This is a genomic window from Mesorhizobium sp. L-8-10, assembly GCF_016756635.1.
Taxonomy (GTDB): domain Bacteria; phylum Pseudomonadota; class Alphaproteobacteria; order Rhizobiales; family Rhizobiaceae.
This window is the reverse complement of record NZ_AP023263.1, coordinates 7435465-7492644: the sequence shown is the minus strand read 5'-3', so window position 1 is coordinate 7492644 and position 57180 is coordinate 7435465. Positions and strand designations below refer to the sequence as shown.

The window sequence follows — 57180 nt, the reverse complement described above, 5'->3', positions numbered from 1 at the left end:
GCCACCGGATTTCGCTCTCGCCGGCGACTGATCGAAGACTGTCTTGCCGGAAAGGCCCTGTAGCGAAATCATCGGTGCGGACATGGAGCGGCTCCGTGCGTGGTGTGAACATCGCACTTCAGAGCGCAAGAGATATGCCAACCCCAAAAGCGGTCTTATCCGTCATGTTGGCTTTTACGTCGGCCTTTTGTGTCCAATTGTGTCCGTTTCCTGCGACACGGTTTTGTCAGGTCGCCGACAACGGTCAAAAGCAACGCGAAAAGTGACGTCTTGTCTCAGTTACGCCCGGTGCGGGCAGCAACCGCGCCCCCACGTTTGATGTCATCAGGGACGTTTAGAACTTCTTCACTTCGATATGATGCCGGCGCAGAGCATAGCCGACCTGCCGCGGCGTGAGACCGAGGAAACGAGCCGCCTTGGCCTGAACCCAGCCGGCTTTCTCCATCGCATCGATCAGTCGGTCGCGTTCCGTCAGACGCTGGTTGATTGCTGGGCAAGCTGGATGGTTGGGGTCGCAGGTCTCGCCGGGCGATGCCTCATTCTGGGAGGGGCCGACTCGCATGGCAGGCAGCGGCGATCCAACCGGCATCATATTGCCACGTGCGAACTCGTCGACGGCATAGGCGCCGTGCGAACGGCCGACTCCTTTCCACAGAAGCGAAGAAAGGCACTGGCTGTTCTGGCAGGCAAAATCCGACGGAGTTATTGTCATTGATCGCGCAAGTGTGGCCGTCCGTCGCACACAATTCTCCAACTCACGCACGTTGCCAGGGAAATAGCATTGCGAGATCAGGTCAAGCGCCGACGGCGTGAAGGCAAGATCGCGATGGTTCTCCTTGTTGAATCTATCGAGGAGAGCTTTGGCAAGGCGTGGAATATCGCCCGGCCGCTCTCTGAGGGGAGGCAAGACTATTGGCACCACATTGATGCGGTAATAAAGGTCGGCCCTGAACTCTCCATTCCGGACAGCCATCTCGAGGTCCTTGTTGGTGGCGCATATGAGCCGCACGTCAACCTTTAGGGTCCTGGTGCCGCCCACTCGCTCAAGTTCTCCTTCCTGCAAGACGCGCAACAGCTTGGCTTGAAAGGCAGGCGAAATCTCGCCGATTTCATCAAGCAGCAGGGTTCCGCCATTCGCCAATTCGAACCGGCCGGCGCGCTGCAGGATAGCCCCGGTGAAGGCGCCCTTCTCGTGGCCAAAGAGCTCCGATTCCAAGACGCTTTCGGGCAATGCGGCGCAGTTCAATTTGACGAAGGATTTCTCCCTCCGATGCGAAAGCTTATGGATGGCCTGTGCAAAGAACTCCTTGCCGGTACCGCTTTCGCCTCGCAGAAGCACGGTAGAATTGGTCCTGGCCACGACCGAGACGATCTCCAGCACTTGCTTGAGTGCGGGACTTTCTCCGATGATTCCGTCGATCTTGACATGCGGATGTCGGGCCGGATGGGTCCTGTCCTCGTCGAGCGATTGCTCTGGTCTCGGTTGCTTCTCGATAAGTCGCTGACCAGCCGTGCTCAAAGTGCGATGCAGGCGGATGGTCCGGCCGACCAGATTGGCGACCATGGCCAGGAAACGTAAGTCCTCCTCGTAACGGAACTTGGTGGTACCGTTCCTGACCCGGTCGATCGACAGCGTCCCGAAGATCTTTTCCTCAGCCTTTAGCGGGACACCGATAAACGCAGTTGCGATCGTGCCGCTGGTCGATTGAGGATCGGCCTGAAACAGCTCCGACGTGCTTGTGTCTTGTATGACGATCGGCACTCCAGTAGCGACGATTTTGTCTATTACGGCCTGGGGTATGACACTGCCGATGGCTGACTGAGGCACAGCGCCGCCGGTAGTTGCGCTAATCTGCGGCTCTCCTTCAGCGTCCAGGACGACAATTGCGCCATGACGCATTTGCACAAACGAGGAGAGGATATTCGCGACATTGGCAAGCGTAATCTCCAGCCGGGTCGGGGCAGTCAGAATCTTCGATATCTCGTAGATTCCCCCGAGCAAGCTGTCCGCATTGCGCGCCGCTTCGACCGCAGGTTCAGGCGGGGTGTTCCGAGATACAATTTCACCGACCTGATCTGGAAGCATGTGAGCCATGCAAACACCTCAAGGGTTGTCCAAGGTGCTCCTCCCAAGCCCTTTCTTGTATTTTGAGTTCCAGAAACATAGTATTTTCAGCTTTCGGCAATTGTGAACATATTGGCGGTCTTGACCGCATTCCGAGCCTCTCGTTTCCCGCTCTTTGCGCCAGTCATCCGAACTTGAAGAGAACGCCGAAGCCGCCGCGCGGGTAATTCCACACGATCTCACCGCTGGCCTCGCACAGCACGCGACAGGTGCCGCATTCCATGCAGCCGTCGGAAGTGGTCTCCACCTGTCCCTTGTCGTTCAACTCATAGCATTTGGCCGGGCAGATGTGTGTCAGCGCGAGCAGGTTCGCGCTCGGCCTCTCGTGCGGTCGCACTTTGATATGCGGGCGGCCCGGATCGACCAGATAGCGGTTCTGATAAAGCTTCTCCTCGACACGTAACTTCGTCACGGCCATCGTCATCCTGTTTCTCCTTCAGCGCCAGGCGAGTGCCAGGCGGACCACATCGCTGATCAGCCCCCAGCGCGAACGCGCCTTGATGAAGGCAGCAGTGGTCGCCTTTTCCTTCTCGATTTTCGGGGTTCCGTCGACCCGCATGAAGTTCTGCGCGGCCTGCGACATCAACTGCGGGTAAGTCATGAAGAAATTGCGGGAATTGGTGTGTATCAGGGCCGGCATGTCCTTATATTTCATCAGGTCTTTGACTACGAAGGACTTGTCCAGCATGGTCTTGTAGAGGGCGAGGTTCCTCCTGATCATCGGCTGGTTGCGGCCCTTGATCTCAATGATTGCCTCGCCCGCGATGCGACCGGAAGTCATGGCAAGGTTCGAACCCTCGCGGTGAATAGCGTTGTTCAGTTGGGCGGCATCACCGACCGCCACCCAACCGTCGCCGAAGAGCTGCGGAATTGCCTTGTAGCCACCTTCGGGAATGAGATGCGCGGAATACTCCTTGACTTCCGAGCCCGCGATCAGCGGCCGGATCGAAGGATGGTTTTTGAAGTTGTCGAGGAGGACGTAAGGGCTCTCCATTGTCTGGGCGAAATCGGAGACGAGGCAGCCAATGCCGAGAGAGATCGACTCCTTGTTGGTGTAGAGGAAGGCCAGTCCGGCCATGCTGCGGGAAATCGTGCCCGCCGCTTCGATCACGCAGCCTTCGTCGCCCTGGAGGCCGAACCGCTGCTCAATGACCTCATCGGGTAGGAAATGCATTTCCTTGACAGCGAGCGCCACGCTTTCTGGCTTCGGCATCTTGCGCAGGCCGGCCCGTGTACCGAGCAGTCCGTTGACACCTTCTGCGAGCACGACGACGTCCGCGTAGATCGGCCCGCCAGCCCGGTCGGTGCGCACGCCGATCACCTTGCCGCTGGCATTGCGGACAAGTTCGGTCACCGTCGTCTCGCACAGCACCGTCGCGCCGGCCTGGCGCACCTTGCGCGAAAACCACTTGTCGAATTGGGCGCGGATGATCGTGTAGCGATTGGGCTTCGCCTCGTTGAAATCGTCCGATCGATACTGCATCCCGGTGTGGGAGGTGTCGTCCATCACCCAGAATCGCTGCTCGACCAGATGCCGCTCGAGAGGCGCATCATCCCGGAAATCCGGAATGATTTGCTCCAACATGTCGGCGTACATGATGGCGCCCTGGACATTCTTGGAGCCCGGATACTCGCCGCGCTCCAACTGCAGCACCGTCAGGCCCTGGCTTGCCATGGTGTAGGCGGCCGCGTTTCCGGACATACCGGCCCCGACGACGATGGCGTCGAATTCTTCCTCGATCATGGCCCTCTCCCTTAGCTCGCAAGCTTGTCGTGGCTGTGCGGCGACAGCCGCCGGGTGAAAGCTTCCGTCAATGCCGGCAGGAAACGGATTGCGTCGGTGACGATGCCGAGATGGGCAAATTCGAAGATCGGGGCGTTCGGGTCGGTGTTGATGGCTACGATCAAATCAGCCCCCTCCACGCCAACCCGATGCTGAATGGCGCCGGAAATCCCGGCCGCTATGTAAAGCTTTGGCCGGATGGTCTTGCCCGTTTGGCCAACCTGCCGATCGGCAGGCATCCAGCCCTTCTGGACCAACGGGCGCGAACAGCCATATTCGGCGCCGATTGCCCGCGCTAGATTCTTCACAAGCTGCAAATTCTCCGCTGAGCCGAGACCGAGGCCTCCGGCAACCACGATGTCGGCGTAGGCGAGATTTGCCTTTGCCGATTGGCGATCGAGGTTGAAGCCAAGGACTTTGGTGATGATCTCTTCCTCGGTCATTGACAGCTTGTGCCGGATGACACGCCCGACCGGCTTGTCCGTCCGCGGTGGCATGGCCATAACCCTCGGTCGTACCGTGGCCATCTGCGGCCGGTAGTTGAGCGTATAGATCGTGCACAGCAAGGAACCCCCGAAAGTCGGACGGGTCGCGGCGAGCGAACCGTCGACATCTACATCGAGTTCGGTACAGTCGGCAGTGAGCCCTGTCAGCAAGGTCGTCGCTACTGAGCCAGCGAGATCCCTGCCGAGCGTGGTCGCACCGAGAAGCAGGATTTCCGGCTTGTGGGTATTGACCAGATCCGTCATCGCCTTAGTGAAAGGCTCGTTGCGATAGTCGGCAAGCAACGGTGCCTCGACGAGGTAGACAAGGTCGGCGCCGTAAGCGAAGGCCTCGGCAACGGCATGCTGCGTCGCGTCACCCGGCGGTCCAAGCACGATCCCCGCAAGCTGGATGCCTAGCTTGTCGGCGAGCTTGCGGCCTTCGCCAAGCAGTTCGAAGGACACGGGATGGACCTCGCTGCGTTCCAGTTCGATGAAAACCCAGACGTGCCGATAGTCCCTAAAGTGCTCAGGCAATTCCCTCTTGATGCCGGCACGGCCGGCGGAAGGAGGGGCTTCGCGGTTCGCGTTCGACATCATCTCTCCTTGCCGTCCCGTCACTGGCCGCCGTCGAAGGCGAGTTCGTGTTCCAGCGCTGGCTGGCGGGTAAAGATTGAGGCGATCAGTTCGTCAGCGAGGTCGTGCTGCGTCTTGTCGGTCATGTCGATCTGCGTCGCCTTTTCCGCCCGCGTGGTAGGGGCGAAAACGCGCTTGACGACCGTCGGCGAGCCGCGCAGGCCGCATTTGTTGAGGTCCTCAATGCCAGCTTCGGCCGCGCTCCATTTCACGATCTGGCTGCGCGCGGCGCGCATGGCGTCCTCGAGCGAGCCTCTGCGGATTTCGTTGGTGCCTTCCAGCATTGTGATGAGGCAAGGCAGCCTGCTTTTCAGCATCTGCGTACCGCCTTCCGAACGGCGCTTGACGGTGATCTCGCGAGCATCGACATCGATAGAGTCGATCTTCGCCACATAGGTGAACTGCAGGAGGCCGAGGCGCTTAGCGATGCCGGGCCCGACCTGGGCGGTATCGCCGTCAATCGTCTGCTTGCCGGCGAAGACGATGTCCGGCGCGCCGAAGGTCTCGCCAATTCTCACGATTGCCCGAGAAAGCGCGAAGGAGGTCGCCAGCGTGTCGGAGCCGGCAAAACAGCGGTCGGTCAAGAGTACCGCGCGGTCGGCGCCATAGGTGAGCGCCTTGCGCAGCGCATCTTCTGCCATCGGCGGACCCATCGTAAGCACGGTGACCTCGCCGCCATGGGCGTCGCGCAATCTCAGTGCCTCTTCGAGGGCGAACAGGTCGTAAGGGTTGATGATGGTCGGCACGCCCTGGCGCATGATCGTGTTCGTCACCGGGTGGACACGTATCTGCGCGGAGTCCGGCACCTGCTTGATACAGATTACAATGTGCATTGCGTCTTTCTCGGCTCCAATCCGCAAGCGGCCCTGGCGTTCATCTCCTTCGCAGCATCATTCGTGCCAACCGCTTTGCGTTGCTCTGTTTCCTTTTGACATGGGGTTGTTTTCTTCCGAACGGTACCGTCGTGATGACCGAGTTTGTCGGCTTTTCGACATTGTCGCGTCGCACTCGTGTCGCGTTCATTCTGTCCCGAACCGCCTCAGGATCGACTCGAACGGGACAAAGGTGTGGTCCCGAGTGGCCGGTTTGTCGGGATCGTGCTCTTTGAGCACCTTGAAGACCCGGTGGGTGAGTGGCGAGGATGTCGCGAAATCCTCATAGGCGCGTTCCAACGTCGCACGCGCCCGCGCGGCGATCACCCCGTCGGGAAGACCGGCGAAATCCTCTTCAGCGAGATATTGGCCCATGCGCTTCAGGATATGCAGCCGTGAGACATTGAGCACCTTCGGATCATAAGAGATGCCAAGGACTGCGAAGAACTCCTCCGCAGCCGACAGGCTCTTCAGCCGGGCGAGGATGTCGGTGACAACGGCGCGGCTTTCAGCGAAACAACTGCGCATTGCATTCTCCTGGGCCGGAAACGGTTGTCGGGTTTGCCTTGTCGCCCAGGCCTGGAGTTGATTGAAGTTCTCTCGCCTGGCTGGCAGATGGGGAAAGCTCACGCAGCTTCTTCACGATCCCGGGCATGACCTCGAGCACCCGGTCGACGTCCTCCTCGCCGTTGTTGCGCGAAAAGGAGAAACGGATTGCGCCGTGTGCCGCGTTATTGGGGATATTCATCGCCACCAAGACGTGGCTCGGCTCCAGCGAGCCGCAGGCGCAAGCAGAGCCGGAGGAGCAGGCAATGCCCTCGCGATTGAGGAAATGCAGTATGCCCTCACCTTCGATATCTCCAAAGGCGATGTTTGCGGTGTTCGGCAACCGCTTTAGCAAATCGCCGGCGACGAAGGCGTGTGGGATGCTTTGGAGAAGTTCCTTCTCCAGGCGGTCGCGCAACGCCTTTACCCGTATGTTCGCGTCGTCCATGAATTTCAAGGCAAGATCGGCTGCCACGCCGAGACCGACGATGCCTGGCGTATTCTCCGTGCCGGCGCGGCGGTTGCCCTCCTGGCCTCCCCCCTTGATCAGCGGACAGAAGCGCACGCCGCGCTTTACATAAAGTGCGCCGACCCCTTTCGGTCCGTGTAATTTGTGACCGGAGAGAGACAGCATATCGATTGCCGTCGATTTCAAGTCGATCGCAAGCTTGCCGACCGCTTGCACCGCGTCGGTATGAAAAAGGGCGCCGACTTCCTTGGCCAACTCAGCAAGCTCGACCACCGGGAAGATCGTTCCGGTCTCGTTGTTCGCCGACATGATCGAGACGATCGCCACGCGCGGGGTGAGGGCGGCCTTATAAGTGTCGAGGTCGAGCCGGCCGTGGCGATCCACCGGGATCCTATGCACCTTGATGGCGCGCGTCTTCTCCAGGTGGGCGCAAAGCGTCAGCACGGCCGAATGCTCGACTGCGGAAGTCACGATCTCTGTGCGCTCAGGCATCACCTCGAGCGCTGAAAGGATCGCGGCGTTGTCGCTTTCCGTCCCGCCCGAGGTGAAGGTAATCTCGTCGTCGAACTCCGCGCCGATGAGCGTTTGCACCTGCAGGCGCGTCTTTCTCACCGCCGCCCCGGCGGAAGTGCCAAAATCGTGGCTCGACGAAGGGTTGCCGAATTGGTCGGTAAAAAGCGGCAGCATCGCTTGAACGACTTCAGGATCGACCCGTGTCGTTGCGTTGTTATCCAGATAAACAGGCCTCATTGATGTGATCCTTCTCCTGAGCGCAATCACGCAAAGCGCACTTCCGGTCTGTCATGATGATGGCTAGCCGAAGGAGTTGCCGCGCGCTTCTTGGAGCCGGCGCGGCCGCTCGCCTCGACTTGATGCGCCAGGCTTGCGCCGGCTCGGGAAAGCGCCGTCTTTAGGCCAGGGCGTTTCGGTGTGCTGGATCATGGACTGTTTCTCCTTCAGGCCGGGACGCGTCCTCGAACAGCTACGCATGGACCGTGCCAAAGGAGGGGATCATTTCAAAACAACATGATGGCTCCAACACTGCTATGTCGCATGTCCGACATCGGAGGGAATTGTTCAACGCGGAACGCCGTTAAATCGGCGTGAATTCCGCTTCGCGTGAGGAGCAATCCTGTCGGGCCGTTCGCCAAGGATGCCGGCGCGACCGAGGCGTCCTGTCGGGTTTGTCGAGTGCGCGACACGGCACTGTTACGCCCCCGTTGCCCTGCTGAGATCTCGTTTGTCATTGTAGAATATGCAGAAAATTCTTCTGAGCTTCTTTCTGAGCTTTGGCGCGGCTTTTGCGGTTCTCTCCTCGTAGGGCAGCGCGTGCCCGCGGCCGATATTCATCTCGCGGGTGACATCGCGATCGATGGAACGAAGGAAAGAAAGCAACATGTCAGGTCCAGATCAGTCACCCGCATTCCGAGCGATGTTTTCGTCCTCACGCAGACCTTCCATTTCGGGTTTCTTGAGACCGAGCGGCCTGCTGCGCTCGTACAAAGCCACGCGGCGTTTTCACATCGATCTCCGCGGCGCCGCCTTTCGCGACGTTTTCGCCTTCACCATGCGCCACTGGAGCAAGCAGCCGGTCCGGCTCGCGATCATTATGATCGCGATGCTTGTCGCCACGCTCCTTGACGTCCTGACTCCGTTTTATTCCGGACGGCTCGTGGACGCGGTCGCCCAAGGAGCGGCAGCCGACGCCGTCGTGTGGGATGCGGCTCTTGCGGCCTTTTCAATGTTGATTGCGCTCACACTCGGCGCCGTCGTCATGCGCAACGTCGCCTTCATTGCCGTCAATGACTTCATTCTGAAGATGATGTCGGACATCGCCAGCGACGCGTTCCATCGCGTCCAGCGCTTTTCGACCGATTGGCATGCGAAAACCTTCGCCGGCTCGACGGTGCGCAAGATCACGCGCGGGATGTGGGCGCTCTGCCTCCTCAACGACACGATCCTTTTCGCGTTGTTCCCCTCGCTCATCATGCTCGTGGGGTCGAGCGTCCTGCTCGGCTGGTATTGGCCGATGATGGGGCTAATCATCGCTTGCGGCTCGGTTGGCTATGTGGCGCTGATCATTATCCTGTCGCTCGGCTATGTGGCGCCAGCGGCAAGCCTCGCCAACAACTGGGATACGAGGCTTGGCGGCTCGCTTGCGGACGCGATCAGCTGTAACGCGGTGGTCAAAGGCTTCGGCGCCGAAGCGCGGGAAGATTATCGCCTCGCGAAAGTCATCTCCAAGTGGCGGCACCGCACCCGCCGGACCTGGGTGCGCGGGACGGTCAGTGCTGCTTTCCAGGGGATCATGCTTCTTGCGATGAGAGCGGCTTTGATCGGCTATGCCTTATTTATGTGGTCGCGCGGCCAGGCGACCCCAGGTGACATCGCCTTGGTGCTCGCGTCTTTCACCGTCCTGTATGGCTACTTGCGTGATGTTTCCATGCACGTGCGCACCATCCAGCGCTCTGTAAATGAGATGGAGGAACTGGTCAAAACCTACAGCCAGCCGCCCGACGTGGCCGATGTTCCGGGCGCCAAGCCGATCCGAATCACGAAGGGTCACATCGATTTTGAGAGCGTCCATTTCCACTACGGCAATCATTGGTCGCCATTCTACAGCGACTTGTCGATTTCGATTGAGGCCGGCGCACGGGTCGGTCTGGTCGGCCCCTCTGGCTCCGGCAAGACCACTTTCGTCAAGCTCATCCAGCGGCTTTACGACCTGGATGCTGGACGAATCTTGATCGATGGGCAGGACATCTCGCGGGTGACGCAGGCCTCGCTGCGCTCGCAGATCGCGATCGTACAGCAGGAGCCCCTCCTGTTCCACCGCTCGCTGGCCGAGAACATAGCCTATGGGCGGCCGGGTGCTTCTCGATCCGACATTGAGCAGGCGGCGCGGCTCGCCAGCGCGCATGACTTCATTGCGCGCCTGCCGAACGGCTATGGTACGCTGGTCGGCGAACGCGGCGTGAAGCTTTCAGGCGGCGAGCGCCAGCGTGTGGCGATAGCGCGCGCCTTCCTCGCCGATGCCCCGATCCTGATTCTGGACGAGGCGACATCGAGCCTCGACTCGGAATCGGAGGTGCTGATCCAGAAGGCGATGGAGCGGCTCATGGTCGGGCGCACCACGCTCGTCATTGCGCACCGGCTCTCGACGGTGCGCGAACTCGACCGGCTGCTTGTCTTCGACCGTGGTTGCATCACCGAGCAGGGCGACCATGCCGCGCTGATCCGTCGCGACGGCATCTACCGCCGCCTGTTCGAGCGGCAGGCCTTGGAGCTGACAAGGGGGTGGGATGAGACCAATGTGCAACGCGGTTGAACGCGGCGTGAATTCAGCTTGCCTCCCCAGCAATCCTGTCGGGCCGTTCCTGAAAAGGCGGCCGCAACCTGTCGTCGGGCTTGTCCAATCCACGACACGCCTGGTGCCGGCCTGTCTTCCTGCCGCGCTCTTGAGCAAACCCATGAATGGGATGAAGACAACTTTTTATGAGCTGCGTCCTGCGTTCCCGGCACGGCGCTTGAGGCTTCCTCCTGAGGCGGCAGCCGCCTCGCGATTATTTAGATCCTGGTTGATGCGATCAATGGAGCGAAGGAAAGCAACGCGCCGGATCCACGCGAGATCCGCCTTCTCTGGCATAGGGGCGTCGCCAAATCGACACCCTCACAATATGCGCTCACCGCCCGCGTCGACGTCGGGAACAAGATCTTGATTGTCGTCTGCGCTCAACCGCTCTTATGCCGAACTCGAAGGATACGGACCTGCGTCTCGCCGCGCGGGATTGCATAAGCTGGCTGCAGCGTCCATCGGCATCACCGGTTCGGCTTCGAGACGTTCCGGAAACCCGCCGAGGCCGGCGCGCCGGCGATGCGCTCGTGGCCATCGAAGCGCGTCCCGACATGGCGCGGGCGTAACGACCGGCTTGCGAGGAAGGGGATCATGTCAGACCTTGCGCTGTTGCAGAAGAAGGTCCGCAAGCTGCAGTCGCGCGCGGGAGCCGCCAAGATGGAATTGCACGACCTTGCCGAGGACCTTCCGGTCAACTGGACCGAGATCGAGGCGGTCGCCTGGAAAGCCTTCGAGGTTTTTGCCGAGTTGGATGCGGCAAAGGAAGAACTCGCAGCGTTGGAGAATTCACAATGACGGGCGCTTTCGTCACCCGCGACGGCTCTCCCTGGACGCCGCACTATCTGACGGCGATCGATGGCGCGACCTGCATCGGCTGCGGCCGCTGCTTCAAGGTCTGCTCGCGCGAGGTCATGCACCTTCATGGCGTCGATGACGCAGGCGAAATCCTCGGCATCTGCGCGGGCGAGGACGACGACTTCGACGGCGAGCTCAACCGCATGGTCATGATCGTCGACCATGCCGGCCGCTGCATCGGCTGCGGCGCCTGCGGCCGCGTCTGCCCGAAGAACTGCCAGAGCCACCTTGCGGCCGACCAGCTTGCTGCATGAGCTGGGAACAAGACCAGCAGAACGGCGCCACATTCGCCCATCACCGTGGCTGTTTCAGCACCAGCCAATGGCCGCCGACAGACCAGGCGGCGGCGTTCGACCGGCATGTGCTTGCCTGTGTTTTCTACCTCGCGTTCGAGGGGGTCGAGGCCGGCAAGGCGACCGCGACCGAAGCAACCGGCCTTTCGCGTGCCGACCTGCGAGATGTCATGACACGCTATTTCCCGGCTGTTCCCGTCAACGCCTTCGCGCTGGAAAAGCTGACCGATCCCGAGCCGGATATGGAGGAAGGGCTTCTGCGCGGCTTGCTTATTGGGCATGCCAGGCCAGGCGATCCGGCGAGCACCCTCTTCGCCAAGATCATCGCCAGGCGCAGTTTGCGCAATGACCATCTGTGGCAGGACCTTGGCCTTTTCAATCGGGCCGAACTCAGCCGCTTAATGGCCAGGCATTTCCCGGCGCTGGCGGCCGGCAACACCAAAAACATGAAATGGAAGAAGTATTTCTATCGTAAGCTCTGCGAGGCTGAAGGCTTTTCGCTATGCACCGCGCCCAGTTGTCAGGAATGCGGCGATTTCGAAAGCTGTTTTGGCCCGGAGGAAGGCGAAAGCCACTTGGCACGGATCAAGAACGGGCTCGCTTAAGAGCCGCTTTCGTCGCCGCCGCCGACCGGGCTTGATTGGCATCGAAGACGCACGCGCTTTTCCCGGCGACGTCGCGCGGAGGACGGGATGTTCAGCGCCTCACGATATTTCGCAACGGTGCGGCGAGCAATGTCGATCCCGGTTTCCTTGAGCCGGGTGGCAATGTCGTCGTCTGAAAGCACTTCGTTGGGCGATTCCACGGCAACCATCGCCTTGATTTGATGGCGAACAGCTTCGGCGGAGTACGCGTCGCCGCCTTCGGAGGAGCCGATCGCGACAGTGAAAAAATACTTCAGTTCGAACACGCCGCGCGGGGTCAGCATGTACTTGTTCGACGTTACCCGGCTTACCGTCGACTGGTGCACGTTGATCGCATCCGCGACAGTCCTGAGATTGAGAGGCCGCAGGTGGGCGACCCCATGTTCAAAAAAGGCGTCCTGCTGGCGGATGATTTCAGCCGCTACCTTGAGGATCGTCTTGGCGCGCTGATCAAGGCTGCGGATTAGCCAGTTCGCGTTTTGGAGGCATTCGTTGAGAAATGACTGATCTTTCGAATTTTGAGCGCTTAGGCGGGAGACCTGGGCAAAATAGTTTTGGTTCATCAGCAGCCTAGGCAGCGTGTCTGGATTGAGTTCGATTTGCCACCCACCTCCGGGAGAGGGCTGGACCAAGACGTCGGGAATGATCGATTCAGGCCCTCCGGATTGGAATCGGTTTCCGGGCTTGGGATCGAGCGCGCGGATTTCGTGCAACATTTCGAGAAGGTCGTCTTCATCGACACCGCAATGGCGCTTCAATGTTTGAAAATCGCGTCGCGCCAGCGCTTCAAGATTGGCGACCAGCGCTGCCATTGCCGGGTCGAACCTGTCTAGCTGCCGCAATTGTATCTCAAGGCATTCGCTGAGAGTTCGCGCAAAAATACCCGGTGGATCGAACTGCTGCAAGGTTCCGAGAACCCGTTCCACAACAGCCTCCCGGACATTCAGGCTGCGGGCCAGTTCCGAAAGGTTCACCGGAAGGTATCCGGTGTCTTCCAGATGACCGGCAAGCTCGCCAGCTATTCGCCGCTCCAGCGGCGCGAATGCGCTGAGAGCGATCTGACGAGCGACATGGTCGTGCAATGTTTCGATGGACATCCAGGAATCTTCGAACGCATGGTTTCCCCCCGGTTGGACATTGTTTTTGCCGCGGATTGATTTCCACTGCGAGGCCCGATCCGATATTCCGCCCGTGGTCGGCCCGATGCGCGGGTTCCCGGCCGAAATCGACGGAATGTCCTTCGGCGCCCGGTTTGAGGCCCGTTCCAGAAAGGGGTTCTTCTCGATTTCCTGCTCGACGAACTGATGCAGTTCGGGATGCGCCAGTTGCAACAGGCGAATGGATTCCATCATTTGCGGCGTCAAAACCAACGATTGCTTCTGACGCTGAAGCAGGCTTGCTGAGGACTCCATGGCTAGCGTGAAACTCCTACCGAGCGACCCTTCGCCTTGTGCAAGGGGATTTTCGAGACGTTGACTCGTCTAGATCATGCAGCCGTCACGGCTTTGGCGGCTCTCAACGTTTCAAGGACGTTCTGCGGCGACGATACGCCATAGGGATCGGCCTCGCAGTTGTCGCAGAAACCGTCCTCCTCGAAGCACTGCTCCACTACGCCATTGTTGATCACGGCAGCGTAGCGCCAGGAGCGCATGCCGAAGCCGAGATTGTCCTTGGCAACCAGCATGCCCATCTTGCGGGTGAACTCGCCCGAGCCGTCTGGGATGAGCTGGACTTTCTGCAGCCCCAGGGCCTTGCCCCAGGCATTCATGACGAAGGCATCGTTGACGGAAACGCAGTAGATCGCGTCAATTCCCTCCTTCTCGAACTCGTCGTAGAGCATTTCGAAATCGGGCAACTGCAAGGTCGAGCAGGTCGGGGTGAAGGCACCGGGCAGCGAGAACAGGATGATGCGCTTGCCGCGGAAATAGTCGTCGGATGTCTTGTCTTCCCAGCGGTACGGGTTTGGCCCCTCGATGGAGTCATCGCGAACACGCGTGCGAAAGGTGACGAAAGGAACCTTTTTTTTGACGGTCATCAATGTGCTCCTGGAGGAAAACTGGTGCGCTGCTTTTTCGGTTGAAACTGACACGGCATCGACCTCGGCCGGCAATTCGGCCGGGCGCCGCGCGTTTTGTGTCGGCCTTGGATCAGCCATGGCAAAACCGCTCGCAAGCATGGGCGTCTGAAGAAACGAGCCCTCGATTTGCCGCGGCAACGAGAACGGTACGCGCTTGTACGGGGCGTCGCGATGTCAGCAATGGTCTTACTCCTGGCCACCTTGTGATGGGTTCTGCCGAGTACGACGCAAGCGCCATGCCATTTGATTTAGGCTTGGGTTCACACTGTTTTTTGCAGCGACCCTCTTTGCCTTGAGCGGCCAGAACCATGCCTTCGCCGAGACCGAGCGCGCCCATAATCACCAGATCGTGGGCTCTGGGCGGAGGGGATCCCCTTTATGGGTATCAAGCCGCGACCCTCTTTGTCCGAAGCTGGACAAAAATGTCGGAAGTCGGACCGGAGGGTCGCCGGGTCGCCGGCGCGGCGAACACGTGGCTCGTATTCGAAGCGAAAATCTGGGCTCAAACTCGGAACGAGGGACAGGAGTCGATCGGGGTTAACCTGACGAGGGTCCCTATGGCCTCCGTTCTCAGGATTGAGACGGCTGACAGGCCCACGCGCTTCGCCCTATCGACGCTCGCGAGACCGCTTCGAAATCGACAACGGGTACAAAAAAGCCAGCACGTCCATTAGCAAGCTGGCCATGTGATCTTTCTGAACCGCGCTTGCGTGAGGCGGGCACGGTCCCAAGGTGATGGAAAAAGCCGCCTTGTGCTCTCGGAGCATTTTGAAGCTGCCGCGACTTTGCTGTCGGGTTTGTCATGTCCGGGACAGCCAGGCTTGCGGCTGCGCATTCGTTCAAGCTGTTGAATGATATGTAGAAAATCTCCTGCAGGGCTCTTTCCGCGCCGTTGGCACGACTTTTGAAGCTCTCATGTGAGACGGCAGGAGATACCGACTGGCGTCCATTCGTGAGTGATATCGCGCTCAATGCAATGAAGGAAGACGACATGTCAGGTCAGCGTCAGTTCAGATTCTATCCGAAACGGGCATTGCCCGCGGAATGCAATATCGACCGGCGTGACTGGCGTCACCGCCACAACCGCCCGGCACCGGCCAATGGCCACCGATCGATCTGCAGATACGGTTCGACCAGAATGTGCTTGCTCCTGCCCTCTCGCCGGCGCTTGAGGAGACCGGCGAGCACTTCGGCGGCCAACCGGTCTTTCGCGTGCCGCGCTGCGGATATCCTCGCAGAGATGATCGACCCCGAACCGCTGTGGAGCAAGAGCTTCATTCCGGTTCGCCGTTCGAAGCTGGAAAACGCCGGGTCTCCGACGATTTCGCTCGTCGGCTCTCTAGATGACCAAGATGCCATGGTGCGCGGCCTGGTTAGTGGTTAGACGGCAGGAGAAATGCAATGGCGATCAACCCGGTCCCAGATCATGTCCCGCCCGAAATGGTGAGAGACTTCAGCCTGTTCACATCGCCAGGCATGCCACCAACGCCCAACGGGGATCCACACGCAGCCGTCGCTTGCGCCCATGACGGGCCTCCGATCTTCTATTCCCCCTACAACACGCAAGATGGCCGGGGCACCTGGGTCATCACCCGCGCCGCAGATCAGCGTAAGGTGCTGCAGGACACTGAAACTTTTTCCAGCCATCGCAGCATCTTCTCCTCCATACTGGGCGAAACCTGGCCGACGATCCCGCTTGAGCTCGATCCACCGGCCCATGGCGCATTTCGCTCACTGCTCAGTCCGCTGCTTTCGCCCAAGCGGGTGACGGCACTGGAACCGGCTGTCCGTGAGCGAGCGATAGCCCTGATCGACCGGATCACCGCATCGGCCACGAGCTGCGACGTCATGAAGGATTTTGCCTTTCCGTTCACTGTCAGCATCTTCCTTCGGTTTCTGGGGTTGCCGGATCAGGGACTCGATACATTTGTCGGCTGGGCGAAAGATCTGCTCCACGGCGACGATGTGGAACGACCTGTGGCTGCCCGCAAGATTGTGGCTTTCATCGATGAACTTGCAACCAATCGCCGCAAGGATCCGGTCGACGATCTCATGACCTTCATCGTGCAGGCACAGATCGAGGGCCGCCGGCTAACCGACGGGGAGATCCGTGGCATCGGCGTGCTTGTGTTCGTCGCGGGACTTGACACTGTCGCAGCAGCTATTGGCTTTGACCTGGCTTATCTAGCGCGCAACCTCAAGGATCAGGAACTGCTGCGCAGCGAACCGGCCCGCATCCTGCTCGCAACCGAAGAGTTGCTGCGGGCCTATCCGCCCATTCAGTTGATCCGCGTGGCTACGAAAGATATCGACTTCGAAGGCGCGCCGATCCGAAAGGGGGACTATGTTTCGTGCGCCACGATGATTGCAAATCGCGACCCGGAGGAATTCGAATCCCCCAACACGGTCGATCTGGCGCGAGATCACAACCGCCACGCCGCCTTTGGCTATGGTCCCCACCGTTGCCTTGGCTCACACCTTGCCCGGCGCGAGATTGTCATTGGCCTGGAGGAATGGCTGGCGCGCATACCGACCTTCCGGATCAAGGAGGGTACAGCGCCCATCACCTGTGGCGGCCATGTGTTCGGGATCGAAAATCTGATCCTGGACTGGTCATGACCATCGCCGAGCCATGCCAAGACAATGGAGGCAGCGCTATGCGCATTATCGTCCACAATGCCAAATGCCAGGGTCACGCGCCGGACATCTTCAAGCTTGATGACGATGGCTACATCCTGCCCGGTGACATTCAGGTTGCGGAGGGGGAGCAACTGCTTGCGTCACAAGGCGCGCGATCCTGCCCCGAACGTGCGCTGGAAGTCGATCGCACCTCGGCAGCGCGGTTCGAACCAGCCGCCATGCAACCAAGAACTGGGGAAGCTTAGGTGGAATCGACGAGACGTGGCCCCACACCGCAAAGCAAGATGTCCGGCCGCTTCCCTGCCAACCTCCTCTCCGGCATCGAGACCTCAATGACACGCACGCGACACGTGAAGTTCGTCTCCGTTCTGGCTTCTTCAGTTGCCGATCGGTTCGACCTTGCACGCACCTAGAGGCACGAAACGCCTCTTCCAATCTCAAATTTGCGACAGAGCGATGGCAAAAATCACCGAACTGCGCGACCGCGAGGCGATCCGCGACTGCCTTTATCGGTACTGCCGCGGCATAGACCGCGCGGATGAGGCTGCGCTGCGCAGTGCATATTGGCCCGATGCGCATGACAATCACGGTGCCTATCGCGGCTCAGCCGAGGGCTTCTTTGAGTTTGCGCTTGGTCTCTTCAAAACCGGACCGCGCTTAATCCACCAGATCACGAACGTCTTGATCGAATTCATCGACCCGTCGGAGGCCGTGGTCGAAAGCTATTTCACCGCGCTGCAACGCGGACCAGACAATGACGGAGAAGCACGCCAGGTGCTTCTCTGCGGCCGTTACTGCGATCTTTTTCAGAAGAGGGAAGGGGCGTGGCGCATTGCCGAACGGACCGTCGTTTACGATTGGCTCGAAGAGCAGACCCCACCAGCGGTCCCCGAGGCAGAACGGTTCGGCTTGCGGCAACCGATCGGAGCAGCGCATCCCAATGACCCGGTTAACGCGCTCAGGAAGCGCCGCAGCTCGTCATCAAAATGAAAATGCCATGCATGTCACCACAATGCTTTCCAAGGCTCCCAATTGCGGAGCCGCGTCGCGGGAGCGGTCGCGGAACGCAACACGTCTACCCGGTATGGAAACTCGCCGTCACCAGGACGTCCGCGACCGGTCTTGCGGCTGACTCGCGTCGATATCTCTGACGCTGGCTGCGGAGAGGTTCATATGAAGCAGGCAGGACGGGTCGTCATCATAACGGGAGCGGCAGGCGGAATCGGCCGTGCGCTGGTCGAGATCGTTGCCGCCGATGGAGACATCGTCGTTGCGGTGGACCTTCCTGGCAGCGGCGTTCTTGAACTGGCCGGCGGTCTCGGCCATCCGCATCTGGGCCTCGAATGCGATGTCTCACGAGAAGAGGACATTGTCGCCCTATACGGCCGCATCGAAGCGCAGTTCGCGAAAATCGATGTTCTCGTCAACAACGCGGCGATAGGACCCGCCATGGCTGCGACTATCGACACCGGTTTCGAGGCCTTCCGACGCGTGCTGGCAACAAATCTGATCGGGCCTTTCATCATGGCCGGCGAAGCGGCGAGGCGCATGCAGCCCGGCGCTGCCATTGTCAACGTCGCTTCGCTGGCGGGCGTGCTCGGCAATCCCAAGCGCAACGCCTATGCCAGCTCGAAGGCAGGCTTGATCGCTCTCACGAGATCGCTTGCATGCGAGTGGGCCTCGCGCGGCATCCGCGTAACGGCGGTAGCGCCAGGATACGTGCGCACGCCGATGGTGGCGGAACTGGAACGTGCGGGCAAGATGGACCTCGCGGCCGTGCGCCGCCGCGTGCCCATGGGGCGAATGGCGCGCCCCGACGAGATCGCTCGGGCCGTGCGTTTTTTGGCCAGCGCACAGACGGGCTACATCACAGGATCGGTGCTGACGGTCGACGGCGGTTGGATGTCGTTCAACCAGCCGGGCGACGCGCACCCGCCGGTCGACGAGACGCCTCGAGCCGAACTCTTCCGGCCGGCCGAACGAACTGGCGCGCGCACAGTGGTCGTGACGGGCGGCGCGAACGGTATAGGCGCCGCCGTCGTTCGCCGCTTTGCCGCGAACTCCGACACAGTCGTGATTGCTGATAAAGATGGTGCTGGGGCGGCAGAACTCGCTGATTTGCTGGGCGGCAGGCACGTGGCGAAATCCGTCGACTTGGCGGTCGAGAGCGACGTGGTGGCGCTGTTCGAGGAAATACGGGGGCGCTTCGGTCGCATCGAGGTCCTCGTCAACTGTGCTGCTATTGCCGATACGTTTGTGCGAGGGATCGAAATCCCGCAACAGATCGAGCGGGTGCTGGACGTCAATCTCACCGGCACCTTCACCTGCGCGCGCGAGGCGATCAAGTCGATGGACGCCGGCGGCGTAATCCTCAATCTTGGATCGATCAATAGTTTCCTGCCCTTCGTGGCGCGCCATGCCTATGGGGCGTCCAGGGCGGGTATGAACATTCTGACCCGGTGCATGGCGGCCGAACTCGGGTCGGTCGGCATCCGAACGGCCACCGTCGCTCTTGGCTATATCCGTACGCCTGACATTGCTCAGTTGGTCGAGTCCGGCTGCATCGATTCCGTAGCGATCAAACGGCGCATCCCGATGGGGCGGATGGGAGAGCCCGAAGACGTCGCCGAGGCAGTGTTCTTTCTGGCCTCGCCTGATGCCTCATACGTAAACGGCTCGACCCTCTACGTGGACGGCGGCTTGACCTCGTTGGCTGACGCGCGAAACGCCCAGCCAACCGATCAAGAAAATCCAACGGAATGTTCGCCGGCGACGGGTTGCGGTTCGTCGAAGCCGACGAGGTTCGAGGATTGAGACTGCGGCTGCATGGAACGTGCCAAGCGCGGCTTGCCAAGTGATCGTCTTCATCGGTGACGGAAAACTCGTCATCAGGGTCGAATGACTAGCCAGGTTTTGGCGCTTGCCTGCGGCCGCCGAACGATAAGCGGCTTTGCGCAAGATCGTCGACTACGTCGTCGCCAGGCCGCATCGATACCGCGACCCACCCGCAATCGGCACAAGTCGAAGGCTTGATTGGCCACTTTGTGTAAACGAGGGACACGCCATGGAATTCGCGACGTTCATCTTGGCGGCCCAGCGAGGCTATCATCAATCGTGCGACAGCGTCATCGGTAACTCCATTGAACAGACAATCGCTTCGGAGCAGGCTGGCTTCAACACCGCTTGGTTCGCCGAGCACCACTTCAACAATTACAGCCTGGTTCCCTCGCCCTTGATGATGGTGGCGCACTGTGCTGGCCTTACGAGCACCATTCGCCTTGGCACCGGTGTGTGTGTGCTGCCGCTATATCAACCGCAGCGCCTGCTCTCCGAGATCGGCTTTGCCGAGATCGTTTCGAACGGCCGCCTCGAACTCGGCGTCGGCTCGGGATACCAGCAGTTCGAGTTCGAGCGCTTCGGCGTCGATGTCGATCAGGCGCCGGCCGTGTTTGCGGAATACCTGGATATCCTTCTCAAGGGCCTTAACCAGAAGGTCTTCGAGCACAATGGCCAGTATGAGAAGATACCTTTAACGGCGATTTCGCTGCGCACCATCCAAGGGCCAGCCCCACCGATCTGGATCGCCTGCGGGTCCGCGCGAAGCATGTGCCGGGCCTATCGTGAGGGCCACAATCTTTTCGTCACGGCGTTCCACAACGGCTTGGAAAACTTAAGAACGCTGCGTGAGACCATCGAGGCAGCAGCGGCCTCGCGGGGTAAGGATGTCACCGCCGCCAAGATAGGGCTTCTGCGCTGCTGCTATGCCAGCGACGATCAGGCGGAGATCGACAGCTATCTCGACAACGCCCGCTTCCAGCGCCGGCTATCTGAAGCACTTCATCAGCGCCGCCAGCAGAGCCGGGACGGCTATCTGCTGCAGGAAACACCGACGCAGCAGGATCTGTCGTTCGAGACCATGCGCCAGAACCTGCCGATCGGCAGCGTAAGTCGCGTCATCGATCGCCTGCTGGAAGAGATAAGTATCCTGAAGCCGGACCAGATCGCAATTCAGACCCAATTGGGAGATTTCGACCAAAAGACGATGCTACGCCAGATTGAGCTCTGGGGAGACAAGATCATCCCATCGATCAACAAGTCGCTTGGTTAGGTCAAGGCTTGAAGTTCGGAACGGCCACTGGGGGAGCTGAAATCTCGCATGCCGATGCTCGACACTTCGTCCATGAGGCATGGATAAATAATCAAGCCGACCGGCGATCACCGGGAGCGAAGACCAACGTCGTCCGTCCTTGCCTGCACGGACCGCCGGTCTTCCGCTCCCTGTCCATCTCGCTTGAGACCGTTGATCGGCAGCCTCGGAACGGCCGCCATGGCGTAGACGAATAGCCACTCCCGCTACCCCTCTTGTGTCCGAAGTTGGACGAGGATGTCGGAAGCCCGACAAATGTCGAGAGGGGACCTGGCCCGCCGGTATGGAGAACTGGTGCGGCGCAGGTGGTTCGCCAATTCGGCACGCGCCTTGCTTCATTGATTCTGTATGTGTGCACGACAGTGGCAGATCGCCGATCGGTGGGCAGAGCGGTTCGCCTCTGAAAGTACTTCGTCGGCAGCGATGACAGGCTTGTCGGCTGGACAGCGTCGGTGGAGGTGAGACCGTATGGTGGAGAGGCAGTCTGGTGCGCAGACGCGAGAGAGCTTGCGCCGAATGATCGCGTCCAGTGAACTCGCCTTCGCAATGGAGGCTCATGACGGCCTTTCGGCGGCGATTGCCGAGCGCGCTGGCTTCAAGGCGCTCTGGGCGTCCGGCCTCTCGATTTCATCCAGTCTCGGATATCGAGATGCGAACGAAGCTTCCTGGTCCCAACTCGTCGATGTCGTTGAGCGAATTTCCGACACGGTGGACATTCCAGTCCTCGTCGACGGGGACAGCGGGTTCGGGAACTTCAACAATGCCCGTTTGGTCGCCCGCAAGCTGCGCCAACATGGCGCGAGCGGCATATGTATCGAGGACACGGCGTTCCCGAAAATGAACTCGTTCATCGGTGATCGGCACCCGTTGGCCGATATTCCCGAGTTCTGCGGCCGGCTTAAGGCGGTGAAGGACCAAGTGCCGGATGCGGAGTTCGTTCTGGTCGCCCGGATCGAGGCGCTCATCGCCGGCCGCGGAGAGGATGAGGCGCTGGCGCGAGCACAAGCCTACGCTGAGGCCGGCGCCGATGCTATTCTGATTCATTCCCGCAAGTCCAACGCTGAGCAGATTTTCGCCTTCACGCGCGCCTGGCAGAACCGCCTTCCGGTCGTAATCGTGCCTACGAAATATTACCGCACACCGGTCTCCGCGTATCGGGCGGCCGGAATCTCCACGGTCATATGGGCGAACCACAACATGCGCGCGGCGATCTCGGCCATGCGCCAGGTCTGCGACCGCATCCTCCGCGAAGAAAGTACCGCCGGTATCGAGGACGAGGTGGCGACGCTCGACGAACTCTTCGATCTGCTCAATTACCAGGAACTCTCAGCGGCGGAAGAGAAATATCTGCCGCAGACGGCGACCGGCGTGCGGTAGCAGGCCCAGCCCGTCTTTGAAAGCAAACGAAAACGGGAGCGCACATGCTTGCGCATCGGACAAACCTGTTCGGTACATCGGGTACCGCCGCGGCGCGCGCTGCCGCAAAAGCGGCGGCCGATGCTGGCAAGGAGATCATCGATCTGACCGCCGGCGAGATCTGGAGCGAGCTTGCTCCCACGATTCGCGACGGCGCGATCGACGCCATCAATAAGGGCGTCAATCGCTATACCGATACGGTTGGCATGGTGGAGCTGCGCGAGGCACTGGCGCGGAAGATCTCCCTCGATACCGGACAGATCTGGAAGGCCGAGGAAGTTGCCGTGACGTCCGGAGCGAAGCAGGCCTTGTTCAATGCCGCAATGGTGCTGCTGAACCCGGGCGACGAGGTCATCATCCCGGCGCCTTACTGGACAACGTTTCCGGCCCAGGTGCTAATCGCCGGCGGCACACCGGTCTTCGTCGACACCAGATCCAACGGTTACGTCCCGCGCCCCGAGCACATCAAGGAGGCGGCCACCGAACGAACGCGGGCGATCGTCGTCAACACGCCCAGCAATCCGGCCGGTGCGGTCTACGATGTTGAGACCCTGATGGCCATCGCTCAACTGGCGGTCAGCCACAACCTGTGGATCATTTTCGACGAGTGCTATGGCGACTTCGTGCATGAGGATCATACCCACCATCCGATCGTCTCGGTCGCCCCCGAAATTCGAGCACGCGCGCTGATCGTCAGCTCCTTCAGCAAATCGCTGGCATTGACCGGCTGGCGCATCGGCTATCTGGCGGGTCCAAAAGAGGTGATCAATGCCGTCAACGCGCTGCAATCGCACACCACTTCGAATCCAAACGTAATTGCCCAGCACGCGGTGCTCGCCCATTTGCAAAGGGGTGGCTCGGACTATGAAGGCAAGCTGCGTTCACGCCTCACAAGCGCCAGACGGATCGGTCTTGACGTGCTTGCTTGGTTGACGCGTGTACCGGTCCCCAGGGCGCAAGGCGGCTTCTATTTCTATCTCGACCTTTCCCATCTGCTGCGATCGGCATCGGAAGACGGCGCCTCAACGACAGCCGACGATATCGTGACGGCACTGCTTGCCGAAACTGGCGTCGCAGCTGTGTCGGGCGCCGCGTTCGGTGACCCCGCCGGCCTGCGCCTGTCCTATGGAATTCCATCTGAAAAACTCGCGACCGGCCTGGCCCGGCTCGTCGAATTCCTCAACTCCTGGAAATGACACCGCAACACAACGAAAGAGGTGAATGAGATGCCTCCCGCTGCTCCCAGGAAAGCCGTCATTCTCGCTGCCGGCTTCGGCTCCCGCCTGCGTCCGCTGACCGATCTGTGTCCCAAGCCCCTCGTCGAAGTCAACGGCACACCGATACTTTACAATGCACTGTGGAACCTTCAGACGGTGGGAGTTGAAGAGGTGACGATTGTTGTCGGCTATCGCAAGGATGCCATTCGCCATGCCTGTGGCGAACGCTTCGGTAGACTTGAGATCAACTATGTCGAGTCCTCGGTCTTCGACAAGACAGGGAGCGCCTACTCGCTCTGGCTGGCACGCGACACGCTTCTTTCCGGCGACTGTTATCTCCTCGAAGGTGACGTCTTCTTCGAAGAAGATGCGCTGCGCCACCTGATCAGGGTGGAGGCGGCCAATGCCGCCGCGGTCGCGCCCTTCGATCCATCCATGGAAGGGTCCGCGGTCGTCCTTTCCAGCAACGGCTTCATATCCGAAGTCCGGTTGAAGCAGACGGCGGCAAATCTGGTATCAGGCACCCCGGTGCTCTTCAAGATGATGAACCTCATCCGGTTCTCTGGCGCCGAACTCCAAACGGCGATCGTCCCGGTCCTCCACGACCTGATCGGCTCGGGCGCAATCAAAGCCTATACCGAGGAGCTGCTCGCGCATCTCATCGAGCAGCGCGGACTGCAACTCGCCGCGGCGCGATGTGACGATTTGCGATGGTACGAGATCGACAGTGAACAGGACCTGCGGGTAGCGGAAAGGATTTTCGCCTTCGAGCGACCTCACAGACATAGTGCCGACGCGCCGGCCGCCGTGGCGGGGGTAGGAGGATGATCCGCTATCTGTTCGACGCTGCAAATGCCATTACAGCCCTTGGGCTGATATTGGCCACCACGGCGATCTACTTTGCTTTGATCGGGCGCTTCGAGATTGGCATCTGTTTCGGCTTGTGGGCTCTTTTGGCAGATGATGCCGACGGCATGGTCGCGAAGAGTTCCCCGAACCGGTCCGCTTTGATGGCACAGCTGGGTGGCGCGTTGGACGGGCTGCTTGATTTGGTCTACGCAGCCGTCTTTCCAGCGGTTCTGATTTTGTCCTTCAACGCGTTCTCCGTTCCCGCATTGTTGGCTGCCAACTGCCTCATCCTGTCAGGGGCTCTGCGCCTCAGCTATTTTTCGACGTTCGGACTGGACGCGGACGGATTCGGCAGAGGATTGCCGTTGAACAATAATCTCTTCGTGTTGGCGTTCCTCTTCGTCGCCGACCATCACTTGCCGGTGCAAGGCCTGGGCAACCTATTGATCGGTGCAGGGTTTGTGCTGTCGGTCCTGCATCTTTCAAACTTCAAATTTCCAGGTACCGGCAGTGCGTTGCGCTTGGGTAACCTTACACTCGCCGCAGCCGGATCTGTCGCCTTACTCACAAAGTGAATCAGTTTGCAGCTATAGGGAAGAGAATACATGGAAAACTCTTTCGAGGCCGAAACTCGCACCGTCTTTGATCGCTACCAGCGCCAGCAGGAGAATGACGACCACATATTCGACAGGTTGGTCTCTCTGATCGAGGAGGAATATTTCGGCTTGCCTACCGGTAGCTTCCGCGGTCTTGATGTCCTGGACGCGGGCTGCGGCTCCAACGCGAATGCGTCCTATGCGTTTCTCGACAAGGGGGCACGAAACGTTGTTTCGCTTGAATTGAGCAATGATTGGATGGATTGCGCGCGCAAACGCCTCAGCCGATTTGGGCCGCGCTCGGAACTGGTCGCGGGCAGTGTGCTCGATCTGCCGTTTGACGACTTCAGTTTCGATTTTGTCCATTGCGCAGGGGTTTTGCCGAACACCAGCAATCCGAAAAAAGGCTTTGAAGAGCTTGCCCGTGTAACCCGCCCCGGCGGCAGCTTCTTTTTGACGATTATGGGTACCGCCAACGGCGTCATTTACCGATGCATCAATCACTTGCGAGAACTCTACCAAAGCGACGAACAATTCCGCAGTTCCATTGACAATCTGGATGCATCCACCGCACGCGAAGCCATCAACTGGCTGTTGCGAATAAAGGACGGCGAAGAGAAAGAATATATACCTGGCGAAAACGAATTCTTTCGGAGTCTTTTTGATGATGATTTGTTCGTGACGATCCGGGATCGTTTCCAGGCGCCGACCTATCACGGGTTCGCCTTCACAGAGGTGCAAATCCGAGGCTGGTATGGCGAGTGCGGCTTCGAGAAGATCCGCAGGATCTCAAGGTATACAAAAAATTTCCATAATCTTCGGCGCTTTCTCGCTCCGATGTACCGTCATTATGACCACCCGCTGGCCCGCTTCTGGTTCGGCGATGGCTGCATCCAGATGATCGGCGAAAAGCCGAGCACGTAGTTGGCGTTATTCGTGCCAAGAGAGCGACCCCAATGTGCGGAATCTTTGGGATAGTCCTCAAAAACGAGGGAACACCCGTTTGTGCTGAGGCCGTTGAGCGTTGCGCTGAGGCTCTCGCTCATCGCGGGCCTGATGCCAGCGGCCTATACATTGATCAATCGGTCGCATTCGCGCATCGACGGCTATCGATTGTCGACGCTCATTCTCGTGCCAATCAGCCCTATCGCGATGACAATACCGGAGTTGTGGTGACGTACAACGGCGAGATATTCAACTATCGGGAAATTAGAGCTGAATTGAGGGATATGGGTTTTTCCTTTTCGACGGTGTCCGACACCGAGGTTCTAATTCTTAGCTATATTGCTTGGGGAAAGTCATTCTTAAACCGCCTTGACGGGATGTTTGCCTTCGCGCTTTTCGATCCCCGGAACTCGCTTGCTCTCATCGCCCGAGATCGTTTGGGGGTAAAACCCCTTTACTACACGATCTGCGATCTTGGCCTTCTCTTTGCATCGCAGCCGAACGCTCTCATTCGCTGGCCGGGCGTGATACGCGGACCCGACATCATCGGCGCGCTCAGTTTTCTTTCCTATCGCGCGGTTGTCGGTGCCAGGACGCTGTTCGCCGGGATCTCCAAGTTAGAGCCCGGCCATCTCCTCGCAATAAGGAACGGGCGACACACGTCCGAACGTTGGTGGAATCTGTCGGAGCGCATTTCGCGATCGAAGCCGGACTATTCCGACATAAGGAGACTATTTGGAAGCGCCGTCGAACGTCAGCTGGTGTCTGACGTACCGGTCGCCGCATTGTTGTCCGGTGGACTTGACTCGAGCATCCTCGCCTATGAGGCGTCCGCCCGCTCCCAAATCCGTCCGATCTGCTATACCGGCAAGGTCGAGACCGCCGATTATGACGAGACGGCTTATGCGATGGAGGTCGCCGCAGAATTCGGGCTCACTCACCGGGTCGTCCCAATTGGAGAACCTTCCGATATCTACGCTGTGTCAGAGCTGGTTCGCCTGCGCGGACATCCGCTTGGGATGCATAACGAAATCGCAATGTTTACGCTCGCAAAGGCGATTTCGAAGGAGCATAAGGTCGTCCTCACCGGCGAGGGTGCCGATGAGATTTTTGCTGGCTACAGCCGATTGTTCCGTACGCCGTATGATTACAATCGAAGCAAGATCATCGCCGCATTGCCACGTGCTCTTGCCCAGGTCGCACGCCGACGCCTCGGACTCGACGTCCATTGCAGTCAATTGCAGTTCTTCCTGGCGCGTTACAGCTACTTCCCGACCGATGAAATCCGCTCGCTTGCCATCGATGGGCGGATACGAAGGGAGCACGAGATGGCTCTGTTCGATCACTTCTCGACTCAATTTGCAGAGGCCGGCGGAGATTTCTTTAGCAAGATCTCATATGTTCTCGTCTCTACGCATTTGCCCGCATTGCTGGAAATGGTTGACAACACCACAATGGCAGCTGGGCTTGAAGCTCGCGTTCCTTATACCGATCACCAGCTCGTTACCGCCGCAATGGCGATGCCCGGCTCACAGCGGTTGAGGTGGAGGTCTCCAATCGCTTCGGTCCAGGCATTGTGGCATCCGGTTGCTTCCTTCAGCGAACGTCTCGACGTCTCAAAATATCCCTTGCGAAGGGAATACCGGAGCGTCTTGCCCAGATCTGTTCTATCTCGCAAAAAGATGGGATTTCCACTGCCACTGGGTCAGTGGGCCGTTGGCGAGGGAGCAACGGAATATCGAAGGCTGCTGTTTCACAAGGACTGTCCACTGGGAGATTTGTTCGATCCTGCTGCTTTGCGGCGTTGGTTCGAGGCCGGACGACGAAATCCTTCAGACTCGTTTGGTCGGAAGTTCTGGCTGTTGGCCAACCTTGGGATATTCTTCAAAGAGGTATTCTCATGACGAATATGCGAGCCCGCAGGCGGTCGCTTGCGGGCATGTTACAGAAGACCCCTTGCCGAAAACGGGGCGTCGGACAATCCCAAGATCTGAGCAATGGTTGGCGTGAACTCTTCAGCGGAGCCCCAGGCAATATTGCAAGGTTGCATTCCAGGGATGCTCAACAGGCATATCCGATCGTCCTCCGCGCTGCCCGGTCGAAAACCGTGGGTGGACAAGTATCGAGGTCTGCCCGTCGGGCCAGCTTCTTGCGTGTCTCCAACGGTCTCCTCGAAGGAGTGTCCAGGAGGTGCGACATAGGTCGCTATGCAATCGCGTTCATTTACCGGAACATGGTCGCTCGACCACGGCTCCACTTGGAAGCGCGCCAACAGTCCGTCTGCGATTCTGCGGTCATGAGCTCCGTCAACCAGGACATGGAGCGTCGCTCCTTCACTTTCCCAAAGCAAGTCAGGGATGATCGCATCCGGATAAATGGTTGTGTGGACGGCGCTATGTCCATGGTCACTTGCGACTACGATCGCGTAATCGTCTTTCCGCCCGACTCGCCTCAGTCCTTCGATGAGAGCGCCAATCATCATGTCGGCCGCGGCGATAGACCAATGTGCCGCCTCGCTTTCGTATCCGAACTGATGCTGAATCGAATCCGTCATGTCGATCTCGGTCAAAATGAGATCAGGCGGGTTCTCCGAGCAAGCCAGCGCTCCTGCAGCCCCGATCATGAGATGATCCGCGGCCAGGCCCGCAACGAGAGCAGTGCTCGCAACGGTGTCGCTACTGGACGGGAAGCCGAAGAGATCGAGCACGCCGGCGGCTCGCAACCGCCCATTTGGATCTTTGATCATGCGCGAGCGAGCGATGCGGTTTTCGGGCAGGCTCTTAAATGACCGGCTTCCCTGGAGAAACCCTCGTTCCCACCAGGCCGGCACGAAGACATCGCAATCGGCTGGGTCGATCAACCCAGCGCCGATGGACGCGACATCAAGCCCGCTATTTTTGGCAAGCTTTGCAATGGTCGGAACCCGCAGATCAGACGCGTCGGCGCAGACAAACGAGCCATCTCGCACAATGTGGTTTCCGTAGATCCCGTTCGCTTGAGGCGCCGCGCCGGTTAGCATGCTTGCGCGCCCCGGCATCGACGTTCCCGGCACCGTTGAGCGCAGGCGAGTGATGGACAGACCGTCTCCTGCCAAACGAAGAAGCGTCGGCAACCGATGTTTGTGCTTTTCGAAATAGTCCGCGCTTACGCCGTCCATGAGGATCAGAATCGCTTTCGTAGGAGCGCGCGGCTTTATCGAGGCAGGCGTCTGAAAACGAGCGGTAGGCCTGGATGGATTGGTGTGGGTCATGTTGCACCTGGAAGAGACCGATCGAAACCAAAGCCCCCTATAGGCTTCGGATGACGCCGGTATGAACGCATCACGGGATACTTCGAGCGCCAGTGGGTCGTTTTGATTTTGGGAATGGGCGCTTCTACGCGCTCTTTTTGCTTCCTTCAGAAGAAAGGAGTCCGAGATGGCCGATACGACCCGTGCTATTTTTATCCTCGATTTCGCAGGGCCAAAAATACATCTGTGGAGTGGCAGCTACGATGCACCGTTGGTTCCTATCAACGGTCAGCCGCTCTTGGACCGTCTCGTCAACGCCTGTGTCGAAAACGGCATTGAAGATGTCACTCTCGTTGAAAACTTGAGTAGCGGCACATTCGATGGGTTCCGCCTGCAGGACAACACAAATACGCTTTCGTGGCACGACGCGCATGACGGCGATCTCATTGAGAAGTTCCGCCAACATGATGGCGATACTCTCCTGATATGGGGAACACCGCTTTTCGACAGTGAGGTTCTTGACGGTATCAATACCAACAAGGGTTTGCGCGGCTCCGCTTGGCGGCCCGACGCGCCGACCGGGATTTATCGATTGAGTGCTGATGTTCTACGCAATCTTCTGGCCGAAAGCCGCGCCGCGGCATCTCTGCATCAGGCCTTCAGCAGGTTAGTCGCGGGCCTGTCCCAGCTGGACGTAGCGTTGCCTGGCAATGTGCTGACTGCCGGCTCCAAGCTGCTCGATATTTGCGACGGTGTCGACGCATCCATCGCGGAATTTCGGTGTGACAAGGAGAACGTGCTGCGGCGTCTGGAAACGAGCGTCGGAGGTTATTGGCGCAAGCCAATCGCCGAGCACATGCTTCTTTGCAATACCCGCTTCCCTCCCAAGACTTTTTACGATCGGCTGGCGGCGAGGCTCGAAGGCGTGTTGACATGCTATCCTTCTCAGCAGATCGATATCGCTTCAGTTGTTGGCACGATGACCTCGCAGCAGCCGGACTTTATTGCAGTCGGAAACGGGGTGACCGACCTCATCCAGGCGCTCTATTCAACGCTGAACCCAACAATCGCGATTCCCGTGCCGACGTTCGCCGGCTTTCAAACACCTCTAGATGACGAACAAAAGAACAACTTCGTCCTCACCCCGCCCTATTTCGATCTCGACGTTCGAGCTTTCCTGGAATTCGTACTGGCGACAGGCGCGGATACGGCAATCGTTGTAAATCCAAACAATCCGACCGGTCGACTTGTTGATCATGCTGACGTGGCATGGCTGGCGGAGGCCCTAGGATCTCGAGGGCGACGGCTGATCGTGGATGAATCGTTCATTGATTTTCCCGCTGATGGCCGACCAAACAGCGTTGAGAATCTGGTTCCGTCCTGTGCCAATTTGATCGTGGTGAAGAGCCTTGGAAAGGCCTTCGGACTTGGCGGAATCCGGCTCGCCTACCTCATGGCTGGCGATCCCACCCTCGTTGCCGCCGTGCGCCGGAAACTGCCGCTGTGGAACATTAACGGCATTGCGGAATACACACTGTTCCTGCTTCCCGAATTCGCAGAGGAATTGGAACACAGTCTAGAGATGTTGCGAGAAGATAGAGAGCTGTTCATCGAGGAGCTGCGGACGGTACCGGGCCTCGACGTCGTACCTTCGCAAACGAATTTCATCTTGTGCCGGCTGCCTGAAAATTCGGTATCCGCTGCCGAGCTCAAGCGCCGCCTCGTTCTGTTCGAATCCGTCCTCGTAAGAGAATGCGGCTATCAAGCCATGAACGACGCAGATCGATATCTGCGCCTGACGGTTCGAAGTCGGACGGAAAACGAAAGGCTGGCAAAAGCTCTGCGGCGCACCTTAAGCCGCTCAACGGCCTCTGAGAGTGACGCCCTGACGTGACATTTGCGCAGCGAACTGAATGGTCTTTTTTCGAATGCCGCGAGAGAGAGAAGCATGTCGCTTAGTTACAATCGTCATAAAAGGCTCGTTGAAATCATCCAGGCGAATGGCGAAGTGCGCATCCGAGATTTGATGCAGCGGTTCAATATTTCAGAAGAGACTGCGCGGCGGGATATCAAACGGCTCGAGCAGGATGGCTTGGTCGCACGGGTCCATGGTGGCGCGGTCGCAACGCAACAGCCAAAGCTGCTGGCCATCTCATCGCGAGCTGTTTCCGAGCGCGCGGAAAAAAGCACCATCGCTGAGATCGCCCTGGGTCTTCTGAAGCCCGGTCAGAATCTCTTTTTCGGGGGCGGCAGCACCATTCTGTCGTTGGCCAGCCGCATATCGGCCCTGCCGGAAATGCGCGTCGTCACCAACATGGTCGATACTGCCATCGCCGCGGCCGAAGGCCATCGGCATCGCGTTGTCATGCTGGGGGGCGATTTCAATGTCGATTTCCGGACCGTAAGCGGATTCACCGCCTTGCGTACACTCCGCGAACAGCAGATCGACGTCGCATTTATCGGCGTCAATGCGGTGCATCCGAATGGCGTCTTCGACCATGAACAGGTCGGACAGGAGCTTGCTGCGACGCTCTGCGAGCAAGCACGGAAAATTGTCATTCTCGCCGATCACAGCAAATTCGGCTTGTCGGCGCGCTACCGCATCCTGCCCCATTCGGCGATTACCGCGATCATCACCGACCGGAGGCCTGCATCGGACATGCTGGACAAGATCGAAGCCGCCGGTGTTGAAGTTCTATATCCGCAAAACCGTCACAACCCCGCACTGGTCTCTACTTGATCCTCTGCTTTCAGCCCGCACGGCTGCCCCAATTGTGAAACATTTTTTTCCTTTTGTTTTCAATAACCAACACAAGCCGTCTCAAACCTGCAAAAAACCGTCACATAACTGCGCTATGTCTCAGCCCGTCTGAAAGAGAGGGGATTTTGATATGCAAACGACACGTCGCAGATTTCTCGGCATGACCGCCATGGCGGCTGGCGCAATAGCATTGCCGAACACGATCATGGCGGCAACCGGCCGGCGGCCGAACCTCAATATTGCCGTTCAGGACCTGCGCACAATTCTGGAACCGGTGGACGGCTCCTCCATCGCCAACGTTTCCTGGCGGGTGCAATACAGCATTTTCGATCAGCTTTTACGGACCGACTACAACGACAATTTTCGCCTGAATTTCGCGCTCGCGACATCATTGAAGCAAATCGACGCCACGATCCATGAGATCACGTTGCGCGACAATGTGAAGTTTCATGACGGTTCCACAATGACGGCGGATGACGTTGTCTTCTCGCTCGGGCCGGATCGACTGCGCGGCGAAAAAGCGCCGGGCGCGGCCGTGTTTGCCAACTTCCTCTCCTCGCTCGCCGATGTGCAGAAGATCAATGATCGCACTGTCCGTTTGATCACCAGGACAGAGGATCCGGTCTTCGCCCAGCGGCTCGGCGCCTGGGGCACGCAGATCATCAGCGCCAGGGCACGGGCTGGCGCCAGCAGCTACGACGCCTGGGCGGCGAAGCCGATCGGGACCGGCCCTTACAAGATCGGCGAGGTCCGCAATGGGGACGAGATCACACTGGTGGCGCACGACGAATATTGGGGAGGCCAGCCGCCATTTGCCTCGATCCGCTTCAAGCGGCTGCCGGAAATCGCCGCGCGCATCGCCGGACTGAAGTCGGGCGATTACGATATCGTCACAGACATCACTCCGGACCACATTGCCGAAATTGAGGGAGTCAACGGCCTCTCGATTGTTGGTGGCGAAGCCATGTGGTTCCGCTTTCTCACATTTGCTCCGCTCAGGACTCCCATCCTGAAAGATGTCGATCTGCGTCGCGCGCTCGCTCTCGCTATCGATCGCGGTGCGCTGGCGGACGGCCTCTGGGACGGCCGGGCGAAAGCGCTGACCAGCTGGCAGCTACCGATCTTCGGCGAGATCAACGACCCCAACCGCAAGGGGGTGTCCTATGATCCGGCGCAGGTCAAGGGACTGCTCGCCAAGTCATCCTACAGAGGTGAGGAAATCCCATACCCTTCCGTCGGCACCTATTATCCGATGCAGCTCGCCGAGAACCAGGCGCTTGTCGAGATGTGGAAGGCTGCCGGAATCAACGTCAAGCTGATCATGTGTGAAAACTGGACGCAGGTCGGCGACATTGGCGGTATCAATGACACGTCCGGCGGCGCCTTCTACGCCGATCCCGTTTCCATGCTGTGGCAGATTATCGGTCCGACCAATGACCTCCAGTCAACAGGTGGCTGGACCAATGCCGAGTTTAACGCGCTCGGTCACGAGCTTGAAACGACGACCGATCTCGCCAAGCGCCAGGCGGCCTTCAAACGGATGCAGGACATTGTCGAGATCGAGGACCCTTGCATCACGCCGCTGCACTCCATGCCCTTCATCTATGGGCAGAAGGCGGATGTCAGCTGGCAGCCCAACCCGTTGCCGCAAATGTATCTCGGCCCGAAGATGCCGCCTGAGCCGGTGGCCTGAGTTCCATGCTGCATAAGTCTTTCCACAACAGCGCGGGCGCCGCGCTGTTGCCGGCCCATGACATCGGGGCTTCCGCCACCAAACCTGCCATCAGCATTGCTGGCTTGAGGGTGGCGTTCGGCGATGTGCCTGTGCTGCACGGTGTAGATCTCGCTGTGAACAAAGGCGAGGCCTTGGGTATCGTCGGCGAATCCGGCTGCGGCAAGTCCGTGACTTGGCGGGCGGTTCTTGGCCTGCTGCCGAAATCCGCCGAGATCGGAGGCGAGGCCAGGATTGGTGATCTCGATCTTGTGGGCGCACGACAATCCGTTTTGGATCGGGTGCGCGGCGGACGCATTGCCATGATCTTCCAGGATCCGGCCAGCGCGCTGAACCCGGTGCATCGCATCGGCGCGCAGATCACCGAAGCGCTTCGCCTGCACCGGGGCCTCAGCGGTGCCGCCGCCCGAGCCGAGGCCTGCCGCCTGCTCGACCAGGTCGGCATAGCCACTGCGGCAAGCAGGCTCAACACCTACCCCCACGAACTGTCGGGCGGCCAGAACCAGCGGGTGATGATTGCCATCGCGCTCGCCGGCCGGCCCGAACTGCTGATCGCCGACGAGCCAACGACCGCGCTCGACGCCACCGTGCAGGCGCAGATTCTGCTGCTGCTCAAAGATATTCAACGTGACACTGGCATGGCGCTGGTCATGATCAGCCATGATCTCGCCGCGGTGACGGCCGTCTGTGACCGGGTATGCGTCATGTATGCGGGCAAGATCGTCGAAACGGCGCCGAAACACACGCTTCTGACCGCGCCGGAACACCCCTATACACGCGACCTGATCGGTGCCATTCCGCCCTCGCACGGTCCGCGCATGCGGTTGACCGCCATTGCCGGCGCGCCGCCACAACGCAATCTGCCGCCGGGATGCGCCTATGCGCCACGCTGCCGGCACGCGATCACGGCATGTGGCACGAGCCGACCGGAACCGCGGCAGGTCGCCGCGCGGCATTCGGTGCGTTGCCTTCGTTTGGACGCCGGCACGTATCAATGACCCTGCTGCGTCTCAACAACATCACCCGTCGCTTTCCCCTCGGCTCGCCACTCTACGGACCGCGGAAATGTCTTGTAGCAGTCGATGGCGTGTCGCTGGATGTCGAGATGGGCCGGACGACCGGCATTGTCGGCGAATCCGGATGCGGCAAGTCCACCACCGGCCGTATTGCGCTCGGTCTGGAGCCGCCGGACAGCGGAGGTGTGCTGTTTCAGGGTTTGCCGCTGCCGCGCATCGACAGCAGAAGGTGGCGCGCGCAGCGGCGCCAAATGCAGCTGGTCTTTCAGGACACCTTGGCAGCGCTTGATCGCCGAATGACTGTCAGCGCTCTCGTCGCCGAGCCGCTGGCGATTCACGGAATTGGCGATCCGGCAAGCCGCAAGCAACGCGTGGCCGAGCTTCTCCACAGCGTCGGCCTCGGCGAAGACCATGGCATGCTCTATCCGCATCAGCTTTCCGGCGGCCAGCGCCAACGCGTCGTGCTTGCGCGGGCGCTCGCGCCAAAACCCTCGCTTCTGGTTTGCGATGAGCCGGTCTCGGCGCTCGACGTGTCCGTCCAGGCGCAAATCGTCAATCTGCTCATGGATGTTCAGCAGGAGCTCGGGCTCGGCCTCTTGTTCATCAGCCATGACTTGCGGGTCGTTCGCCATGTCAGCGACCGGATCGTCGTCATGTATCTTGGCCGCGTCGTCGAGCAGGGGCGCGCCGACGCCATTATCGATCAACCCGCCCATCCCTATACGCAGGCGCTCGTCTCGGCCATGCCGAGGCTTCCGGGCGGATTCGATCATTATGTGGCGTTGCCAGGCGAACTGCCAAGCCCCACCGATCGGCCGTGCGGATGCCCGTTTCATCCACGCTGTCCACTTGCGCGCGATGTCTGCCGCCAGAGCCTGCCCGAACTCCTGCCGCTAGGACCGGAACGGCAGGTCGCCTGCCATTTGGTGAGGCATTGATGAGTGCGGTGTTTCGTTTCGCCGGCCCCAAGGTCCTGCGTGCCGGCCTGTCCATCCTGATCGTGGTGACCTTTACATTCGTGGTGCTGCGGGCCTCGGGAGACCCGGCGCTGCAGATACTCGGTCCCAGCGCCCGCGCCCCGGATCTTGAGGCGTTTCGTCGGCATTGGGGGCTCGATCAGCCTCTGTATGTGCAGTATGTCCGCTATGTCCTGGCGGCACTTCACTGCGATTTCGGGAATTCCATGCTGGCTGGAAAACCGGCCCTGCAGCTTGTGTTCGAGCGCGCGCCCCTGACATTGGCGCTGATGCTGCCGGCACTGGCGCTCACGATGCTAATCGGCATTCCGGTCGGCGCCTACGCCGCCATGCATCGCGACACCTGGGTCGACCGATCGGTGATGATGCTGACCGTGTTCGGCTTCACCGTGCCAAGCTTCGTGCTCGGGCTATTGCTGATCCTGATCTTTTCCGTGACGCTCGGCCTGTTCCCGTCCGGCGGCGCGGATCGGCCGGAAAGCTTCGTACTGCCGGTGCTCACGCTTGGTTTGGGCGGGGCGGCCATTATCGCGCGCTTCACGCGTAGCGCCATGATCGAAGTTCTGTCGCAGCTCTACATCGTGGCGGCCAGCGCCAAGGGCGTGACGTGGCGGCAGGTGGTTCGCCACCATGCCTTTCCGAATGCGATCATTCCTGTGCTGACGCTGTTCGGCCTGATGCTCGGCGGCCAGGTCGCGGGCGCCGTACTGGTGGAAAGCGTCTTCGGCTGGCCCGGCATCGGCCAATTGCTGGTGGTTTCGGTTGCGAACCGTGATCTCGCCGTGGTGCAGGTCATCCTCCTTCTCGTGGCGCTGACCATGACATCGGCCAACCTGCTGATGGACCTGCTTTATGGCGTGTTCGATCCGCGCTTGCGTGGAACAAACTCAGGATCGCAATGAAAACGGCAACTGTAAAAACCAACCGTCCGCCGCCTCGCTCGGTGGACCTGCCGACACTCCTTGCTGTGGGCTGGGTTCTCCTCATGCTCCTCACGGCGCTCGCCGCGCCGCTGATGGCTCCCCATGAGATCACTTCCATCGACCTGCGCCATCGCCTGGCGCCGCCCGTCGGCTTTGGCGGAACGATGCTACACGTCCTGGGAACCGACGATCTGGGCCGTGACGTGGCCTCGCGTCTTTTCTACTCGATCCGCACCAGCTTGCTGGTCGCCTTCGGCGCCACTGCGATCAGCGTGTTGGTCGGTACCGGGATTGGCTTCATCGCCGCGTATTTCCGCGGGCTCGTCGAGCATGCCCTGCTGCTAATGATCGACGTACAGGCTTCGCTACCATTTCTAATCGTGGCGCTGGCAATGCTCGCTTGTTTCGGTAATTCGCTGACGCTGTTCGTCGCCCTGATGGGACTTTATGGCTGGGAGCGGAATGCGCGGTTGGCACGAGGACTGGCAATCACCGCCAGCGCGCAGGGCTATGCGAGCGCAACGCGCCAGCTCGGCGCCCATCCGCTGCGTGTCTATCTGCGGCATATCCTGCCCAACAGTGCGGCGACGCTTCTCGTGGCGGCGACGGTGACCTTTCCGGAAATCGTCCTGGTGGAAAGCGGACTGTCCTTCCTCGGCCTCGGCGTTCAACCGCCGATGACCAGCCTGGGTGTCATGGTCGCGGCCGGCCGCGAGTATATCACCCGCGCCTCCTGGATGCTGCTCGCTCCAAGCGTTGTCATTGTCGTGACGGCCGTTGCCGTTAGCGTCCTCGGCGACTGGTTGCGCGATAAGCTCGACCCGACCCTCAAATAACGGTTTCCCAATGCAAAGGAGCTGATCTCCACACTTGTCGACGGCTACGCTCTTGCACGGAACGGGGTGCCGAACCTTCGCCCGCGGCCGGTATCGACGTAACCGGAATACAGCATATGGATCTCGTCGCGGGCCCGCGTCAGGCCAACATAGAACAGCCGTCGGCTTTCGCGTCGCGCCGCCGGCTGCTCGTTGCGCCAGGGCAAACCGCCCAGATCGAGTCCCGCCATGATCACGACATCATATTCGCAGCCCTTTGCCGAGTGCGGCGCCAACAGATTAAGATGGAGAGGCGACGCGTCGCGTCCACCGAGGCTCGCCAGATCCAGGTCGGCGAGCGGCCCGCCGACAGCGAGCGCCGCCGACATGCGCACCACCTGTTCGCGTTGATCGGCGAGGCTTGGCTCTGCCGCCATCAGCGCATCGAGCATTCCCGGCCGCAGCGCGCCGATTGGCGAAGTTTGTAATTTTGACCCGCGAAATTCGCACGGCGCCGTCCCCCCAGTTTTTTCTATTCGCGGACGCAGTTGGCTCGCTCGGCGATATCGGCACATCGCGCCATCAGCGCTTCGAAAGGCTCCGCGTCTTCCAGAAGAAGCCCGTCGTCGACCATGCGGGCGTAGTCCTCTTCAAGCGCCTTCAGACCATCGCCTGCGGGCACAAGCCGCAGACCGCCGTTGACAGCCGCCGCGTAATCGATGGGCGTTCGATCGGGCGCTTTCTCGGCGAAGAACATGGTCTTGTGGCGCGCCACTGCGTTCGCCAGATCGCGATTAGCAAAGGCGGACGCGGTAAAACCGGTTTCGTCCAACCGCGCGACATCGTGCCAGTGACGAGCAAAGCGATCGCCGCGCAGGCGCTCCTGCAGGCAGAAGACATGGATGGCCGTCGCCTTCTCCCAGAAGGTCCGCTCCGCATGCATCACGCGTGGACGAGCCGTGGGAAAGGTCACGCCCTCGATCAGGCCAGACGCGTCGCAGGCGATGTCGCGCAAGCTCGCCGGCTCGCCCGTCGATCGTGCTCCGAATTCGAGCATCACGCTCGGCGCCACATAGCCGGAGCCAGCCGTCGCGGCTTCGTAATCGATGAACAGCTTCTCGCCCTCGACGCGGATGGCGGCCGCCAAAGCTTCAGCCGCGAGCGCATCTGCGATGATCGGCTGAACGCTTCCTTCAATCCAATTGGGCAGGCGCTTGCGCACCTCGCTGGACCAGCGTTTTTCCTCGCTACGGGTCTCCGGCAACGCTTCGCCGTCGTCGCCCACCAAGTCGGGTGCAATCGCCCGGATGTCGTATGTTAGGTCGACGTCCTCGGAAAACCGCTGGATAACCTGATAGGCTTTGGACAGCGAGGTGCCGCCCTTGAACACCAGATGTTCGCCGAGCGCCGAGCCGTAAAGGGTGGCGAGCGCCCAGACCACCCACACGTCCTTCTCGAGGAGATGCGCCGGCCGGCCGGACCGATCGGCCGCGACGCCGAGCGCCTCCCGCCGATCCTCGATCGGGAGGTGGAGAAAGGGATCAGCCATGTGCGGCCTTGCCCACGCTGCGCGCCATCCAGGTCGGAAGCTGCGGCGCTACCGCGACCAGCTCGCTGAAGGCGCCCGGCGGGAGTTTCCGCTTCAGTGTCTGGAGGGCGGCCTCAGCCTTCTCCGGCCCAAGCCAAGCCAACGCTCGCACCGCCTCGCCAGCGGGCCGATGCGCCATGGCGAGCTGCCAACGAGGCGCGTGGCGAAGCTCGACGACCTGCTTGCCGAGGCTCATCTTCCGGGTGCGGCCGGAAGTCAGATAGACCGACCGGACCGGCACCTGTGTCGTGAGACCGAGGGTGTTGGCGGCAACGGCCCCACTCGGGACGATGATCTCCCCGCGCTGGCTGGCAAGCGCGTCGATCGCTTGCTCCACGGAGGGAGCCCGGGTGCCGAACCTGCTCGTGACCGGAAGGAGATAGACGCCGCGACCCGCCCGGATCAACTGCGTCCGCTCGGCTAGACGCGACAATGCCTGATCCACCGCGGCGCGATTCCCGAGGTGAAGCAAGCTCTTAGCTGCGACCGGCGTGCCCTCTGGCAGCCCTTTCGCGTGCGCAAGAATCTGTTCGGTCAACCGTTGCATGGATGCTCCTGTCAGAAATGTATGCGATTTTCTGACAGTTTTCAAGGCGGGCAGCGACGGGCACCTGCACGCGGAACCCGTCCAGCAGGCCTTGTGGTCAATCATCGCCGCGCGAATCGACCAATCCCTGTTTCGCGCCGTTCTCCGAACGAGCCTCGCCCGTCCTGGGGCCGAGGCCCTCTGGTCGGCGCCGAGATATTTCTCTTGTCAGCGCAAAAAATCCGACGCTGAGGTCGTAAAAAAGTTACGCTTTTGATTTCAAAGGGAAAATTGCCAGAAAGATTTTTTTGAGGTTTCGCCAACCATCGGCACCACATCGGACGATCTTTACACCTCGCGTCGGCCGGCGGCCTGCTCGACGCTGGTCAAAAAGTACCGTCGCGTAAACATATATCACGCGTCCACCGATCCCATTCAACCGAAAGAGCGCACTGCCCGGACTGCCTGCACCTTGATCAAACCCAGCATTCTGGTTATATTACTGGAAATAAGTCGGAGGTAACTATGGGCAGCTCGCAAAAACGCGCCATTCAAAACTATCGATCTCGCCTCAGCGAGCGCGGCTTGGCGCGCTTCGAGGTGCTTGGCCGCGATGTCGATCGCGACCTCATTCGATCTTTGGCTCGCCGCCTGGCCGAAGATGGACCGGATGCCTCTAGCCTGCGCGCTGCTGTCAGCCAGACCATCGCCGGCGAGCCACCCAAGCTTGGCGGGATTCTCGCCGCATTGCGTCGTTCGCCGCTGGTGGGAGCTGACCTCGATCTTTCCCGCCCCCATGAAGAGGGACGGAAGATCGACCTGTGACACGCTACCTCCTCGATACCAACATCATCAGCAATGTCGTGAAATCGCAGCCGTCGGAATCGCTCCTGGCATGGATGTCGAGACAGCGAGACGAGGATTTGTTCATCGCTTCGCTGACCGTTGCGGAAATTCTTCGCGGGGTTCTGGAGAAGCCGCGCGGGAAAAAACGCGACGCACTCGACAAGTGGTTCTCTGGGCCTGAGGGGCCGCAGGCGCTGTTTGCGGGCCGCATCCTCTCGTTCGACGACAAGGCAGGGCTGATCTGGGCGCGGCTGATGGCAGGAGGAAAAGCGGCCGGCAAGCCGCGCAGCGGGCTCGACATGATCATCGCCGCTGTCGCCGGAGCGAACGAGTGCGTGCTGGTAACAGATAACGAAAAAGACTTTGCCGGGCTCAAGGTCGTCAATCCGATACGCGGAGCGGTCTGATGCGGCGTGGGGTCAAGGAATGCTCGGGAGGGCAAGATGGCTGAAACTCAGATAGAGTGGACAGACTCCACTTGGAACCCCGTCGCAGGATGCTCCATCGTCACCGCAGGCTGCACCCATTGTTATGCTATGGAAATGGCCAAACGCCTTGAGGCCATGGGCATCGCAAAATATGCGGGACTTACCCGTAAGACGGGAAAGCGCACGGTGTGGAATGGCGTCGTGCGGGAAGATCGCAAGGCGCTGGCCATGCCCTACGGATGGAAGAAACCGCGGAAAATCTTCGTAAACTCTATGAGCGACCTCTTCCACGAGGGTGTCAGCGACGAATTCATCCTTGAGGTCTGGAAGGTCATGCGCGAGACCCCGCGCCACAACTATCAAATCCTTACTAAGCGTCCCGGGCGAATGGCAGCTCTCGTCGCCTCGCGGTTGGGCGACATCCTGCCCAATGTCTGGCTGGGCACTAGCATTGAAGACGCGAACGTCGTGAGTCGAGTCGACTATCTCCGCCAGGCGCCCGCAGCCATTCGCTTCATCTCTTTTGAGCCTCTCATTGGATCGGTTGGCGCCGTCGACCTCCGCGACATCCATTGGGCCATCGTGGGCGGTGAAAGCGGCAAATCCGCTCGACCGATCAGGGAAGAATGGATCGACGAAATTTACGGCCAATGCCTGGCGGCCGGTACCGCCTTCTTCTTCAAGCAGTGGGGAACCTGGGGCAAGGATAACAAAAAGCGTTCCAAGAAGGCCAACGGGCGCGAGTATCGGGGCCGGACCTGGGACGAGATGCCGACCACCCAGCAAGGCACGGTTACAATGTAGAACAACATCCGTCGGGGGGAGCAAAGTGGTCGAAAAACGATATGAATGGGCCGACGGAGCAAAGCTGGAGGAACACTCTCGCCGCAAACATAAAATTTTGCGAGAATATGTATTCGACTACCTGACGGTCCGCTGTAGGCTGCCTCAGCAGGAGCGATTTCGCCTCGCGATCGTCGACGGTTTCGCTGGCGGCGGGCGCTACCAGTGCGGCTCACCTGGATCGCCGTTGATTTTCATCGAGGAATTAAAACGAGCAGTCGAGGCTGTGAACACGCAGCGCGCCGTCCAAGGGCTTGGCGCTGTCGAAGTCGAATGCCTCCTCGTATTCAACGACGCCAACCGCGATGCGATCGAACTTCTGAAGACGCATGTCGCACCGATGCAAGCAGAGGCTAGCCAGAGCTGCCCCAAGCTGCATCTGCGGGTCGAATATCTGAACGAGTTCTTCGAAGCCGCTTATCCCGATATCAAGAGCCTGTTGGGGCAAGGCCGCTATCGGAGCGTCATCTTCAACCTCGATCAATGCGGTCACAGCCATGTCGAGCGGAACACCATCCTCGACATTATGCACTCTTATCCCGCGGCTGAGATTTTCTACACCTTCGTCATCAGTTCGCTGCTCGCATTCCTTCAAAAGGACCAGCCGGAGCGGCTTCGCGCCCAGCTCGATCATCTCGGGCTGACGAGCAACGATATCCAGGCGCTCGATGCGTTAATGAGCCAAAAGGACTGGCTCGGCACAGCCGAGAAAATCGTCTTTGACGCTTTCCGATTGTGCGCCCCCTATGTCAGCCCGTTCTCGATCAATAATCCCGGCGGGTGGCGGTACTGGCTGATCCACTTTGCGAATGCCTATCGGGCAAGGCAGGTCTACAACAACATTCTTCACGACAACGCCAGCTTACAGGCACACTTCGGTCGATCCGGCCTCAACATGCTCTCCTACGATCCAAAGCATGATGAAGGCATGCTCTACCTCTTCGACATCAGCGGTCGCGTATCGGCAAAGAACCAGCTTCTCGGAGACATTCCGCGCCTGATCATGGAATGCGGAGACGCCATGCCTGTCATGGACTTCTACGAAAGCATATACAACATTACCCCGGCGCACGCCGACGATGTCCATGCAGCGATCATCGAAAACCCAGACCTTGAGGTGATAACACCCGCCGGCGGGGAGCGACGGAAGGCCAATACGATTGGCGTTGATGACGTCATCAAAATGAAGAAGCAGATCAGCTTCTTCCCAATGTTCCTGAATGCCGGAACAAGAGGCGGTCCAAAAGAATGACCGCGAACCGACATCGGGATCCCGAATGGCGCGAATTCGAACGCCTGATCGCGCGGATCGAGGCCGACGCAGGCCCCCGGGGGCTGATCGTCAAGTCACCGGATCGTCTGCGTTGCAAGCTCACAGGTCGGCTGAGGGAAGTGGATGCCAGCATTCGTGCCAAAGTCGGCACGACCGAAATGCTTGTCACAATCGAATGTCGACGCAGATCAAGGCTGCAGGATGTCACCTGGATCGAGCAGCTAGCCACAAAGAAGTCTTCGATTGGCGCGGATCGAACCATTGCCGTCACCGCATCTGGCTTTTCCCCGGAGGCTCAGATTGCCGCGTCTCATGCGGGCATTTCCCTGCGGAAAATTTCGGAAATTACGGTTGCGGAAATCAACTCGATCTTGTTGCGACTGGACTTCGTGCTCTTTTGGCATAGGGCCTGCGGCATTGCACGGATCGGCATCCGGAGATTCCGTTCGCTCGATTGGAAAGTTCCCAGTCCGCAGGACGTGGATTTTACTTTACCGGAGGATACTGACCCGCTCGCGCCGATCTTTCGCAACACCGAGTCCGACACAACTTGGTCTCTAACTGATCTGTGGCACCAAATCCAAGGGGCTGCAGATCCGTTTGACGGCATTCAAAAGGCGCAACCGCCTGCGTTCCGCACCGCATGCTTTCCTTATCCCGGCTCAGTCACCCTCACCACCGCCGACGGCCCCTGCGTGCTCGGTGACGTCCTACTGACGGTCGCGCTTTGGATAGAGGCCGAGCAGATCACTCTCGATGCGGCGCACAAGGTCGAGTACGCATCCGACGAGATGGCCGCGATCCAGCGCGTCGAATTCGCCTCGCGCCGGCGAAAAACGAACGATTGGCGCATCTCCCTCCAGATCCCAAAAGACTCCGAGGATCCCGCCGATCTGCGAACAGGAAGCAATTGGCTTGATGCCGAGAAATAGCAACACACATTGCCTTTTGAAAAACATCGACCAGTTTGTGCCCCCGCCCGACCCTGCACATGCGCAGCAATCGGACAATCTGCTGTGAGGGTCCTGGCTAGGGGCGTGCGTCCCAGGAAGGGATCTCTATGAGTATCGCCCAGACAGTTCGACCGATTCATTTCGAGGATTTCAGTGGGTCCGAGTTCGAACGACTTGTCTTTGCCTATCACCTCTGTGAGGGATGGACCGACCTCGCCTGGTACGGCCAGACCGGCAGCGATCAAGGGCGAGACATCGTCGGCACTCGGCCATTCGACGACCGGCCGGACGAACGGACTGTCATTCAATGCGTAAACCGCGCAAGTCTTACTCAGACAAAGGCCGAGAAGGATATGTCAGCGGCAATCGGTGCTGCGTTCGGGCGCCCGGCGACCTTTAAGTTTGTTTGTCGATGCAGCGTCTCCGCTCAGCGGCGGGACGAAGTGAAAGCTGCGGCCAACAAGCTGGGAGTGGCTCGCGTCACGATTTGGTCGGGCTCAGAGTTTGAAGAACATCTGAGGCTCCGCGCCGAGTTCCTCCTTCGACGTTTGGTCGAAGGGGTCCCCTTTCCCGACACCGCGGCTGAACTGCGCGATTTCGTTGACCGGTTCTCGGCTATTACCGATGACCAGACACTGGCGATGCTTGCGCGGGCCTTCGATAGACCGGCCTTTCGAACACCCTTTCAGCAGGAGAGTAACCTTCCAGCCTTCCTACAGGCCGTCGAAGACACCATTCGCGTGCTTAGCACCGGCATCTGGCAAACCCGTGAAGGCGTAGAAATCCATCGCCTTCCCTCGTTGCATCACATCCGTGATCCAAGCGTCCGATCGGCCCTCGAAGCGACGGTGCGTGAACTAGATCACCTTCGTCGCCGCTATAAAACCTTGCTTTCAATCGGTGCGATCAGGCCGTGCGGCTGTGGCGATCCGTCCTGTCCGACCTTCATGTTGACCGATGCCGCTGCCCGGGAAATGGACCACGCCCGCGATCGCGTCCTTACTGCATTTCGAAAGCCATATCCGAGCTTCAGCGTAACTCTGGAATAAAGCAGGCTGATGAGCGACACGTTATACATCATCGGCAATGGCTTTGACCGCTATCACGATATTCCATCGGATTACCTGGACTTCGGCCGATATCTCAAGGAAGTCGATCTGGCCACCTATCGCGAAGTCGAGACATATTTTGCAGTCGACGACGCGTTCTGGTGGGAATTCGAGGCGAGGCTGGCCGACTTCGATGTCGACACGGTTATTGACTATGCCTCTCAATTTCTCATGTCCTATGGAGCGGAGGACTGGAGTGATTCAGGCCATCACGACTATCAGTGTGAACTGAACCGCGTCGTCGAGGCTATTTCTTCTACAATGCGTGGACGGTTCGCCGATTGGATTCGACAGCTTCGCATCCCCGCAGCCAATTCATTCACCGGCAAACCTTTACCGCTCGACCCGACCGCGCGTTATCTCAACTTCAATTATACGCCGACACTTCAGAAGGCTTATGGAATTGCCGATAGCCAGGTTCTGCACATTCACGGGCAAGCCAGTAGCTCTACTGACCAACTCGTGCTCGGCCATGCATGGCAGCGCACTTTGGCGGACTCCCTCAATCACGGCGTCGATGTCGAGGCTGCGGACACACGCGTCCTTGAGGGCAACAGGATCGTCGACGACTATTTTTCGGCGACGTTCAAGCCGACCGACAAAATCATCCTGCAGCAGCAGCCGTTCTTCCATAGCCTGAGATCAGTGCGTCGAATCCTCGTCATGGGACACTCCCTTTCGGAGGTGGACGCGCCATATCTCGAGGAAATAACCAAGCACATCGATGCAACAACGGTGACGTGGAAGGTTAGTTATCACAGTAATCCAGCGGCGGCGCAGGCTCCAATGTCGGAGCTGGGAATTGATCCTGGTCTTATAAGCCTCGCACGTTTGATCGATTTCTGAACAATTCTGATCCTTTCCAAGAATGTCCCCTTTTCAGCGACCAGACCGCTGTGGCTGCCATACGACCCTTGCTTTAGTCCAGGCCTGACCCGCGAAATTATCCGACGTGGCGCCCGATGGCCGAGCTACAATCCCGACGGGCAAACCGACCAAATCGGGGTGAAGACGCGAGGGGGCATCTACTCCATCAGATTTTGACAACTAGCTTCTTTCCGGGCTCCGCGGCCGACGTCTCACTCAACGCCGTCCGACATCTCCTGTCGCCTTTGTCGGGCCCGCGACACAAGTTTATTTAGCCAATTTAATATTTTTGCCAAATGTTAAACAGCTGAAAAGCAATCATAAATTTCTTCTTCGATCCAGCCGGCCAAATTGGCACGAGTTTTGAAACGATCGGTGCGAGGCGGCGGGATCTGCCGACCGGCATTGAAGTCGCGGTAACCGCTATGGATGGAAAGAAGGAAGGAAGCAACATGTCAGGTCTGCGTCAGATCGCATTCTACGGAAAGGGGGGCATCGGCAAGTCCACCACCTCTCAAAATACGCTAGCCGCCCTGGTCGACCTCGGACAGAAAATCCTGATCGTCGGCTGCGACCCCAAAGCCGACTCCACCCGGCTGATCCTGAACGCAAAGGCGCAGGATACGGTTCTGCATCTCGCCGCCCAAGAAGGTTCTGTGGAAGACCTTGAACTCCAGGACGTGCTCAAGATCGGCTACAAAGACATCAAGTGCGTGGAGTCCGGCGGCCCCGAGCCCGGTGTCGGCTGCGCCGGCCGCGGCGTCATCACCTCGATCAACTTCCTCGAGGAGAACGGCGCCTATGATAATGTCGACTATGTCTCCTACGACGTGCTGGGCGACGTGGTGTGCGGCGGCTTTGCGATGCCGATCCGCGAAAATAAGGCCCAGGAAATCTACATCGTCATGTCCGGCGAGATGATGGCGCTCTATGCCGCCAACAACATCGCCAAGGGTATCCTGAAATACGCCCATTCGGGCGGCGTGCGGCTCGGCGGGCTGATCTGCAACGAGCGCCAGACCGACCGAGAGCTCGACCTCTCCGAGGCGCTGGCCGCCAGGCTCAATTCCAAGCTCATCCACTTCGTGCCGCGCGACAACATCGTCCAGCACGCCGAACTGAGGAAGATGACGGTAATCCAGTATGCGCCGGACTCCAAACAGGCAGGGGAGTACCGCGCGTTGGCCGAGAAGATCCATGTCAATTCGGGCCAGGGCACCATCCCGACCCCAATCACCATGGAGGAGCTCGAGGACATGCTGCTCGACTTCGGCATCATGAAGACGGACGAGCAAATGCTTGCCGAGCTTCAGGCCAAGGAAGCGAAATTGGCCGTCGCTCAGTAACCGCCGCTACCGACAGGGAGGCGCCGACCGTGACCTGGCGCCCCTTTCTACGAAACAAGGCCTCGTTGGCGAGGCGTTACCCGAACCTTGAAAGGGGCAGGTCCCATGGGCCTCGACTATGAGAATGACGGCGCTTTGCATGCGAAGCTTATCGAAGACGTGCTGTCCCAATATCCAGACAAGGCGGCGAAGCGTCGCAAGAAGCACCTCAGTGTCGCAACGAGCAAGGACGAGGCCGGCGGGGAGGACAAGGGCCTTTCCGAATGCGACGTCAAATCGAACATCAAATCCATTCCGGGCGTGATGACAATCCGCGGCTGCGCCTATGCCGGCTCCAAGGGCGTGGTGTGGGGTCCAGTCAAGGATATGGTCCACATCTCGCACGGGCCGGTCGGCTGTGGGCAATATTCCTGGTCGCAACGCCGCAACTATTACGTCGGCACGACGGGCATCGACACGTTCGTGACAATGCAGTTCACCTCCGACTTCCAGGAGAAGGACATCGTTTTCGGCGGCGACAAGAAGCTGGAAAAGATCATCGACGAGATCGAGGACCTGTTTCCGCTCAGTGGCGGCATCTCGGTGCAGTCCGAATGCCCGATCGGCCTGATCGGGGACGATATCGAGGCCGTGTCGCGCAAGAAAGCCAAGGAGCACGAAAAGACGATTGTACCGGTGCGCTGCGAAGGTTTCCGCGGCGTTTCACAATCGCTCGGCCACCACATTGCCAATGATGCGATCCGCGATTGGGTCTTCGACAAGGACGACGTCGCGTTCGAGTCCGGCCCATACGACGTCAACGTCGTCGGCGACTACAACATTGGCGGCGATGCCTGGGCCTCGCGAATCCTGCTCGAGGAGATTGGGCTTCGGGTGGTCGGCAACTGGTCGGGCGACGCCACACTCGCCGAGATAGAGCGCGCGCCCAAGGCCAAGCTCAACCTGATCCACTGCTACCGGTCGATGAACTACATCTGCCGGCACATGGAGGAAAAGTACGGCATCGCCTGGATGGAATACAATTTCTTCGGCCCCTCCCAGATCGAGGCCTCTCTGCGCAACATCGCCAAGCATTTCGGCCCGGAAATCGAGGAGAAGACCGAAAAGGTCATCGCCAAATACCGGCCCTTGGTCGATGCCGTCATCGCCAAGTACCAACCGCGCCTCGAAGGCAGGACGGTGATGCTCTATGTCGGCGGGCTACGTCCTCGTCACGTCATCACTGCTTACGAGGACCTCGCTATGGTGATCGTCGGCACCGGCTATGAGTTCGCCCACAACGACGACTATCAGCGCACCGGCCATTACGTGAAGAATGGCACGCTCCTCTACGACGACGTCACCGGTTATGAGCTGGAGAAGTTCATCGAAGGCATCCGCCCGGATCTCGTTGGCTCCGGTATCAAGGAGAAGTACCCGGTGCAGAAGATGGGCATCCCGTTCCGCCAGATGCACTCTTGGGACTACTCCGGCCCGTATCACGGTTATGACGGCTTCGCCATTTTCGCCCGCGACATGGATCTGGCCATCAACAACCCGGTCTGGGGTCTCTACCGCGCGCCGTGGAAGAAGATGAAGGACGCGCCGCCGACGGCGGTCGCCGCCGAATGAGGACTGGCCTCCCTGCCAGGCAGGGAGGCCGATAAATGCTTGGGGCGTGCTCGATCCACGCTGGATGCCCTTCAAAGTTTCGATGTCCCTGTGCTGCCGCTTGCCGCGGCCAGATGGAAAAGGTGACCACCATGCCGCAATCGGCCGAAAAAGTTCTCGACCATGCTCCCCTGTTCCGCGAGCCGGAATACAGACAAATGCTTGCGGAGAAGAAGCTCAATTTCGAATGTCCGCACCCTGATCAGATCGTCACCGACCAACGCGAATTGACCAAGACTTGGGAATACCGCGAAAAGAACCTCGCTCGCGAGGCGCTCGTCATAAATCCCGCCAAGGCCTGCCAGCCGCTCGGCGCGGTGTTCGCGGCCGCGGGCTTCGAGCGCACCATGTCTTTCGTCCACGGTAGCCAGGGCTGCGTCGCCTACTACCGCTCGCATCTGTCGCGACATTTCAAAGAGCCTTCGTCAGCGGTTTCCTCCTCGATGACCGAGGACGCGGCAGTGTTTGGCGGCCTGAAGAACATGGTCGACGGGCTCGCCAATACCTACAAGCTCTACGACCCCAAGATGATCGCCGTCTCAACCACCTGCATGGCCGAAGTCATTGGCGACGACCTGCGGAGCTTCATCGAGAACGCCAAGAACGAAGGCTCGGTCCCAAGCGACTTCGACGTGCCTTTCGCTCATACGCCTGCCTTCGTCGGCAGCCATGTCGATGGCTACGACGGCATGGTGAAGGGCGTGCTGGAGCATTTCTGGAAGGGCAGCGAGCGCTCGCAAGCCGCTGGGACCATCAACATCATTCCAGGCTTCGACGGATTCTGCGTCGGAAACAACCGGGAACTCAAGCGCCTCCTCGACCTGATGGGTGTCACCTATACCGTCATTCAGGACGCCTCAGACCAGTTCGACACGCCGTCGGACGGCGAATACCGCATGTATGACGGTGGCACCAAGCTCGAAGACGTGAAAGGGGCACTCAACGCGGAGGCGACGCTGTCGCTGCAGCATTACAACACCCGCAAGACGCTGGAATATTGCAACGAGGTCGGGCAGGCGACGGCATCCTTCCACTATCCGCTGGGTGTCCAGGCGACCGACGAATTCCTGATGAAGGTCTCGGCAATTTCCGGCCAGGAGATCCCCGAGACAATCCGGATGGAGCGCGGCCGACTGGTTGACGCCATGGCGGACAGCCAGTCATGGCTGCACGGCAAGAAGTACGCAATCTATGGGGATCCGGACTTCGTCTACGCCATGGCCCGCTTCGTCATGGAGACCGGCGGCGAGCCGACACATTGCCTCGCGACCAACGGCACATCGGCCTGGGAGGCCGAGATGAAGGAATTGCTTGCATCCTCGTCTTTCGGCCAGGATGCCCAGGTCTGGGCGGGCAAGGATCTCTGGGCAATGCGCTCGCTGCTGTTTACAGAGCCGGTGGACCTGCTGATTGGCAATTCCTATGGCAAGTATCTGGAGCGCGACACCGGCACGCCGCTGATCCGGCTGATGTTTCCAATCTTCGACCGGCACCATCACCATCGCTTTCCCCTCATGGGCTACCAGGGTGGATTACGCGTGTTGACGACGATCCTCGACAAGATATTCGACAAGCTCGATCGCGAGACGAGCGAAACGGGCGTGACGGATTATTCCTATGACCTCACCCGCTAAGCCCGTGCCGGCTTTTCGCCGAGGCCGCCCATCGCCCAATCGACTTCGGAGACTGACGCAATGACCTCGCTCAGTGCCAAGATCCAGGACGTTTTCGACGAGCCCGCCTGCGATAACAACCGCCGCAAGGATGCCAGGGCGCGCAAGGAGGGCTGCTCGAAGCCGCTGACCCCCGGGGCGGCAGCCGGCGGCTGCGCCTTTGACGGCGCCAAGATCGTCCTGCAGCCGATCACCGACGTTGCGCACCTGGTCCATGCGCCGCTCGCCTGCGAGGGCAATTCCTGGGACAACAGAGGCGCAGCTTCGTCCGGGCCAACCCTGTGGCGGACAAGCTTCACAACCGACCTCACCGAACTCGACGTCGTGATGGGGCAGGGCGAGCGGAAGCTCTTCAAGGCGATCCGCGAGATCAAGGAAACATATGCGCCGCCGGCAGTCTTCGTCTATTCGACCTGCGTGACGGCGCTGATCGGCGACGACATCGAGGCCGTGTGCAAACGCGCGGCCGAAAAATTCGGTCTGGCCGTGGTGCCGATCAATGCGCCGGGCTTGGCCGGCTCCAAGAACCTCGGCAACAAACTCGCCGCCGAAGCGTTGCTCGATCATGTCATCGGCACGGTGGAACCCGACGACGCCGGACCCTACGACATCAACATCCTTGGCGAATTCAACCTCTCCGGCGAATTCTGGCTGGTGAAGCCCCTGCTTGATCGGCTCGGCATCCGGGTGCGCGCCTGCATTCCGGGCGATGCGCGTTACATCGACGTTGCATCCGCGCACCGCGCCCGGGCGGCTATGATGGTGTGCTCGAGCGCACTCATCAATCTGGCCCGCAAGATGGAGGAGCGCTGGGACATCCCGTTCTTCGAGGGCTCCTTCTACGGCATAACAGATACCTCCGAAGCACTTCGCAACATTGCTGAGCTGCTGGTGAGAAAGGGCGCCGATGCGGAGATCCTCGATCGCACAGACACGCTGATCGCTGAGCAGGAGGCGATTGCGTGGAAGAAACTCGAGGCCTACCGCCGGCGGCTTCAAGGCAAGCGCGTGCTGCTCAATACAGGCGGTGTGAAGTCCTGGTCAGTCGTCCACGCGCTGATGGAGATCGGCATAGAGATCGTCGGCACCTCGGTCAAGAAATCCACCGTCGAAGACAAGGAGCGGATCAAGCGGATCCTCAAGGACGAAAACCACATGTTCGAGCAGATGGCAGCGCGCGATCTTTACGCCATGCTCTCAAAACACAAGGCCGACATCATGCTGTCGGGCGGGCGTACGCAATTCATCGCCCTGAAGGCCAAGACACCGTGGCTCGATATCAACCAGGAGCGCCAACATCCTTATGCCGGCTATGACGGCATGGTGGAACTTGTACGGCAGATCGACCTCGCCATTCATAACCCGATCTGGGGTCAGGTGCGGGAGCCGGCGCCATGGGATTGCCAGCCTGCCAGGGAGGACGATCTGGCGAGCGCGAAGAACGGGACAGCGACTGTGAACGCTTTCAATGAAGTCGCCGGCGCGATGGCTCACCGCTTCGGCGACCGATGAGGAAATCCGATGGTCCGCATCCTTCGCAATACCAAATCAGCGGCGGTCAACCCGCTGAAGTCGTCGCAGCCGCTGGGTGCCGCCTTCGCTTTTCTTGGAGTCGAGGGTGCGATGCCCCTGTTCCACGGCGGCCAAGGCTGCACCAGCTTCGCGCTCGTGCTCTTCGTGCGGCATTTCAAGGAAGCGATCCCCTTGCAGACAACGGCTCTGGACGAGGTGGCAACCATACTCGGCGGAGCGGACCATCTGGAAGAGGCGATCCTCAACCTCAAAACCCGCACCAAGCCAAAGCTGATAGGCGTGTGCACGACCGCGCTGGTGGAGACCCGTGGCGAAGATTGCGCGAGTGATATCGCCAACGTCAAGCTGAAGCATGCTGAAGAGCTCGCGGGTACGGAGGTTGTGCTGGCCAACACGCCTGATTTTGGCGGCGCTATCGAAGAAGGCTGGGCCAAGGCTGTCGCGGCGATGATCGAAGGGATTACACGCTCGGGCGCACGGACCCGGCAGCCGAAGAAGATCGCGATCCTGCCCGGATGCAACCTCACTGTCGCTGACGTCGAGCATTTGCGTGACATGGTTGAAAGTTTTGGGCTCAAGCCGGTTATTCTGCCGGACGTCTCCGGCTCGCTCGACGGTACGGTTCCTGACCGCTGGGTAACGACTACCTATGGTGGCACCAGCGTCGAGGAAATCCGCGAGCTTGGCACGGCCGCGCAATGCATCGTCATCGGCGAGCACATGCGCCACCCGGCGAAAGTGCTGCACGGATTGACCGGCGTGCCTTACGCGGTGTTCCAGTCGCTGACCGGATTGAAGGCTGTCGACCGGTTCGTCTCGCTGCTATCGGCGGTTTCGGGCGCGGCGGTGCCGGCCCGGGTGCGCCGTCACCGGGCGCAATTGCAGGATGCGTTGCTCGACGGACATTTCCATTTCGGAGGCAAGAAAATTGCGATCGCTGCTGAACCAGACCAACTCTATCAACTCGCAACCTTCTTCACCGGCATGGGCTGTGACATCGCGGCGGCGGTCACGACGACCGATATGTCGAAGATTCTGCAAAAAGTACCGGCGGAGTGGGTTCAGATCGGCGATCTCGGCGATTTGGAAGCTCTTGCAGCGGGCGCGGATCTTCTCGTAACACATTCCCACGGTCGCCAGGCGTCGCGACGCCTTGAAATTCCGCTCATGCGCGTCGGCTTCCCGATCTTCGACCGGCTTGGCAGCCAGCACAAGCTCACAATCCTCTATCGGGGGACCCGCGACCTGATCTTCGATGTTGCCAATATCTTTCAGGCCAACCAGCACGCGCCGACGCCTGAGGCGCTTGATCCATTCCGGAAACGAGAAATGCCAGATGAGCTCCGTTCGTCGCCTCTCACTCGTCACTGACGAGGTTCACGCACCGATGACGGACCGACGGGCAGGCGCATTGCGCGTAGCCATCGCCACGCAAGACATGACGAATCTCGATGCCCATTTCGGGTCGGCCAAGCGCTTTGCTGTCTACGACGTGACGCGCGAGGAGTGGCATCTCGTGGAAGCCGTGGCCTTCGATGACGTTTCCGATGAGAGCGGGAAGCGTCGGACCGAGGGCGATGACCGCGTCACGCCGAAGGTGGAGGCGCTGAAGGGCTGCCATCTGCTGTTTTGTCTGGCCATCGGCGGGCCTTCGGCAGCAAAGGTTATTTCGGCAAAAATCCATCCAATCAAGGTGCCGCAGCCACAAACCATCCAAGAGGTGCTGTTGCGCACGCAGATGATGCTGAGAACGTGTCCTCCGCCCTGGCTGCGCAAGGTGCTGGCCGAAGCTGGTGTCGCCGAAAAGAAACCCTCCTTCGAGGACGAGGACTAAAACGAGGAAGTGCAAAATGTTTGAAGTCGCGATCAGCCCTGCTGTCAACGATGACGAGGCCGCCCTTGCCAGCCCATTCGTCAAATGCCTCGTGCGGCTGATCCGTGCTCAGGATACCCACGGGTCATGGGACGGCACAGCGGATGCCGAGTTGCTGGCCGACTTCATCGTCAGCAAGGAACGGCGTCGTACGATCCCAATCATCGGCGATCCCGATCCGGACGTGCTGTGGAGGCTCGACAAGTTTTACACTGCCGTCGCCCTTGCGATCGAGGAGCGCTCCGGCCTGATGGCATCGCCGATGATCGAAATGAGCCATGAGGGGTTCGGGCGCGTGCTTTTCACCGCCGGGCGGCTGGTCGTTTTGTCCAAGACCGTGCGCGACGTCCATCGGTTCGGCTTCGAGACGTTCTGCAAACTCGCCGCCGCCGGTACGAAACTGGTCGACGATGCCATCGCAGCTATCGACGCCTATCCCGAGGTGGCACGGGCATGAAACCAATTTTCGAGCAAGAGGATCATGTCAGGCCTTGAGGAGCCGCGATGGCCAGCCCACGCGGCCGACGCGGTCGAGGCCAATTTGGTTCTCGGGGTAGCGCTGATGAAGCCACGCGTCCTGATCTGTTCGCAAGATGCGGAGTTCTATCTGTTCCTCAGCCACATACTGGAGGTGGACGGGTTCGTCAGTGAGCCGGCAGGCGGTGCGAAGGAAGCACTTGCAATGGCCGACGATCGCGACTTCCAGGCCGTGGTGCTGGACTGCGGTTCAACGAGCCTTACCGGGTCCGCAATCTGCGCCCGGCTCAAGCGGGAGCCCCGAACCGGCGGCCTGCCCATCATTGCCCTGATCGCGCCCGGCGCCGAGAACCAGCACCTCGATCTGTTGAAGGCCGGCATTGACGAGAGCTTTGTGCGGCCTGTGGCGCCGGCCAAGCTGCTCGATTGTCTGCGGACGAGGCTGGCGCTGCCGAAGCCGGGTTCAAACGCGATTGAAAACAACAGCTGGCTTTCCTATGGCAGCCTTGAGATGAAGCTCGATGCCCACCGGGTTTGCGGCAATGGCCATGACATCCATCTCGGACCGATCGAGTTCAACGTGCTGCGGCATTTGCTCGAGGCGCCCGGCAAGGTCTTCAGTAGGGACGAGCTGATCGGCGGGGCCTGGCCGGCCAATATCCATGTCGGTGTACGCACAGTCGACGTCCACATCAGTCGGCTCAGAAGGGCTCTGGAGGCGGCCTCGACGGGTATCGTCATCCGTACCGTCAGGTCGGCCGGCTACTCGCTCGAGAAGCTGGACGGCTGAATTGAGTGCCGAGTGTGGTTCCACTCCCTTTCCTCGCGCTGTGAGCCGGTCTTGCGGCCTGAAACGCCCTCAACGGATACTCAGGAAGAAACAGGAAAATGGGCTTTAAAACGGTACTCTGTTTGACCGGCGCTGACCATTCCGATCAGGACGTCAGAACTGCTGCCGGCTTGTGTGCGGAAATCGGCGCACACCTTTCCGTACTGATTATACCCGCTCCGATGCTCCTTATGTCGCATCGGCGGATCGGAGATGGTGTCTCCGAATGGCCGGCAGGACGTGGACAGGCAATTGCCAGATTGAACGATCGGTTTCGGCAAATCGATCGATTTACACAGGACGCGGTCAGACTGGAAAGACACTCCAGAGATATCCAGAAACTGCTGGAATCTATGTCGCTCGCCTATGACGTTGACACCGACTATTACGATCCGGCCAGCCTCGGTGAAGTGGCACGACAGCGGGCGCTCTGCGCCGACCTCACGATTGTCGGACCAGGGCTCCTCAACGACGAGAATCTCGGACCTCCTGTGGTCAACGGCTGCTTGTTCGATACGGGAAAGCCGGTGCTCGTTGTGCCGAAGGGGGCTGAGGCGACGCTGTGGCCACGGCGCGTCCTGGTCGGTTGGGATTCGCGAGTCGAGGCGTCCCGTGCGGTTCGGGAAGCGCTGGGCCTCCTATGCGTTGCTGAGGAAGTTCGTGTCGCCCTGGTCGATCCGAAGGCCAACTACAACGGGAACGGCGCGGAGCCTGGAGCCGACATCGCTGCCTATCTCACTCGGCACGGTGCTCGGGTGTTGGTTGACCTCCTGCCAAGTGCCGGCAAATCGGCGGCCACGGTCCTTGCGCAGCACGCAATCGACATTTCTGCTGACATGATCGTCATGGGCGCCTATGGCAGCCGTCGGCTGCGTGAGCGGCTCTTTGGCGGTGTGACCAGATGGATCTTTGAAAAGCCGATATTGCCGCTGTTTTTGGCTCGATGACGGTTCCGGACCCGCACCGATGCTGTTCAAAGCTCTACTGTGACGCCTGCATTCATACGTAGAGGGGGCTCCATCGAAATAATCGATCTTACGAAGAGTAACGAACATGAAAAGCATTGCTCGGGAGGCGACGCCCGCCGGAAATCTCTCCAGTCATGCGCAAGGCGGAGGTGGGACGGCCAGAGCGTGACCAGTGTCAGCCTCGACAATGGCGACAGGCTGGAAGTCGGCATCGTCGTCAACTCAGCCGGGCCGAACGCCGGCACGGTGGCTGCCATGGCGGGGCTGGTGTTGCCGGTCGAGCCGCGCAAGCGCAACGTCTTCGTCTTCGAGGCGCGCGACAAATATTCTGATATGCCGCTGCTGGTCGATCCGTCCGGCATCTATGTCCGGCCGGAAGGTTCGGTCTATCTCACTGGCGGCGCCGAACCGGAAGAAGGCGACGGCCCGGCCGACCCCACCGATTTCGAGGTCGACTGGCCGCTGTTCGAAGAGGTGATCTGGCCGGTGCTGGCGACCCGCATTCCCGCCTTCGAGGCGATCAAGCCGACACGCGCCTGGGCCGGCCATTACGACTACAACACGCTCGACCAGAACGCGGTGATCGGCCCGCATCCGCAGGTTAAGAATTTCCTCTTCGCCAATGGTTTTTCCGGCCACGGCCTGCAGCAGGCGCCGGCGGTCGGCAAGGCGCTGGCCGAGCTGATCGTGCACGGCGGCTACCGCACGGTGGACTGCTCGGCGTTTGGGTACAGCCGTGTCGCTGAAGGGCGGGCGTTCAGGGAATTGAATGTGATCTAACGCTGGCGGGACAGCCCCCTCTCTGGCCTGCCGGCCATCTCCCCCGCAAGGGGGGAGACCGGCAGCTTCCCTGGCGGCTCCAAACTTCTAGCCTTGGAGATTGGCGAAGGCAGCGATGACGGCCAATCTCCCCCCTTGCGGGCGCGGTCAGCGGGGTCCTTGCCTTTGGCGATGCATGTCGTGGCTGGACCGGGTGAGGTGAGTCCGGCCCGTCTACC

At 59.8% G+C, this 57180-nt stretch carries 53 protein-coding genes and 1 pseudogene (1 of these 54 only partly in view); 40 read left to right on the top strand and 14 right to left on the bottom strand.

What is annotated here, in order from left to right:
* The 8 genes from nifB to nifS all read right to left on the bottom strand — a co-directional run.
* Nucleotides 1-84, bottom strand: the start of a protein-coding gene (nifB, locus tag JN280_RS34915; RefSeq protein WP_202308796.1) for a nitrogenase cofactor biosynthesis protein NifB. The gene continues 1398 nt to the left of window position 1, outside the view; only the first 84 of its 1482 coding nucleotides appear in the window; it begins with the start codon at nt 82-84; its stop codon lies beyond the left edge, outside the window.
* A 250-nt stretch (nt 85-334) separates the two neighbouring features.
* Nucleotides 335-2095, bottom strand: coding sequence for a nif-specific transcriptional activator NifA (gene nifA / locus JN280_RS34910; protein ID WP_044548983.1), 1761 nt, complete (start codon nt 2093-2095; stop codon nt 335-337).
* A 154-nt stretch (nt 2096-2249) separates the two neighbouring features.
* Complete coding sequence (locus JN280_RS34905) at nt 2250-2549, bottom strand: ferredoxin family protein (protein ID WP_006333856.1); 300 nt, start codon at nt 2547-2549, stop codon at nt 2250-2252.
* A 12-nt stretch (nt 2550-2561) separates the two neighbouring features.
* A complete protein-coding gene (locus tag JN280_RS34900; protein WP_027056558.1) occupies nt 2562-3869 on the bottom strand; it encodes an FAD-dependent oxidoreductase in 1308 nt (435 codons plus the stop codon).
* Between the two features lie 11 nt (nt 3870-3880).
* Nucleotides 3881-4987: an electron transfer flavoprotein subunit alpha/FixB family protein gene (locus tag JN280_RS34895; RefSeq protein ID WP_010913570.1), complete on the bottom strand. Its 1107-nt coding sequence runs from the start codon at nt 4985-4987 to the stop codon at nt 3881-3883.
* Nucleotides 4988-5007: 20 nt separating this feature from the next.
* Nucleotides 5008-5859, bottom strand: a complete 852-nt coding sequence (locus tag JN280_RS34890; protein WP_010913571.1) for an electron transfer flavoprotein subunit beta/FixA family protein — start codon at nt 5857-5859, stop codon at nt 5008-5010.
* Between the two features lie 186 nt (nt 5860-6045).
* Nucleotides 6046-6426: a nitrogenase stabilizing/protective protein NifW gene (gene nifW, locus JN280_RS34885; RefSeq protein ID WP_202308795.1), complete on the bottom strand. Its 381-nt coding sequence runs from the start codon at nt 6424-6426 to the stop codon at nt 6046-6048.
* Nucleotides 6407-7663: a cysteine desulfurase NifS gene (gene nifS, locus JN280_RS34880; RefSeq protein WP_202308794.1), complete on the bottom strand. Its 1257-nt coding sequence runs from the start codon at nt 7661-7663 to the stop codon at nt 6407-6409. The genes nifW and nifS overlap by 20 nt, the downstream gene beginning before the upstream one ends.
* Nucleotides 7664-8345: 682 nt before the next feature.
* Between nifS and JN280_RS34875 the strand changes: the two genes are divergently transcribed.
* From JN280_RS34875 to JN280_RS34860, 4 genes are all read left to right on the top strand, one after another.
* Entirely contained in the window at nt 8346-10241 is a 1896-nt protein-coding gene (locus JN280_RS34875; RefSeq protein WP_244743671.1) for an ABC transporter ATP-binding protein, read from the top strand.
* A gap of 618 nt (nt 10242-10859) precedes the next feature.
* Nucleotides 10860-11063: a CCE_0567 family metalloprotein gene (locus tag JN280_RS34870; protein ID WP_027033180.1), complete on the top strand. Its 204-nt coding sequence runs from the start codon at nt 10860-10862 to the stop codon at nt 11061-11063.
* A complete protein-coding gene (gene fdxB, locus JN280_RS34865; RefSeq protein WP_202308793.1) occupies nt 11060-11377 on the top strand; it encodes a ferredoxin III, nif-specific in 318 nt (105 codons plus the stop codon). Before JN280_RS34870 ends, fdxB begins: the two co-directional genes overlap by 4 nt.
* The gene (locus tag JN280_RS34860; RefSeq protein ID WP_202308792.1) at nt 11374-12021 is read left to right on the top strand and encodes a nitrogen fixation protein NifQ; all 648 of its coding nucleotides are present in this window, start codon (nt 11374-11376) and stop codon (nt 12019-12021) included. The genes fdxB and JN280_RS34860 overlap by 4 nt, the downstream gene beginning before the upstream one ends.
* Here JN280_RS34860 and rpoN read toward each other — a convergent pair.
* Both rpoN and JN280_RS34850 read right to left on the bottom strand, forming a co-directional pair.
* A complete protein-coding gene (rpoN, locus tag JN280_RS34855; RefSeq protein WP_202308791.1) occupies nt 12018-13472 on the bottom strand; it encodes an RNA polymerase factor sigma-54 in 1455 nt (484 codons plus the stop codon). The two genes, JN280_RS34860 and rpoN, sit on opposite strands and share 4 nt — an antisense overlap.
* Before the next feature lie 74 nt (nt 13473-13546).
* Nucleotides 13547-14095 carry a peroxiredoxin gene (locus tag JN280_RS34850; RefSeq protein ID WP_096458527.1) on the bottom strand — a complete coding sequence of 183 codons (549 nt, stop codon included), beginning with the start codon at nt 14093-14095 and terminating at the stop codon, nt 13547-13549.
* Nucleotides 14096-15089: 994 nt separating this feature from the next.
* Between JN280_RS34850 and JN280_RS34845 the strand changes: the two genes are divergently transcribed.
* The 12 genes from JN280_RS34845 (at nt 15090) to asnB (ending at nt 27851) form a co-directional block, all read left to right on the top strand.
* Nucleotides 15090-15521: a hypothetical protein gene (locus JN280_RS34845; RefSeq protein ID WP_010913581.1), complete on the top strand. Its 432-nt coding sequence runs from the start codon at nt 15090-15092 to the stop codon at nt 15519-15521.
* 17 nt (nt 15522-15538) lie between these two features.
* Entirely contained in the window at nt 15539-16756 is a 1218-nt protein-coding gene (locus JN280_RS34840) for a cytochrome P450 (RefSeq protein ID WP_010913582.1), read from the top strand.
* A gap of 38 nt (nt 16757-16794) precedes the next feature.
* On the top strand, nt 16795-17022 hold the full coding sequence (locus JN280_RS34835; RefSeq protein WP_202308790.1) for a ferredoxin: 228 nt from the start codon (nt 16795-16797) through the stop codon (nt 17020-17022).
* 211 nt (nt 17023-17233) lie between these two features.
* Nucleotides 17234-17767: a nuclear transport factor 2 family protein gene (locus JN280_RS34830; RefSeq protein ID WP_202308789.1), complete on the top strand. Its 534-nt coding sequence runs from the start codon at nt 17234-17236 to the stop codon at nt 17765-17767.
* Between the two features lie 183 nt (nt 17768-17950).
* Nucleotides 17951-19591, top strand: coding sequence for an SDR family oxidoreductase (locus JN280_RS34825; protein WP_202296335.1), 1641 nt, complete (start codon nt 17951-17953; stop codon nt 19589-19591).
* A gap of 250 nt (nt 19592-19841) precedes the next feature.
* A complete protein-coding gene (locus JN280_RS34820) occupies nt 19842-20885 on the top strand; it encodes an LLM class flavin-dependent oxidoreductase (protein ID WP_202308788.1) in 1044 nt (347 codons plus the stop codon).
* Between the two features lie 507 nt (nt 20886-21392).
* Nucleotides 21393-22301 carry a phosphoenolpyruvate mutase gene (gene aepX, locus JN280_RS34815; protein ID WP_010913588.1) on the top strand — a complete coding sequence of 303 codons (909 nt, stop codon included), beginning with the start codon at nt 21393-21395 and terminating at the stop codon, nt 22299-22301.
* A 44-nt stretch (nt 22302-22345) separates the two neighbouring features.
* A complete protein-coding gene (locus JN280_RS34810; protein WP_202308787.1) occupies nt 22346-23536 on the top strand; it encodes an aminotransferase class I/II-fold pyridoxal phosphate-dependent enzyme in 1191 nt (396 codons plus the stop codon).
* Nucleotides 23537-23566: 30 nt separating this feature from the next.
* Nucleotides 23567-24385 carry a phosphocholine cytidylyltransferase family protein gene (locus tag JN280_RS34805; protein WP_010913590.1) on the top strand — a complete coding sequence of 273 codons (819 nt, stop codon included), beginning with the start codon at nt 23567-23569 and terminating at the stop codon, nt 24383-24385.
* Nucleotides 24382-24981: a phosphatidylcholine/phosphatidylserine synthase gene (locus tag JN280_RS34800; RefSeq protein WP_136617683.1), complete on the top strand. Its 600-nt coding sequence runs from the start codon at nt 24382-24384 to the stop codon at nt 24979-24981. Before JN280_RS34805 ends, JN280_RS34800 begins: the two co-directional genes overlap by 4 nt.
* Before the next feature lie 30 nt (nt 24982-25011).
* Nucleotides 25012-25926, top strand: a complete 915-nt coding sequence (locus tag JN280_RS34795; RefSeq protein WP_202308786.1) for a class I SAM-dependent methyltransferase — start codon at nt 25012-25014, stop codon at nt 25924-25926.
* A gap of 32 nt (nt 25927-25958) precedes the next feature.
* Entirely contained in the window at nt 25959-27851 is a 1893-nt protein-coding gene (asnB, locus tag JN280_RS34790; RefSeq protein ID WP_202308785.1) for an asparagine synthase (glutamine-hydrolyzing), read from the top strand.
* A gap of 38 nt (nt 27852-27889) precedes the next feature.
* Here the strand turns inward: asnB and JN280_RS34785 are convergent, their stop codons facing one another.
* Nucleotides 27890-29197 (bottom strand): alkaline phosphatase family protein, encoded by a 1308-nt coding sequence (locus JN280_RS34785; RefSeq protein ID WP_199201500.1) that lies wholly within the window; start codon nt 29195-29197, stop codon nt 27890-27892.
* Between the two features lie 166 nt (nt 29198-29363).
* Between JN280_RS34785 and JN280_RS34780 the strand changes: the two genes are divergently transcribed.
* The 7 genes from JN280_RS34780 to JN280_RS34750 all read left to right on the top strand — a co-directional run bounded on the left by JN280_RS34780 (nt 29364) and on the right by JN280_RS34750 (nt 37421).
* Complete coding sequence (locus tag JN280_RS34780; protein ID WP_202308784.1) at nt 29364-31070, top strand: pyridoxal phosphate-dependent aminotransferase; 1707 nt, start codon at nt 29364-29366, stop codon at nt 31068-31070.
* 54 nt (nt 31071-31124) lie between these two features.
* Nucleotides 31125-31916 (top strand): DeoR/GlpR family DNA-binding transcription regulator, encoded by a 792-nt coding sequence (locus JN280_RS34775; RefSeq protein WP_010913596.1) that lies wholly within the window; start codon nt 31125-31127, stop codon nt 31914-31916.
* Between the two features lie 151 nt (nt 31917-32067).
* A complete protein-coding gene (locus tag JN280_RS34770; RefSeq protein ID WP_202308783.1) occupies nt 32068-33630 on the top strand; it encodes an ABC transporter substrate-binding protein in 1563 nt (520 codons plus the stop codon).
* Nucleotides 33631-33635: 5 nt separating this feature from the next.
* Nucleotides 33636-34667, top strand: coding sequence for an ABC transporter ATP-binding protein (locus JN280_RS34765; RefSeq protein ID WP_202308782.1), 1032 nt, complete (start codon nt 33636-33638; stop codon nt 34665-34667).
* Nucleotides 34664-35623, top strand: a complete 960-nt coding sequence (locus JN280_RS34760) for an ABC transporter ATP-binding protein (protein ID WP_202308781.1) — start codon at nt 34664-34666, stop codon at nt 35621-35623. Before JN280_RS34765 ends, JN280_RS34760 begins: the two co-directional genes overlap by 4 nt.
* Nucleotides 35623-36564, top strand: coding sequence for an ABC transporter permease (locus tag JN280_RS34755; RefSeq protein WP_172374760.1), 942 nt, complete (start codon nt 35623-35625; stop codon nt 36562-36564). Before JN280_RS34760 ends, JN280_RS34755 begins: the two co-directional genes overlap by 1 nt.
* Nucleotides 36561-37421, top strand: coding sequence for an ABC transporter permease (locus tag JN280_RS34750; RefSeq protein ID WP_202308780.1), 861 nt, complete (start codon nt 36561-36563; stop codon nt 37419-37421). The genes JN280_RS34755 and JN280_RS34750 overlap by 4 nt, the downstream gene beginning before the upstream one ends.
* A 44-nt stretch (nt 37422-37465) precedes the next feature.
* Here the strand turns inward: JN280_RS34750 and JN280_RS34745 are convergent, their stop codons facing one another.
* From JN280_RS34745 to JN280_RS34735, 3 genes are all read right to left on the bottom strand, one after another.
* Nucleotides 37466-37852: a 3'-5' exonuclease gene (locus JN280_RS34745; protein ID WP_244742534.1), complete on the bottom strand. Its 387-nt coding sequence runs from the start codon at nt 37850-37852 to the stop codon at nt 37466-37468.
* Nucleotides 37853-37932: 80 nt separating this feature from the next.
* Nucleotides 37933-38949: a nucleotidyl transferase AbiEii/AbiGii toxin family protein gene (locus JN280_RS34740; RefSeq protein WP_202308778.1), complete on the bottom strand. Its 1017-nt coding sequence runs from the start codon at nt 38947-38949 to the stop codon at nt 37933-37935.
* The gene (locus JN280_RS34735) at nt 38942-39535 is read right to left on the bottom strand and encodes a DUF6088 family protein (protein ID WP_096453638.1); all 594 of its coding nucleotides are present in this window, start codon (nt 39533-39535) and stop codon (nt 38942-38944) included. The genes JN280_RS34740 and JN280_RS34735 overlap by 8 nt, the downstream gene beginning before the upstream one ends.
* 504 nt (nt 39536-40039) lie before the next feature.
* On the opposite strand from JN280_RS34735, the gene JN280_RS34730 reads away from it, so the two are divergent.
* The 17 genes and pseudogenes from JN280_RS34730 to JN280_RS34650 form a co-directional block, all read left to right on the top strand.
* Nucleotides 40040-40339 (top strand): hypothetical protein, encoded by a 300-nt coding sequence (locus tag JN280_RS34730; RefSeq protein WP_202308777.1) that lies wholly within the window; start codon nt 40040-40042, stop codon nt 40337-40339.
* Nucleotides 40336-40767 carry a PIN domain-containing protein gene (locus JN280_RS34725; RefSeq protein WP_019863318.1) on the top strand — a complete coding sequence of 144 codons (432 nt, stop codon included), beginning with the start codon at nt 40336-40338 and terminating at the stop codon, nt 40765-40767. Before JN280_RS34730 ends, JN280_RS34725 begins: the two co-directional genes overlap by 4 nt.
* 36 nt (nt 40768-40803) lie before the next feature.
* Complete coding sequence (locus JN280_RS34720; RefSeq protein ID WP_202308776.1) at nt 40804-41592, top strand: DUF5131 family protein; 789 nt, start codon at nt 40804-40806, stop codon at nt 41590-41592.
* 25 nt (nt 41593-41617) lie between these two features.
* Complete coding sequence (locus tag JN280_RS34715) at nt 41618-42883, top strand: three-Cys-motif partner protein TcmP (protein WP_202308775.1); 1266 nt, start codon at nt 41618-41620, stop codon at nt 42881-42883.
* Nucleotides 42880-43836: a restriction endonuclease gene (locus JN280_RS34710; RefSeq protein ID WP_202308774.1), complete on the top strand. Its 957-nt coding sequence runs from the start codon at nt 42880-42882 to the stop codon at nt 43834-43836. Before JN280_RS34715 ends, JN280_RS34710 begins: the two co-directional genes overlap by 4 nt.
* Before the next feature lie 128 nt (nt 43837-43964).
* The gene (locus JN280_RS34705) at nt 43965-44906 is read left to right on the top strand and encodes a restriction endonuclease (RefSeq protein ID WP_202308773.1); all 942 of its coding nucleotides are present in this window, start codon (nt 43965-43967) and stop codon (nt 44904-44906) included.
* A 9-nt stretch (nt 44907-44915) separates the two neighbouring features.
* Nucleotides 44916-45812, top strand: a complete 897-nt coding sequence (locus tag JN280_RS34700; protein ID WP_202308772.1) for a bacteriophage abortive infection AbiH family protein — start codon at nt 44916-44918, stop codon at nt 45810-45812.
* Nucleotides 45813-46285: 473 nt separating this feature from the next.
* Nucleotides 46286-47179 carry a nitrogenase iron protein gene (gene nifH, locus JN280_RS34695; RefSeq protein ID WP_006331760.1) on the top strand — a complete coding sequence of 298 codons (894 nt, stop codon included), beginning with the start codon at nt 46286-46288 and terminating at the stop codon, nt 47177-47179.
* Between the two features lie 105 nt (nt 47180-47284).
* Entirely contained in the window at nt 47285-48790 is a 1506-nt protein-coding gene (gene nifD / locus JN280_RS34690) for a nitrogenase molybdenum-iron protein alpha chain (protein WP_010913609.1), read from the top strand.
* Nucleotides 48791-48921: 131 nt separating this feature from the next.
* Nucleotides 48922-50463, top strand: coding sequence for a nitrogenase molybdenum-iron protein subunit beta (gene nifK, locus JN280_RS34685; protein WP_202308771.1), 1542 nt, complete (start codon nt 48922-48924; stop codon nt 50461-50463).
* A 60-nt stretch (nt 50464-50523) separates the two neighbouring features.
* Nucleotides 50524-52014, top strand: coding sequence for a nitrogenase iron-molybdenum cofactor biosynthesis protein NifE (nifE, locus tag JN280_RS34680; protein ID WP_202308770.1), 1491 nt, complete (start codon nt 50524-50526; stop codon nt 52012-52014).
* 9 nt (nt 52015-52023) lie between these two features.
* Nucleotides 52024-53406 (top strand): nitrogenase iron-molybdenum cofactor biosynthesis protein NifN, encoded by a 1383-nt coding sequence (gene nifN / locus JN280_RS34675; RefSeq protein WP_202308769.1) that lies wholly within the window; start codon nt 52024-52026, stop codon nt 53404-53406.
* Nucleotides 53372-53869: a nitrogen fixation protein NifX gene (gene nifX, locus JN280_RS34670; RefSeq protein WP_202308768.1), complete on the top strand. Its 498-nt coding sequence runs from the start codon at nt 53372-53374 to the stop codon at nt 53867-53869. Before nifN ends, nifX begins: the two co-directional genes overlap by 35 nt.
* 16 nt (nt 53870-53885) lie before the next feature.
* On the top strand, nt 53886-54365 hold the full coding sequence (locus tag JN280_RS34665) for a NifX-associated nitrogen fixation protein (RefSeq protein ID WP_010913614.1): 480 nt from the start codon (nt 53886-53888) through the stop codon (nt 54363-54365).
* Nucleotides 54366-54389: 24 nt separating this feature from the next.
* The gene (locus JN280_RS34660; protein ID WP_027056524.1) at nt 54390-55175 is read left to right on the top strand and encodes a response regulator transcription factor; all 786 of its coding nucleotides are present in this window, start codon (nt 54390-54392) and stop codon (nt 55173-55175) included.
* A 98-nt stretch (nt 55176-55273) separates the two neighbouring features.
* Nucleotides 55274-56161 (top strand): universal stress protein, encoded by an 888-nt coding sequence (locus JN280_RS34655; protein WP_202308767.1) that lies wholly within the window; start codon nt 55274-55276, stop codon nt 56159-56161.
* A gap of 177 nt (nt 56162-56338) precedes the next feature.
* Nucleotides 56339-56962: pseudogene (locus tag JN280_RS34650) on the top strand (NAD(P)/FAD-dependent oxidoreductase); the annotation flags it as partial.
* Nucleotides 56963-57180 lie beyond the last annotated feature (218 nt).

Excerpts from the sequence above, each read along its gene's own strand:
- JN280_RS34895 (WP_010913570.1), bottom strand. The coding sequence starts at position 4,987 with ATGTCGAACGCGAACCGCGAAGCCCCTCCTTCCGCCGGCCGTGCCGGC.
- JN280_RS34820 (WP_202308788.1), top strand. The coding sequence starts at position 19,842 with ATGGAATTCGCGACGTTCATCTTGGCGGCCCAGCGAGGCTATCATCAA.
- JN280_RS34835 (WP_202308790.1), top strand. The coding sequence starts at position 16,795 with ATGCGCATTATCGTCCACAATGCCAAATGCCAGGGTCACGCGCCGGAC.
- JN280_RS34760 (WP_202308781.1), top strand. The coding sequence starts at position 34,664 with ATGACCCTGCTGCGTCTCAACAACATCACCCGTCGCTTTCCCCTCGGC.
- nifH (WP_006331760.1), top strand. The coding sequence starts at position 46,286 with ATGTCAGGTCTGCGTCAGATCGCATTCTACGGAAAGGGGGGCATCGGC.
- JN280_RS34745 (WP_244742534.1), bottom strand. The coding sequence starts at position 37,852 with ATGCTCGATGCGCTGATGGCGGCAGAGCCAAGCCTCGCCGATCAACGC.
- JN280_RS34850 (WP_096458527.1), bottom strand. The coding sequence starts at position 14,095 with ATGACCGTCAAAAAAAAGGTTCCTTTCGTCACCTTTCGCACGCGTGTT.
- nifA (WP_044548983.1), bottom strand. The coding sequence starts at position 2,095 with ATGGCTCACATGCTTCCAGATCAGGTCGGTGAAATTGTATCTCGGAAC.
- nifX (WP_202308768.1), top strand. The coding sequence starts at position 53,372 with ATGAGCTCCGTTCGTCGCCTCTCACTCGTCACTGACGAGGTTCACGCA.
- nifN (WP_202308769.1), top strand. The coding sequence starts at position 52,024 with ATGGTCCGCATCCTTCGCAATACCAAATCAGCGGCGGTCAACCCGCTG.
- nifK (WP_202308771.1), top strand. The coding sequence starts at position 48,922 with ATGCCGCAATCGGCCGAAAAAGTTCTCGACCATGCTCCCCTGTTCCGC.
- JN280_RS34890 (WP_010913571.1), bottom strand. The coding sequence starts at position 5,859 with ATGCACATTGTAATCTGTATCAAGCAGGTGCCGGACTCCGCGCAGATA.
- JN280_RS34705 (WP_202308773.1), top strand. The coding sequence starts at position 43,965 with ATGAGTATCGCCCAGACAGTTCGACCGATTCATTTCGAGGATTTCAGT.
- JN280_RS34775 (WP_010913596.1), top strand. The coding sequence starts at position 31,125 with ATGTCGCTTAGTTACAATCGTCATAAAAGGCTCGTTGAAATCATCCAG.
- aepX (WP_010913588.1), top strand. The coding sequence starts at position 21,393 with ATGGTGGAGAGGCAGTCTGGTGCGCAGACGCGAGAGAGCTTGCGCCGA.
- JN280_RS34905 (WP_006333856.1), bottom strand. The coding sequence starts at position 2,549 with ATGACGATGGCCGTGACGAAGTTACGTGTCGAGGAGAAGCTTTATCAG.
- JN280_RS34710 (WP_202308774.1), top strand. The coding sequence starts at position 42,880 with ATGACCGCGAACCGACATCGGGATCCCGAATGGCGCGAATTCGAACGC.
- JN280_RS34765 (WP_202308782.1), top strand. The coding sequence starts at position 33,636 with ATGCTGCATAAGTCTTTCCACAACAGCGCGGGCGCCGCGCTGTTGCCG.
- nifS (WP_202308794.1), bottom strand. The coding sequence starts at position 7,663 with ATGAGGCCTGTTTATCTGGATAACAACGCAACGACACGGGTCGATCCT.
- fdxB (WP_202308793.1), top strand. The coding sequence starts at position 11,060 with ATGACGGGCGCTTTCGTCACCCGCGACGGCTCTCCCTGGACGCCGCAC.
- JN280_RS34660 (WP_027056524.1), top strand. The coding sequence starts at position 54,390 with ATGTCAGGCCTTGAGGAGCCGCGATGGCCAGCCCACGCGGCCGACGCG.
- JN280_RS34750 (WP_202308780.1), top strand. The coding sequence starts at position 36,561 with ATGAAAACGGCAACTGTAAAAACCAACCGTCCGCCGCCTCGCTCGGTG.
- JN280_RS34870 (WP_027033180.1), top strand. The coding sequence starts at position 10,860 with ATGTCAGACCTTGCGCTGTTGCAGAAGAAGGTCCGCAAGCTGCAGTCG.
- JN280_RS34730 (WP_202308777.1), top strand. The coding sequence starts at position 40,040 with ATGGGCAGCTCGCAAAAACGCGCCATTCAAAACTATCGATCTCGCCTC.
- JN280_RS34735 (WP_096453638.1), bottom strand. The coding sequence starts at position 39,535 with ATGCAACGGTTGACCGAACAGATTCTTGCGCACGCGAAAGGGCTGCCA.
- JN280_RS34720 (WP_202308776.1), top strand. The coding sequence starts at position 40,804 with ATGGCTGAAACTCAGATAGAGTGGACAGACTCCACTTGGAACCCCGTC.
- JN280_RS34800 (WP_136617683.1), top strand. The coding sequence starts at position 24,382 with ATGATCCGCTATCTGTTCGACGCTGCAAATGCCATTACAGCCCTTGGG.
- JN280_RS34655 (WP_202308767.1), top strand. The coding sequence starts at position 55,274 with ATGGGCTTTAAAACGGTACTCTGTTTGACCGGCGCTGACCATTCCGAT.
- JN280_RS34825 (WP_202296335.1), top strand. The coding sequence starts at position 17,951 with ATGAAGCAGGCAGGACGGGTCGTCATCATAACGGGAGCGGCAGGCGGA.
- JN280_RS34770 (WP_202308783.1), top strand. The coding sequence starts at position 32,068 with ATGCAAACGACACGTCGCAGATTTCTCGGCATGACCGCCATGGCGGCT.
- rpoN (WP_202308791.1), bottom strand. The coding sequence starts at position 13,472 with ATGGAGTCCTCAGCAAGCCTGCTTCAGCGTCAGAAGCAATCGTTGGTT.
- nifW (WP_202308795.1), bottom strand. The coding sequence starts at position 6,426 with ATGCGCAGTTGTTTCGCTGAAAGCCGCGCCGTTGTCACCGACATCCTC.
- JN280_RS34840 (WP_010913582.1), top strand. The coding sequence starts at position 15,539 with ATGGCGATCAACCCGGTCCCAGATCATGTCCCGCCCGAAATGGTGAGA.
- JN280_RS34900 (WP_027056558.1), bottom strand. The coding sequence starts at position 3,869 with ATGATCGAGGAAGAATTCGACGCCATCGTCGTCGGGGCCGGTATGTCC.
- JN280_RS34755 (WP_172374760.1), top strand. The coding sequence starts at position 35,623 with ATGAGTGCGGTGTTTCGTTTCGCCGGCCCCAAGGTCCTGCGTGCCGGC.
- JN280_RS34665 (WP_010913614.1), top strand. The coding sequence starts at position 53,886 with ATGTTTGAAGTCGCGATCAGCCCTGCTGTCAACGATGACGAGGCCGCC.
- JN280_RS34740 (WP_202308778.1), bottom strand. The coding sequence starts at position 38,949 with ATGGCTGATCCCTTTCTCCACCTCCCGATCGAGGATCGGCGGGAGGCG.
- JN280_RS34700 (WP_202308772.1), top strand. The coding sequence starts at position 44,916 with ATGAGCGACACGTTATACATCATCGGCAATGGCTTTGACCGCTATCAC.
- JN280_RS34860 (WP_202308792.1), top strand. The coding sequence starts at position 11,374 with ATGAGCTGGGAACAAGACCAGCAGAACGGCGCCACATTCGCCCATCAC.
- nifD (WP_010913609.1), top strand. The coding sequence starts at position 47,285 with ATGGGCCTCGACTATGAGAATGACGGCGCTTTGCATGCGAAGCTTATC.
- JN280_RS34780 (WP_202308784.1), top strand. The coding sequence starts at position 29,364 with ATGGCCGATACGACCCGTGCTATTTTTATCCTCGATTTCGCAGGGCCA.
- JN280_RS34875 (WP_244743671.1), top strand. The coding sequence starts at position 8,346 with ATGTTTTCGTCCTCACGCAGACCTTCCATTTCGGGTTTCTTGAGACCG.
- JN280_RS34795 (WP_202308786.1), top strand. The coding sequence starts at position 25,012 with ATGGAAAACTCTTTCGAGGCCGAAACTCGCACCGTCTTTGATCGCTAC.
- asnB (WP_202308785.1), top strand. The coding sequence starts at position 25,959 with ATGTGCGGAATCTTTGGGATAGTCCTCAAAAACGAGGGAACACCCGTT.
- nifE (WP_202308770.1), top strand. The coding sequence starts at position 50,524 with ATGACCTCGCTCAGTGCCAAGATCCAGGACGTTTTCGACGAGCCCGCC.
- JN280_RS34805 (WP_010913590.1), top strand. The coding sequence starts at position 23,567 with ATGCCTCCCGCTGCTCCCAGGAAAGCCGTCATTCTCGCTGCCGGCTTC.
- JN280_RS34810 (WP_202308787.1), top strand. The coding sequence starts at position 22,346 with ATGCTTGCGCATCGGACAAACCTGTTCGGTACATCGGGTACCGCCGCG.
- JN280_RS34830 (WP_202308789.1), top strand. The coding sequence starts at position 17,234 with ATGGCAAAAATCACCGAACTGCGCGACCGCGAGGCGATCCGCGACTGC.
- JN280_RS34785 (WP_199201500.1), bottom strand. The coding sequence starts at position 29,197 with ATGACCCACACCAATCCATCCAGGCCTACCGCTCGTTTTCAGACGCCT.